Source organism: Virgibacillus sp. JSM 102003 (genome assembly GCF_041949995.1).
Taxonomy (GTDB): domain Bacteria; phylum Bacillota; class Bacilli; order Bacillales; family Amphibacillaceae; genus Lentibacillus.
The window spans coordinates 1-57,671 of record NZ_JBHFQH010000003.1 but is presented as its reverse complement, the minus strand read 5'-3'; the positions used below and the strand labels follow the sequence as shown (position 1 = coordinate 57,671).

52 protein-coding genes (1 of these 52 running past the window's edge) are annotated in these 57,671 nt (G+C 36.3%); 10 read left to right on the top strand and 42 right to left on the bottom strand.

What is annotated here, in order from left to right; translation table 11 throughout:
- The 4 genes from ACE1TG_RS04375 to ACE1TG_RS04360 form a co-directional block, all read right to left on the bottom strand.
- Positions 1 to 1,286 carry the 5' end (the start) of an SH3 domain-containing protein gene (locus ACE1TG_RS04375; protein WP_375051144.1) on the bottom strand. It extends 1,933 nt beyond the left edge of the window, so only the first 1,286 of its 3,219 coding nucleotides appear in the window; it begins with the start codon at positions 1,284 to 1,286; its stop codon lies beyond the left edge, outside the window.
- Between the two features lie 386 nt (positions 1,287 to 1,672).
- A complete protein-coding gene (locus ACE1TG_RS04370; RefSeq protein WP_375051143.1) occupies positions 1,673 to 2,044 on the bottom strand; it encodes an EamA family transporter in 372 nt (123 codons plus the stop codon).
- A gap of 4 nt (positions 2,045 to 2,048) precedes the next feature.
- Entirely contained in the window at positions 2,049 to 2,396 is a 348-nt protein-coding gene (locus ACE1TG_RS04365) for a DUF2304 domain-containing protein (protein WP_375051142.1), read from the bottom strand.
- Between the two features lie 14 nt (positions 2,397 to 2,410).
- Positions 2,411 to 3,097 carry a glycosyltransferase family 2 protein gene (locus ACE1TG_RS04360; RefSeq protein ID WP_375051141.1) on the bottom strand — a complete coding sequence of 229 codons (687 nt, stop codon included), beginning with the start codon at positions 3,095 to 3,097 and terminating at the stop codon, positions 2,411 to 2,413.
- 390 nt (positions 3,098 to 3,487) lie between these two features.
- Between ACE1TG_RS04360 and ACE1TG_RS04355 the strand changes: the two genes are divergently transcribed.
- Positions 3,488 to 4,735 (top strand): glycosyltransferase family 39 protein, encoded by a 1,248-nt coding sequence (locus ACE1TG_RS04355; protein ID WP_375051140.1) that lies wholly within the window; start codon positions 3,488 to 3,490, stop codon positions 4,733 to 4,735.
- A 666-nt stretch (positions 4,736 to 5,401) separates the two neighbouring features.
- Here the strand turns inward: ACE1TG_RS04355 and ACE1TG_RS04350 are convergent.
- Entirely contained in the window at positions 5,402 to 6,292 is an 891-nt protein-coding gene (locus tag ACE1TG_RS04350) for a PIG-L deacetylase family protein (RefSeq protein WP_375051139.1), read from the bottom strand.
- A 1,001-nt stretch (positions 6,293 to 7,293) separates the two neighbouring features.
- Between ACE1TG_RS04350 and ACE1TG_RS04345 the strand changes: the two genes are divergently transcribed.
- The gene (locus ACE1TG_RS04345) at positions 7,294 to 8,712 is read left to right on the top strand and encodes an O-antigen ligase family protein (RefSeq protein WP_375051138.1); all 1,419 of its coding nucleotides are present in this window, start codon (positions 7,294 to 7,296) and stop codon (positions 8,710 to 8,712) included.
- 250 nt (positions 8,713 to 8,962) lie between these two features.
- Complete coding sequence (locus ACE1TG_RS04340) at positions 8,963 to 9,787, top strand: sulfotransferase domain-containing protein (protein WP_375051137.1); 825 nt, start codon at positions 8,963 to 8,965, stop codon at positions 9,785 to 9,787.
- Positions 9,788 to 10,137: 350 nt separating this feature from the next.
- Here the strand turns inward: ACE1TG_RS04340 and ACE1TG_RS04335 are convergent, their stop codons facing one another.
- Positions 10,138 to 10,266, bottom strand: coding sequence for a helix-turn-helix domain-containing protein (locus ACE1TG_RS04335; RefSeq protein ID WP_375051136.1), 129 nt, complete (start codon positions 10,264 to 10,266; stop codon positions 10,138 to 10,140).
- Positions 10,267 to 11,032: 766 nt separating this feature from the next.
- Between ACE1TG_RS04335 and ACE1TG_RS04330 the strand changes: the two genes are divergently transcribed.
- Positions 11,033 to 11,158, top strand: coding sequence for a transposase (locus tag ACE1TG_RS04330; RefSeq protein WP_375051343.1), 126 nt, complete (start codon positions 11,033 to 11,035; stop codon positions 11,156 to 11,158).
- Between the two features lie 117 nt (positions 11,159 to 11,275).
- Here ACE1TG_RS04330 and ACE1TG_RS04325 read toward each other — a convergent pair whose 3' ends face one another.
- The 18 genes from ACE1TG_RS04325 to ccmA all read right to left on the bottom strand — a co-directional run bounded on the left by ACE1TG_RS04325 (position 11,276) and on the right by ccmA (position 35,537).
- Entirely contained in the window at positions 11,276 to 11,668 is a 393-nt protein-coding gene (locus ACE1TG_RS04325; RefSeq protein ID WP_375051135.1) for a GtrA family protein, read from the bottom strand.
- Between the two features lie 10 nt (positions 11,669 to 11,678).
- Positions 11,679 to 12,635 carry a glycosyltransferase family 2 protein gene (locus ACE1TG_RS04320; RefSeq protein WP_375051134.1) on the bottom strand — a complete coding sequence of 319 codons (957 nt, stop codon included), beginning with the start codon at positions 12,633 to 12,635 and terminating at the stop codon, positions 11,679 to 11,681.
- Between the two features lie 11 nt (positions 12,636 to 12,646).
- Positions 12,647 to 14,146 (bottom strand): DUF6056 family protein, encoded by a 1,500-nt coding sequence (locus ACE1TG_RS04315; protein WP_375051133.1) that lies wholly within the window; start codon positions 14,144 to 14,146, stop codon positions 12,647 to 12,649.
- 1,280 nt (positions 14,147 to 15,426) lie between these two features.
- Positions 15,427 to 16,971 carry a murein biosynthesis integral membrane protein MurJ gene (gene murJ / locus ACE1TG_RS04310; RefSeq protein ID WP_375051132.1) on the bottom strand — a complete coding sequence of 515 codons (1,545 nt, stop codon included), beginning with the start codon at positions 16,969 to 16,971 and terminating at the stop codon, positions 15,427 to 15,429.
- Positions 16,972 to 17,717: 746 nt separating this feature from the next.
- The gene (locus ACE1TG_RS04305; RefSeq protein WP_375051131.1) at positions 17,718 to 18,767 is read right to left on the bottom strand and encodes a glycosyltransferase family 4 protein; all 1,050 of its coding nucleotides are present in this window, start codon (positions 18,765 to 18,767) and stop codon (positions 17,718 to 17,720) included.
- A gap of 240 nt (positions 18,768 to 19,007) precedes the next feature.
- Positions 19,008 to 20,138, bottom strand: coding sequence for a glycosyltransferase (locus tag ACE1TG_RS04300; RefSeq protein ID WP_375051130.1), 1,131 nt, complete (start codon positions 20,136 to 20,138; stop codon positions 19,008 to 19,010).
- A 30-nt stretch (positions 20,139 to 20,168) separates the two neighbouring features.
- Complete coding sequence (locus ACE1TG_RS04295) at positions 20,169 to 20,882, bottom strand: WecB/TagA/CpsF family glycosyltransferase (RefSeq protein ID WP_375051129.1); 714 nt, start codon at positions 20,880 to 20,882, stop codon at positions 20,169 to 20,171.
- Between the two features lie 155 nt (positions 20,883 to 21,037).
- Positions 21,038 to 22,312 (bottom strand): nucleotide sugar dehydrogenase, encoded by a 1,275-nt coding sequence (locus tag ACE1TG_RS04290; RefSeq protein WP_375051128.1) that lies wholly within the window; start codon positions 22,310 to 22,312, stop codon positions 21,038 to 21,040.
- A gap of 99 nt (positions 22,313 to 22,411) precedes the next feature.
- Complete coding sequence (locus tag ACE1TG_RS04285) at positions 22,412 to 23,476, bottom strand: MraY family glycosyltransferase (RefSeq protein WP_375051342.1); 1,065 nt, start codon at positions 23,474 to 23,476, stop codon at positions 22,412 to 22,414.
- Positions 23,477 to 23,888: 412 nt separating this feature from the next.
- A complete protein-coding gene (locus ACE1TG_RS04280) occupies positions 23,889 to 27,089 on the bottom strand; it encodes a M14 family zinc carboxypeptidase (RefSeq protein WP_375051127.1) in 3,201 nt (1,066 codons plus the stop codon).
- Positions 27,090 to 27,523: 434 nt separating this feature from the next.
- A complete protein-coding gene (locus ACE1TG_RS04275) occupies positions 27,524 to 28,984 on the bottom strand; it encodes an APC family permease (RefSeq protein ID WP_375051126.1) in 1,461 nt (486 codons plus the stop codon).
- Positions 28,985 to 29,364: 380 nt separating this feature from the next.
- A complete protein-coding gene (gene galU / locus ACE1TG_RS04270; protein WP_375051125.1) occupies positions 29,365 to 30,270 on the bottom strand; it encodes a UTP--glucose-1-phosphate uridylyltransferase GalU in 906 nt (301 codons plus the stop codon).
- Between the two features lie 134 nt (positions 30,271 to 30,404).
- Complete coding sequence (locus tag ACE1TG_RS04265) at positions 30,405 to 31,481, bottom strand: glycosyltransferase family 4 protein (RefSeq protein ID WP_375051124.1); 1,077 nt, start codon at positions 31,479 to 31,481, stop codon at positions 30,405 to 30,407.
- Positions 31,482 to 31,771: 290 nt separating this feature from the next.
- A complete protein-coding gene (locus ACE1TG_RS04260; protein WP_375051123.1) occupies positions 31,772 to 32,632 on the bottom strand; it encodes a permease in 861 nt (286 codons plus the stop codon).
- Between the two features lie 69 nt (positions 32,633 to 32,701).
- On the bottom strand, positions 32,702 to 33,028 hold the full coding sequence (locus ACE1TG_RS04255; RefSeq protein ID WP_375051122.1) for an ArsR/SmtB family transcription factor: 327 nt from the start codon (positions 33,026 to 33,028) through the stop codon (positions 32,702 to 32,704).
- A gap of 125 nt (positions 33,029 to 33,153) precedes the next feature.
- Positions 33,154 to 33,789, bottom strand: coding sequence for a TetR/AcrR family transcriptional regulator (locus ACE1TG_RS04250; protein ID WP_375051121.1), 636 nt, complete (start codon positions 33,787 to 33,789; stop codon positions 33,154 to 33,156).
- A gap of 13 nt (positions 33,790 to 33,802) precedes the next feature.
- The gene (locus ACE1TG_RS04245; protein ID WP_375051120.1) at positions 33,803 to 34,819 is read right to left on the bottom strand and encodes an ABC transporter permease; all 1,017 of its coding nucleotides are present in this window, start codon (positions 34,817 to 34,819) and stop codon (positions 33,803 to 33,805) included.
- On the bottom strand, positions 34,797 to 35,537 hold the full coding sequence (gene ccmA / locus ACE1TG_RS04240; protein WP_375051119.1) for a heme ABC exporter ATP-binding protein CcmA: 741 nt from the start codon (positions 35,535 to 35,537) through the stop codon (positions 34,797 to 34,799). Before ccmA ends, ACE1TG_RS04245 begins: the two co-directional genes overlap by 23 nt.
- Positions 35,538 to 35,775: 238 nt before the next feature.
- Between ccmA and ACE1TG_RS04235 the strand changes: the two genes are divergently transcribed.
- The 3 genes from ACE1TG_RS04235 (at position 35,776) to ACE1TG_RS04225 (ending at position 37,819) form a co-directional block, all read left to right on the top strand.
- The gene (locus tag ACE1TG_RS04235) at positions 35,776 to 36,207 is read left to right on the top strand and encodes a DUF2935 domain-containing protein (RefSeq protein ID WP_375051118.1); all 432 of its coding nucleotides are present in this window, start codon (positions 35,776 to 35,778) and stop codon (positions 36,205 to 36,207) included.
- A 391-nt stretch (positions 36,208 to 36,598) separates the two neighbouring features.
- A complete protein-coding gene (locus ACE1TG_RS04230) occupies positions 36,599 to 37,336 on the top strand; it encodes a threonine/serine exporter family protein (RefSeq protein WP_375051341.1) in 738 nt (245 codons plus the stop codon).
- 45 nt (positions 37,337 to 37,381) lie between these two features.
- A complete protein-coding gene (locus ACE1TG_RS04225; RefSeq protein ID WP_375051117.1) occupies positions 37,382 to 37,819 on the top strand; it encodes a threonine/serine exporter family protein in 438 nt (145 codons plus the stop codon).
- A 12-nt stretch (positions 37,820 to 37,831) separates the two neighbouring features.
- On the opposite strand, the gene ACE1TG_RS04220 is transcribed toward ACE1TG_RS04225, so the two are convergent.
- The 5 genes from ACE1TG_RS04220 to ACE1TG_RS04200 all read right to left on the bottom strand — a co-directional run bounded on the left by ACE1TG_RS04220 (position 37,832) and on the right by ACE1TG_RS04200 (position 44,050).
- On the bottom strand, positions 37,832 to 38,122 hold the full coding sequence (locus tag ACE1TG_RS04220; protein ID WP_375051116.1) for a hypothetical protein: 291 nt from the start codon (positions 38,120 to 38,122) through the stop codon (positions 37,832 to 37,834).
- A gap of 479 nt (positions 38,123 to 38,601) precedes the next feature.
- Positions 38,602 to 41,667: an efflux RND transporter permease subunit gene (locus ACE1TG_RS04215; RefSeq protein ID WP_375051115.1), complete on the bottom strand. Its 3,066-nt coding sequence runs from the start codon at positions 41,665 to 41,667 to the stop codon at positions 38,602 to 38,604.
- 3 nt (positions 41,668 to 41,670) lie between these two features.
- The gene (locus tag ACE1TG_RS04210; RefSeq protein WP_375051114.1) at positions 41,671 to 42,531 is read right to left on the bottom strand and encodes an efflux RND transporter periplasmic adaptor subunit; all 861 of its coding nucleotides are present in this window, start codon (positions 42,529 to 42,531) and stop codon (positions 41,671 to 41,673) included.
- 24 nt (positions 42,532 to 42,555) lie between these two features.
- Entirely contained in the window at positions 42,556 to 43,410 is an 855-nt protein-coding gene (locus ACE1TG_RS04205; RefSeq protein WP_375051113.1) for a TetR/AcrR family transcriptional regulator, read from the bottom strand.
- A gap of 139 nt (positions 43,411 to 43,549) precedes the next feature.
- The gene (locus tag ACE1TG_RS04200; protein WP_375051112.1) at positions 43,550 to 44,050 is read right to left on the bottom strand and encodes a competence protein ComK; all 501 of its coding nucleotides are present in this window, start codon (positions 44,048 to 44,050) and stop codon (positions 43,550 to 43,552) included.
- Between the two features lie 118 nt (positions 44,051 to 44,168).
- Here ACE1TG_RS04200 and ACE1TG_RS04195 point away from each other — a divergent pair, with 118 nt between their 5' ends.
- Positions 44,169 to 44,357 (top strand): YjfB family protein, encoded by a 189-nt coding sequence (locus ACE1TG_RS04195; protein ID WP_375051111.1) that lies wholly within the window; start codon positions 44,169 to 44,171, stop codon positions 44,355 to 44,357.
- A 96-nt stretch (positions 44,358 to 44,453) separates the two neighbouring features.
- On the opposite strand, the gene ACE1TG_RS04190 is transcribed toward ACE1TG_RS04195, so the two are convergent.
- From ACE1TG_RS04190 to ACE1TG_RS04150, 9 genes are all read right to left on the bottom strand, one after another.
- Positions 44,454 to 44,759 (bottom strand): hypothetical protein, encoded by a 306-nt coding sequence (locus tag ACE1TG_RS04190; RefSeq protein ID WP_375051110.1) that lies wholly within the window; start codon positions 44,757 to 44,759, stop codon positions 44,454 to 44,456.
- A 304-nt stretch (positions 44,760 to 45,063) separates the two neighbouring features.
- Positions 45,064 to 45,483 (bottom strand): 3-hydroxyacyl-ACP dehydratase FabZ, encoded by a 420-nt coding sequence (gene fabZ / locus ACE1TG_RS04185; protein WP_375051109.1) that lies wholly within the window; start codon positions 45,481 to 45,483, stop codon positions 45,064 to 45,066.
- 349 nt (positions 45,484 to 45,832) lie between these two features.
- The gene (locus tag ACE1TG_RS04180) at positions 45,833 to 46,186 is read right to left on the bottom strand and encodes a DNA-directed RNA polymerase subunit beta (protein ID WP_375051108.1); all 354 of its coding nucleotides are present in this window, start codon (positions 46,184 to 46,186) and stop codon (positions 45,833 to 45,835) included.
- A gap of 30 nt (positions 46,187 to 46,216) precedes the next feature.
- Entirely contained in the window at positions 46,217 to 47,047 is an 831-nt protein-coding gene (locus ACE1TG_RS04175; protein ID WP_375051107.1) for a flagellar hook-basal body protein, read from the bottom strand.
- Between the two features lie 10 nt (positions 47,048 to 47,057).
- On the bottom strand, positions 47,058 to 47,861 hold the full coding sequence (locus ACE1TG_RS04170; RefSeq protein ID WP_375051106.1) for a flagellar hook-basal body protein: 804 nt from the start codon (positions 47,859 to 47,861) through the stop codon (positions 47,058 to 47,060).
- Positions 47,862 to 47,918: 57 nt separating this feature from the next.
- On the bottom strand, positions 47,919 to 48,920 hold the full coding sequence (gene mreB / locus ACE1TG_RS04165) for a rod shape-determining protein (protein ID WP_375051105.1): 1,002 nt from the start codon (positions 48,918 to 48,920) through the stop codon (positions 47,919 to 47,921).
- 465 nt (positions 48,921 to 49,385) lie between these two features.
- Complete coding sequence (locus tag ACE1TG_RS04160; protein ID WP_375051104.1) at positions 49,386 to 50,405, bottom strand: ABC transporter permease; 1,020 nt, start codon at positions 50,403 to 50,405, stop codon at positions 49,386 to 49,388.
- A 4-nt stretch (positions 50,406 to 50,409) separates the two neighbouring features.
- On the bottom strand, positions 50,410 to 51,363 hold the full coding sequence (locus ACE1TG_RS04155; protein WP_375051103.1) for an ABC transporter ATP-binding protein: 954 nt from the start codon (positions 51,361 to 51,363) through the stop codon (positions 50,410 to 50,412).
- 2 nt (positions 51,364 to 51,365) lie between these two features.
- Positions 51,366 to 52,511 (bottom strand): NEW3 domain-containing protein, encoded by a 1,146-nt coding sequence (locus ACE1TG_RS04150; RefSeq protein WP_375051102.1) that lies wholly within the window; start codon positions 52,509 to 52,511, stop codon positions 51,366 to 51,368.
- Between the two features lie 120 nt (positions 52,512 to 52,631).
- Here ACE1TG_RS04150 and ACE1TG_RS04145 point away from each other — a divergent pair, with 120 nt between their 5' ends.
- Both ACE1TG_RS04145 and ACE1TG_RS04140 read left to right on the top strand, forming a co-directional pair.
- On the top strand, positions 52,632 to 53,192 hold the full coding sequence (locus ACE1TG_RS04145) for an RNA polymerase sigma factor (protein ID WP_375051101.1): 561 nt from the start codon (positions 52,632 to 52,634) through the stop codon (positions 53,190 to 53,192).
- Positions 53,179 to 53,898 (top strand): hypothetical protein, encoded by a 720-nt coding sequence (locus tag ACE1TG_RS04140; protein ID WP_375051100.1) that lies wholly within the window; start codon positions 53,179 to 53,181, stop codon positions 53,896 to 53,898. The genes ACE1TG_RS04145 and ACE1TG_RS04140 overlap by 14 nt, the downstream gene beginning before the upstream one ends.
- 206 nt (positions 53,899 to 54,104) lie before the next feature.
- Here ACE1TG_RS04140 and spoIIID read toward each other — a convergent pair whose 3' ends face one another.
- The 4 genes from spoIIID to spoIIQ form a co-directional block, all read right to left on the bottom strand.
- Complete coding sequence (spoIIID, locus tag ACE1TG_RS04135; RefSeq protein WP_375051099.1) at positions 54,105 to 54,389, bottom strand: sporulation transcriptional regulator SpoIIID; 285 nt, start codon at positions 54,387 to 54,389, stop codon at positions 54,105 to 54,107.
- Positions 54,390 to 54,803: 414 nt separating this feature from the next.
- Complete coding sequence (locus ACE1TG_RS04130; RefSeq protein ID WP_375051098.1) at positions 54,804 to 54,932, bottom strand: hypothetical protein; 129 nt, start codon at positions 54,930 to 54,932, stop codon at positions 54,804 to 54,806.
- Between the two features lie 72 nt (positions 54,933 to 55,004).
- Positions 55,005 to 56,018 carry an AimR family lysis-lysogeny pheromone receptor gene (locus tag ACE1TG_RS04125; protein ID WP_375051097.1) on the bottom strand — a complete coding sequence of 338 codons (1,014 nt, stop codon included), beginning with the start codon at positions 56,016 to 56,018 and terminating at the stop codon, positions 55,005 to 55,007.
- Positions 56,019 to 56,308: 290 nt separating this feature from the next.
- Positions 56,309 to 57,223, bottom strand: a complete 915-nt coding sequence (spoIIQ, locus tag ACE1TG_RS04120) for a stage II sporulation protein SpoIIQ (protein WP_375051096.1) — start codon at positions 57,221 to 57,223, stop codon at positions 56,309 to 56,311.
- Positions 57,224 to 57,671: the final 448 nt, after the last annotated feature.

Below are 57,671 nucleotides of genomic sequence, written 5' to 3'. Positions count from 1 at the left end.
TGTATTACCTCAAAATACTGATCGCTTGTATTAAATGTTCTCTTTACTGCTGGGGCATAAACATATCCTTCTCTTCCACCTATCTCAACTATCATCCAATTTCCTGCTTGCCTTACATATTTAAATGTTTGCCCTTCATCAATCATCGCAAAAGAATCTAATGAACCATTGCTGTTGTCATATACTGGAAGATCAGTAAGTGCTTCGGCATCCATTGTATGATTTGAACCGTTCGTCCAGTTAGTTTCTTCACCACGGCTTGCTGGTTTGGTTGCGTCTTTCCAGATGTAAACGTATTTATCAGCATATTTTATTACATGCCAATTTCCCGTACTTCCTACGCGTTTAAAGACCTCACCTTTTTGTAGTTTTCCTACATTTACTTTACTTCCTGAACTACTATCAACAATTGCTACGTTGTCTTGGGTCACTTTAAAGTATTCATCATTCGAAGAAAAGTTTAAGTTCGCCTCTAAAGTATTTAACGTTTTTGTTGTTAAGTCTTTATTTTGTTGATTTCTTTGCTTATCATTTAACTGTGAATCTTTATCAGTGGTGAATTTTTCCTCTTCTTTTTGTTTTATGCTCTCGTCTGTATCTGTATTAGTTGAGGAAGATTCCTTTTTAGCTGTATCTTGTTGTTCTTCTTCTGTAGTATCCTGTTCTTGAGTTTTGTCTTGTGGCTTTAATAGATTGTCAGATTCATTATCTTTAACCTGTTCGAAAGATTCAGCATTATCAACCTTAACATAAAAACTATTAAGGCCAATTCGCAATTCTATACGTTGCTCATCAGAGGAAATTATCGAAACCTTTTGATTTGCTTTTATCTCACCAATAAAATTATTTAACTCTGGATCTAGAAATATCTTAATATCTTTTTTGGTAGTATAGTATTTAAAATTCTCTAAATCTTGCACACTAAAAGATTTAGTATTTGTATTATCTACCTCTATAACTTCCTTGGTGTTGTCCTGAGGAAGTGTGAAATAGGCATACCCCAGACCCCATTGCAAAATCATTGTATTTTCATTTTTCTTTGATGTATAGATAACCGTGTCAGGATTAAGCGTTCCTACTTTACCAAATTCTTCTTTAAAAACAGCTATTTGTTCTTTGACTAATGTTTTTTTGAAAACTACCTCTTCTTTTTCATTAAAAATATTTTCTGTCGCGCCAACTACATTGGGAGAAAATAAAATTAAAGCTAACAGAAGTAAAAAAAGACCACTAATCAAAGACCCTTGCTTTTTCCTATTTTGCAAACCTAGCAATTTATAAATCACTCCTATGATGTATTTTTATTCTGCAATTACTCTATCAATGAAAAGAAATTGCTATTACCATTCTATAGGATTAATGAAAAATAATCCATATCTTAATCGTAAAAAATATATTAAATAAATTTACTTGTACAGTAAGTAGTTGTTTTTACATTGTAGTCTTTAGTATAAATATTCAATGAGATGTTATGATTAAAATAAACTCCTATGAGTCTATCCTAAACTGGATATGCCCTTTTCATGTCCAGGTACACTGTGGTGAATAGAACTTGTTCGCCATCTTTGTACTTGTATACCAAATTAACGCGGTAAATCGATAGAAAACTCAGATAAAAACAGGCCGCCGAGACATTTTCGACAGCCTGTTTATAATAGATTATTTTGAGTTTCTATATTTGATTTCCTGCAACACCTATTAACGAAACACCTGCAACAATAAGTAAAACACCTATTATTTTGAATGTGGTTAAAGGCTCATCAAATACAAAAAAGGCACCAAAAACAGCCAGAACATATGCTATGCTCTGTAGAGGATAAGCAATACTCAATGGTACTCTTGTAAGAATATACAGCCACAAAATAGTTGCCAACCCATACATCACTAGCCCACTAAAGATGAAGGGGTTAAAAAACATTTTAATGATACTTCCAACACTAGCGAAACTAGGTGGTGTGTGCTGCAATCCAAACTTCCACAAAAATTGACCTGAAACAAGAATAATTGTGTTGGTAAGTATTAATGCAGCATTTAAAAAGCTCATAAGATTATTCCTCTCTGCTATTTTTTTTGTTTAATTCATGGTTAATATAAGCTATTTCTTGTGCAAGTGTTTTAATTTTTTCTTGATGACTAGATAATAACCTTGTTTGATAAATTAAAATATTTACTACTATTAAAAAGGCAAACATAAAGACAAGCGTTGGCATATACGAAATTCCCACAAGTGATGCAAAATTATTCAATAGAGGAAGAAATGCCGCAATTAAGATTCCACCGCCTGCAATCATAATCCAGAAAAAAGCCTGTTGATCTTGTAATTTTTTCTTACTTGTATAAAAGACAACCTGTAAGAAAAAGATAATGGCTGCCGTCAAACTAATAATTTGAACCATATTATAACTGCCTCCTAAAGGACTCTACGAATTAGTGAGAAAAAGGATACCTTTATCATGTAGTAAATGGATTTAACAGGAGTGATTGAAGATGTCCCCCCCTGACGATTGTTCATTTCTACTTTAATTTCTTTAACACTAAACTTTTTCTTTGCTAAATCAACCAATACCTCAACCTCGGGGTAGTCTACTGGATAATAGTTTGCAAATTCTTTTATAATTTCTTTATTAATTATACGATATCCAGAAGTTGGGTCTGTAATTTTATTACCTGTTAGAAAAAGTATTAAATAGTAAAAATAATAGATACCAACTCGTCGTACACTACTTCCTTTATATTGACTTTTTTCAACAAACCTTGAACCTATGATCATGTCTTGATTGCCCAATTGTATTGCATCCACCAACATTTGCAAATCATTCGGATCATGTTGACCATCCGCATCTAATTGTATAGCGTACTTGTACCCCTTTTTTCTAGCATAGCGAAAACCTGTCTGCATCGCTCCACCTATACCAAGGTTAACTGGTAAATTTATATAAGGAAGTTCATTATGATGTAAAATTGCCTCTGTCGAATCTTTTGAACCATCATTTATTACAATATAATCATAATCATTATAGTTCCTTAATTTTGTAACGGTTTGAAAAATAGATTTTTCCTCATTATAGGCAGGAATTATAACTAATACATCACTCATACTATTCTTTCCTTTCGGTGACTACTATGATATACGGCTGAGTTTATAACAAAAAAAATTATACTAGTAATTTTAGCGAAAATCAATACAGGGTCATCATTTGTATAGAGACTATTCGGAAGTTGTTTATACAATTCCCTATTTTTTACGCTATTACAGTTTCTCTATATTATAACTTTCGCCCGTTATTTTACTGTACTGTTGCAGATTTCAAACTATCTGGCTAAAGTATCATGATCCTAAGAAACCACTTTTACCTGCCATAATCAGCTTACCTTGGATCTCCTTCTTTCTTACATCTAATCATACGGACTAATTCACACTTTGCTATCATTTATTACAAAAAGATGGTAAAATTGTCTTTGATTTAATTGACGGAAGGAGATTCACATGAATTTACAGCATATCTTACCTACTTTTAATAAGAAGCATATCCCAATTATTCTAATTATAATTTTTTCTTTATGTCTGCATTTATTATTCTTAATCGTTAACCCTGCAGACCCAACCCCTAGGGATGCTGGAAAATATGAAAAAATGGCTTTTCAAATCATAAATGAAAGTATTTATGGTTATAATTCAGAAAAACCAAATGCTTATGTAACACCTTCACATCCTTTTTATTTGGTAGTGGTATTTAAAATATCGGAGTGGGTTAACCTTAATCACGAAACTCTAACTCAGATTGTTAATATGGTGTTAAGCATCGGAACTATACTTCTTGCATATTTAATTCCGAAAAGGCTTTTTAAAAAAGAGTTGATAGCACTGCTTTCTGCCCTTTTATTAGCAACTTATATTAGTCCACTCCATTATTTCAGGACTTTTTTAACCGAAACTCCAGCGACTTTTATGTTTTACCTTTCTATTTTTATCTTTATAATAGCACTAGAGAAAAAAAAATATCGCTGGCACATTTTATTTGGAATTCTGGCTTCTCTGATGATTATGTGGCGTTCATCCCCCGCCCCTTTGTTGTTATTTGCAGCCATAATTGTTTTTATTAAAGTTGGATTTAAGCAGGCAATTCAAATTGGTCTTCTCTGGTGTATAGGGCCACTATTGATTATTCTGCCATGGGTTATTCGGAACTTTGGTATATATGGAAAAGCACATGTTTTTTCAAACCATGCTGGTAATCCGATGTTAGCTGGGACAAACCCTTATTACCTTGAGGATTTCCAAAAAGACATTATGTCGGTTGTAAGAGAACGAGATATCCCGCAAAAAGAATATGCCATAATGAGAATTAAAGAGGGCTTCAAGACTCAATTTGAACTTTACTTTTCTTGGTTCACTCTCGGTAAAACAATGTGGTTATTCAATAGTCCTGCAAATATTTCTACTTATAATAGTGTTATTGACCCTGCTATTCGTAAGCTGATGTATATTCATCACTTCTTTATAGTGTTGGGTGGTTTTTTAACTGGCTTCTTAGCATTGAAACACAAGCGGGCGCTATGTATCTTTCTAGTTCTACTTGGCTATATTGCGATATCAAATATGTTCCTACCAACAACAAGATATGGCTTTGTAGCAATTCCATTACTTTGCATCTTAGTTAGTTACGGCGTTGTAACCTTTATTGAATTCTTGTTGGGATTAATTAAAAGAAAAAAGGTTACCCCAACCTCCTAAGTATGATGATATTAGAAAGCTGAGTTAGTACTTAATTAAAACTAATACGGGACTTCTTAGGTAGATCAATAAAGAGTTTATGTATTTATTATATAATTCAAATCGGATTTACTAGTTTGTACCGTTTTTTAATGTAATCAAGATTGAATATTCTTCTGTAATCAGTAGTTTAGTTTTTAATTACTCTTTCTCCATAACTAATAAAGCATCATGTTTCAACATACTTCTTTTAAATATTATTGTGTATAGAAAAGGCCAGACTTCACTGAAAAGAATAATTATTTAAGAACTAAAAAATTTAGCAAAAAAAGTAGCTGGGACAAAACCCCCAGCTGTAAATAAAAAAAAGTGTGGTACCCACCATTATAAAATGGTGAAGATACCACGCTTTTTTTATTTTAATATTGTTACTTTTAGTAAACAATAAGGATACCTTCTGAAAATTAAAGTAACAACACAATAACTATCGAAGGTATCCTTATGTTTTAAAATTATAAATGAATCAAGTCGCTTTGCTGCTAGATTGGAAATAAAAAAAGCGAAGGAAGTAACGAATCAGAAAAATTTATTATAACGAAAAATGGGAACACCAAGGAATATCAGCCTCTTTTTATGATTTATATATTTATAGGATTTCTAATCTATTTTCTTCTTTTACCTTAATCATTACTCAAACATTCTCATGTATATATCTTTTTTTCTACGGTAATTTTTAAATAAAGCCCATAGCAGTGTTTCTTCCCGATTAATTTGCTTAAACAAATATTGATAGCGATTCGTTTGATTTGATAGTAATTGCCTATGTTTTACTACTTCACTTCCACTTAACTCCAGGAACACTTCTACAGCTGTTGGATTAGCACTAGATACTAAATTCGACTTATATTTATTTAGGATTAAAAAACCATCAAATGCAATTGTTTGTGAAATAAACTCATCTATTGCTTCTCGTTTATATTTTATAGTACTGCTAACATCAACTACACAATTAATATAATTCGGTGGAATTGCACAATTAATTTCATACATACGTACGAGATAGTCGTTGTAGTTATTTTTTTTTAATACATCCGCTAAAATATTCGCCGTTGCAGTATGATCCGGATGTGCATCAACAAAAAGTGGAGAATAAATAAGATCAGGTTTTACTTCATTGATAATTCCCAACATTATATCCTGTGATTCATGATTACTTATTACATGACCATCTGATAATCCCATGTAATGAACTTGTTTAACTCCTAATATTTCCTTAACATTTTCAATCTCTTGCTTCCGTGCCTTTATTAACTCATCCTTACTAAGATCACTAACACTACTAGAACCGTCTGTTATAAATACGCAATGAACTTCTGAACCTTCGTTTGCATGACTACGAATTGTCCCACCAGGACCAATGGTTTCATCATCCATATGTGGTGCTAGCACCAGTACCTTTTTTACATCACCAGTGTTAGATAGACGTTTCCTCCCTTTGTAATGCCACTTTAAAACAAGTGATGTTAAAGGTACACTCAAAGGTCTAATGATTTTTAACATTAAATCTTTCAATTTCATGAATATTGCTCCTTTATAACTGAGTTTTTTCTATTTAGTTTCATGTTAAAAAATGGGTATGATCTTTTGGGATGCCCTAATTCAGTCTATTCCAGAATTCGTATAGTAAACAAAACATTTGGTAATACAGCTTTTCCCTTTAGCCTTTCCAAACAATCCCTTCATCACACACATTACCTAAAATACTATACCTTTTTGAATAGAAGCTATTGCCATTAATAGAGTCAAATTCTTACCATTATTATTGATGCTTCTCTAACTATAATTTTCATATCTTAAAACACTTATTTACATCTTTAATTATACTATTTACAAAAAGGTCAAAAGTCAAGATGAGTTTAGATTGAGCTTTTATTAGATCTAATTTTATCATCAAGTACACTCTAACTTGTAAAGACTCTAATCCGTGTTCTATAGAACTTTCCAATTAATGTTTTGGGATTAATTTATTTTATTTTTCCTGGAAGGTGATTATCATTATGATAAGGATTGACACGTTATAAATTCCAGTGAAATAGTTTTCCTATAAATCCTTTGATAAGGTGATAAGTCCATTATGTATCAAATCAATAATTATAATTGTATAATAGAAAACAATATAGATGTAAACATTAGAGAGTATACTTTTAAATAATACGAATTTATAATACCGATAGTACAGGCGAGGCTAATCCCTATCTCTTCCGTATTGACCAAAAATGAAATGAAAAAAATGACCAATGTGGTTGATAAAGTCTGTCTATCAAAAGTGATAGACAGACTTGGCCACATAATGCTCGATTCTATTCGAATAAAGGCTATAGATTTCGAAGTTCCCTAACGAAGTAAATTTTATTAAATGGATAGTTGTGGCCATATAATAACTTAAGCCTTTTTTAATTTAAGCGTCACAAAAACATTATCTATACGATAATAAAATATTTATTCATTTATAGACAATAAAATATAAATAGATTACACTTACAAATGTCATTTATAAAATTAACCACGAGGTGCAGCAAATGTTATTAAAGTTTAATCATAATCACTTTTTTAAATTACTATCAATATTTATTGTCATACAGCCTATCTTAGACATACTTACTTTTTTATCACTCAGGCATACTAATTTTAGTATTACAATCGGAATTGTAATTAGAGTTCTATTTTTATCGATTTCTATTGGATTTATTATTTTTGGACATAAAACACAACTTAAAAAATATATTATAATATATCTAACAGTTCTTTTTAGTGTAATGGGAATTAGCAACGGTTTAAATTATTTTTTTAAACCAAATTTCCTTATCTTTGAAGAACTTCAGTTTACGACAAAAGCACTTTACTACTCAGTTATGTTTTGTTCAATTTTACTGGCCATTCAATCTAAATCAAACTCAGAGTATATAATGAAACATATGATAAAATTAATTACTATATCAATGAGTATATTCGCAACCACCTTTTTAATTTCAATATTAACAAACACTTCCACCCCAACCTATAAGTTTGGAAAAGAAGGATTTTCTGGTTGGTTTTTTGCAGGAAACGAAATAAGTGCCATTGTTGCTATATGTTTTCCACTAGTATTCATTTATTTTCTAAAAAATACACTTTCCTTAAAAAATATAAAGCATTGGTTACCTGCACTATTATTAGCGATTACGGGAATATTCATTGGGACAAAAGTAAGCTTTCTAGCAATTATAGTAACAATAACTTTAATTACAAGCTTCAATCTGTGTTTATGGGCTCTTAAAATAAGTAAGACTGGTATTAAAAACGTGTACTCCAAGCATCTTCGTTTAAGTGGCATATTTGTTATCATTTTAATATTTTTAATACCATTTTCACCTGGATTTAATAATATTCAAGGGGATTATACTAATATTAGTGAGACAATAGATGAAAATGACAATGATTCTAAAAAAGAAGATGGCAAAAAACAAACACCTAGGCAAGATGAATCAAACACAAAAAAAGGTTCAACAAGTATTATCTCGGAATCAGGCCTAGTAAGAACGTTACTTAGCTCAAGAAACGTTTACTTTGAGAGCATTCTTTTGGATTACTCAGCATCAAACACACTACAAAAGTTTTTTGGAATAGGTTATGCAGGTTATTATGAAGATGAAGAAGATTCAAAGATGATTGAAATGGATTTTTTTGATTTGTTTTTTTCATTTGGAATAATTGGTAGTGTATTAATACTATTACCGTTATTCATCACATTCTATAACGTCTTTAAAGAAATATTTTATAACACAAAAACTTTTCTCACTATAGAAAACTTGCTACTTTTATTATCCACTGGATTAGGAATGGGGATTTCCTTTGTTGCTGGACATGTATTATTTGCACCTGCAGTGAGCATCTACTTAACGATCTCATTAGTATTATTATTGAATAATACATCTTTTTCAATTAAAAATAAGAATTAAATACACAGCAGTCCATTAATTACCTGACGTTCTACAATGTTAATTTTATTTAAAGCTTTGTATTATAACACAATTGATTTACTAATATTCGTTAATAAGCTAAATTTATACTGCACATCTATATCATATTGAAAAACACTTTATGTTATATAGATTGCCCTACTATAAATATAGGGTTATAATATTTATCGGAAGAAGTTAAAATTATCAGTAAATGTATTTTTATGATCTTATACTGGAGGAACTTAATATGATAAACATTTTAAGAAAGATATACCACACACCTAGGATAATTAAAAATTATAGACTAAATAAAATATCAAATATAAATTATTCGCCAATATTCGTGTTAGGAAACCAAAAAAGTGGAACCTCAGCGATAGGAGCATTATTGGGAGAGCTCACAAATAAACCAACCACAATTGATCTTGAAGGGTTATATGAACCAGTACAAAGCAAACTACACCGTAACGAAGTCTCTTTTGAAACCTTTTTGGAAAAAAATAAATATGATTTTTCAAATGAAATAATAAAAGAACCTTCATTGACTTTTTTATATGATGATATCAAACGAATTTTCAATACCAATAAAAATGTGTTTATTGTTAGGGACCCAAGAGATAACATTAGAAGCATTTTAAACAGAGTCGATTTACCTGGTGATGAAGAAAATATAAAGGAATCCCACCCACAAAAATGGAAAAATGCGCCTATAAATTGGAAAAGAGTTATTGACAGTAGGTGGTTAGGTACTTCAGGTGAAAACTATATCGAATGGATGTCTTATAGATGGTTAAAGTGTTTAGATATTTATGAACAAAATTCTGATGATTTTATTTTAATAAGATATGAAGATTTTATAAAAAATAAAAAAGAAGCTATAGAAAATCTTGCTGAAGAACTTTCTTTGAATATTGTCAATGATATTTCAGATAAAGTCAATATACAGTTCCAACCACCTGGTAATAGAAAAACAAATCAAAAGGAATTTTTTGGTAAAAGGAACTTACTGCGAGTAGAGACTATATGTAATACTAAAATGCAAAAATATGGATATGATAATTTATGGTACTAAAATATGGAGTAAGTTGGTACATAAACCACCTCTTACTCCAATCTATATAATTCCTAGATGCTTAAAAACCTTTTTTGTCTTATGAAATATGAAATGTCCCGAGAGATACGCTGTATCGATTGGAATTATACCAAATGACATTGTCCTTACGAACATTTCTTATCATATTCCCTGCGTAGTTCCCCTATATAGAGTCGTACCGTACTTTCAGCTACTCGCAGCTTCTAATACTTCTCCATAAGCCAATCAAATACTTGGGTAGCTGTCAGGTCAGGGTGTTCACGTAACCAGGAGAGAATCAGTTCTTGATAGTCATCCAACTTCTTCTTTCTAGTCTTTGCTTGTGTGACTCATTCCACCATATCCTGGGAATTACGTTTTAAGTAACGGTATACAGTTACCCTGGATATACCAAGTTTTTCAGCCACCTTTACCTTACTTAATCTTTTAATATCCATATACATTTCCCACTTATCCACCTTTTTGCCTCCATCACTGTTGTAGTCTATCAAACTACCTTTAAGCAGTGATGGTTCTTTTAATTTTATGACTATTTTCGCGCCGGAAAGCTTTTATATGGCTGCCCTCGGGCATCCATATAAAAGCTGCACTAACATCTGGCAATGTGTTAACTTTTATTTGGCGGAAACTGTATACTTTAGTTTATCAGTCACATTGACTCTCGTAACCTATAATAGTAAGCGTCAAATAATCCCGATCTGTTTTCAGATGGGAATTATTTGACGCTTACTAAGAGAATGAGGAATTAAATATTGATGAACTTGTTCGGTGGGGTATAGAGATAATTAATACGGAATTAGTAAATAAAAAATCGGTATGAAATATAACCAGGTATTGGAATCTAATATTCCAATACCTGGTTATATTTGAAGGGTAAAAAAACTACAGCTCTCAAAAATAATACCTGTAGGACTTCTATCTATTTGCGGTAAATATATTGGCAATGGATGGTAATTTCCGTTTGCAATTGGTGGTAAATAACATGTCAAGGGTGGTAAATTCTTATGGCAGTATTCATACTTAAACAACAGCTTATCAATTAAAAGAAGAGTATCGTTTATGGTTTGAACCGGAGAAACACTTGGCTCCCAACAGTTTACAGGAAATTAAGGAACTGTTTATATCAGTATTATGATCTTATTAGGTCTTCAGGTACGGCGGGATTTGAAAAGACAATAGAAACCTTTCAAAATTGGCAGAAAAAGATTATGAAATAGTTTTGGAATTTGCCTACATAATGGGTATGTAGAGGGCATTAATAACCAAACGAAAGTAACTAAGTGGAACGCATTTAGTTTAAATCAATTTGATCGGTTTCCGGTTAAAGGTCTTATTACATCATCAATATAAAGGTATAAATGTTCGAATCGCATAAATTAGGAGTGAGCCAAGTGCTCACCCCAACATTAGAATCAAATATTAATACATATCTCTTTATAATTTTGTATGGCAAAAATCCATTTTTATTTATTTTGATAAAATCCACCTAGAAACAACATAAGTAAATGGTATTGGTAATAGAAGTGAAATAATTGGAGCTATAAATTTATTCATAGAAAGAATGTCAACGATCACAAATATAGATATAGATGATACCAGATAATTTATTACATACGTCATAGGAAATTGAAAGAATTTTTTCCAAGTTGGTTTAACTTTATAGGTATAATAACAATTTAAATAAAAAGAACCAATTAAACTAATTGAAAATCCAGCGGTATGACTAATTAAGTATCCTATATCGAGGGACATTAACAATAAATAAATTAGATAATAGTTAAATGTATTTATGCAGCCTACTATCCCAAATCTAATAAACGAATGATATTTATAAAATAATTTAATTATTTGTTTCCTCATTTTTCTTCTCTTACTCCCGCAATTCTTGTTTTGATTCTATATTTGTTTCTTCAGTAATGTACTTTGGTCTTCTTTTTACCTCATAGTAAATTCGACCAACATATTCACCTATTATTCCTATTGAAATTAATTGGACTCCTCCCAACATTAAGATTGCTGAAATTAAAGTGAAATAGCCAGGCTCATCTATACCAAACATCGTAATTTTGATAAATGAATAACCAGTATAACAAACACTAAGTATGGTAACTAACACTCCTAGATATATAAGCATTCGTAACGGGGAACTGTTAAAAGATATAACTCCTTCCACTGCATAGCTTAATAAATCCCTAAAATTCCATTTACTTTCTCCAGATAACCTTTCTTTGTTTTCATATTCAATAACCTTTTTCTTAAAACCTATCCAAGAAAAAATCCCTTTTGAAAAACGATTATACTCAGGCATCTGTAAGATTGACTGTACTGCTTTACGACTCAGTAATCTAAAATCCCCTACACCATCAGTTAGTTCTACATCAATTACATTATTTACTACTTTATAGTATAATTTCGTTATCCATTTTCTTGAAAAATTTTCTTTCGTTCTATTTCTTCTTGCAATAATTTGATCGTAATCAAGTTCATATTGTCGAATCATTTCCTTAATTAACGAGGGTGGATGTTGTAGATCTGCATCCATAATAACAACCAAATCCCCCTTTGATTTTTCAAGACCAGCCAAAATACCAGATTCTTTTCCAAAGTTTCTAGAAAAAGATAAATATTTAACATTAGTGTCTTGTTGAGATAAAGATTTAATGACACTTATAGTATCATCCTGACTTCCGTCATCAATAAAAATAATTTCAAAACAATATCGCTTTGTTACGTAAATTTCTTCCAACACTTTATTAACTTCATTATAGGTACCCTTTAGATGGGATCCTTCATTATAGCATGGAATAACTACTGACAACAATTTCATAAAAACACCTACTATTTCATTCTATTATTCTTGTACTCAGAATATGGAATTGCTTTTATTTCTATTTCATTAGTATTATCAAACATTTTCAGCATTTTTCTTCTTGGTGAAGACAGCCAATGAAATTGAGGATAGGGTAGCTCAGTTAATCGTACAGTTTCCATATTGTTGTTTAAAGCCCTTTCTAACTTCTCCATTCTTTCTCTGTCTGCCTCTCCATTTAGAAACAGGATCAGACCGAAAGCTATCATTATAACAGTATTAACTATAAATAATCCCTTTTTTATCGAACATTTCAAAGACCATTTATACTGATTTATATAAACCAATAACTCTAATGAAAATAACACCATGAATGTATAAGCACCAAAAGCAGTTCTCGGACCATATGGAGTAATAAATACAAACGGTATAGTTAATAGTACTATTCCAGACAAATAGTAAAATAATCGTATTTTAGTTTTATTCTCTTTTACAAAAACTAATACAGTTGAAATTATTGTTAAAAAGAATAATAAAGTAAATATAACCTCAAAATCAACTGTATATGAACCTAAATATTGGTTTCCTAATATATCTTTTAAAACCAGTAAGAATAAATTAAAACTTACAAAAATAAATAGACTTAATGTCTTCAGGATATTATTAACCCATTTAGTTGTTTTTGTTCTTAACAAGAAAATTATAAGTAGAACTGAAATGAAGGAGATTATTAAATTATTTTCAATGAATAATATTTGATACATTCCTTCTTTATATGATGTGTAGAATCTCTCAAAAAGTCCAATATTTTCTTTGATTGACCTATATTTATCACCACCCTGCAATACATTTAAATAAGCACTGTTTGTAAACATGATCACACTTCCTAAAATAGAAGATATGAAGTAAGCCCAATGTACACTATATTGTCTTTTGTGCTTGTAATATGTATATATTATAACTAAGCCACCGGTAAAAACAGAAAACAAAGTTACATGTTCAACAAATAACTGAGATACTATTCCTAGTGGTATAAATAAGTAAGTTAAATGTTTTTTGTATATTGGTACTTCGTCATCTAGTATATTTTTAACTATTGATAAGTATATTAAAAGAAAAACGATAGGTGGAATATAGTTTACGTACCCTGCAACCCACCCAAACGTTTGTGCATAGATTTTAATTGGGACTAACATGAACAAAGGGAAGGCTACTAAAGATATAATCGTTTTATTATCGGAATCTATTAGTTTTCCTGTATAAACCACTAGTAATGTTGAAAATGACGCCAAAACTAATATTCGAACCCATTCAAGTCTTGTAACAATAATTTCTAAAGTATTACTAACATATCTTCCATTATAATCTTTATAAAAGTTCATGAGTAATTCGGTACCTGCATTTGAACCCCACATCCAATCATCGTGAGTGAGAGGTGTGTTATAGCTAATAAAACAAAAAAAGAAAAATAACAACCCAAAGTAACTCATTGACATACTATCGCGAAATTTGTACCATCTTTTCTCCATCATATATCCTCACTTCAATATTTATCCAAAATATATTTTACTTACCTTTTACAATTTATCATAAACAGAGAGACATTGAAATATAAATCTTTTAGTAATATATTTAAGTATAATTACAGACAAAATTTGTTTTATAATTAACTACTGATTGAAAGTTATTAAGTTCTAAAAAGCAAGTAGTATTAACTTAACTTTACAGGAACAGCCTTACTTTTTAAAAATATACTCTTATAGGAAAATAGTCCATTCCACTTCAGGATTTTTTATTATAGGTAAATGATAAGCACACCACCCTTTTAAACATGGCTTTATATATCAAAGAATCTGTATAACGTTGAGTTAATCCTGTGAAGCTGAAGTATCAAATGAAGTTGAAATGATGATCCATTTAACAAAATAATGCTCAAGATTCGATAGAATTGTACAAATTATTCAAGATCGATATCATGAATTGACAATACAAGGGAACTCACAGATCTATAAGCGAAGAGATAATATTAGAATTATTTTAAAACAGAGTCTATTTACCTGGTGATGAAAAACATATAAAGGAAGCTCAGCCACAGGGATAGAACTATATGAATGGTGTCTTATAGATAGTAAAAATGTATAAATATTTATGAACAATTTTTGGTAAAAAGATTTACAACAAATAGAGAGACTATATGCTATACCAAAGTGCTAAAATATGGCTTTTGATAATTTATAGCTTTAAATCAATAACATTGGGGTTATGGCTATACATGACTCTTCCCCTCGTTCCTTACTCCTAACATGAAAACCCTAGTTGAATTAATTACCCTGTTTTGTTGTAGACATTTCTCGTCTAGTACAAGCTATATATAGGGTGTTGACTAGGATTGCTTGCCAATAAACAGATAGACAATATTCAACCGGTTCTATAGGCAGGTTTTAAAGCTTTTGATCGGCGTTGACCACGCTGTTTTCTACGTTTAATGTAATTGCCTTAACAATAGGTTTTTCGGCAGTCGGAACAGATGTAACCTCGGCTTCAACTAGAATGGAGAGCAAGCCATAGTCGGTCTTTCCTCTGTGAAGCCCAAATGTGCAATGTTGACTTAGATGAAATTCTTCCTCGTTCCATGTTCATTTTTACTTCCAACACCACTTTTTCCATCTCAAGCTTTTCATTACAAGCTCTATTATTTCATGCTGCAATAAATACTGTACTAGGTCTAATTTTATCAATAGTAAGCTGTGTAAATCTATATTAAGAATAGCTTGCTATTTCTATTTTTCAAAATTTTTTCTTAAAAGATTCAGTGAGAATTCTTTTTAAATTTCTTGGGTGAAAATCTATTAAGCAAAACTGTTAATGCTTTTATTCTTAACAATACGGCTATTACAAAGTATGTAACACAACCAATAACAACAATTATAATTATTAGTACGGTATTCCCCATCACACCAAACAACTGCTTGCTCCACAGAACTACGGCAGACATTAACAAGGTAGCAATTGTAACCTTTAGGAATTCAGTTCCAACAAATTTTAAATTTATTCCACCTACTAACTTAATAAAAATGAGAAAACACGTTCCTACATAAAATAGAGCCATAACAGATGAAGCTAAGGGGATTCCTTTATATCCAATCCATAGCGTAAATACATAATTTAGTATGATATTCAAAATAATGGCAAAAATACCTGTTAGCATTATTAAGTGACCTTTTTTTAAAGTATAAAATCCTTTATTAACTATGTTGTGAAGACTAAAGAATAAGACTGACCCAAAGTAAAAATAGGCAACCTCACTTGTAGACATAGTAGCAGCTGATCCAAAGGCTCCTCGTTGATAAAGCATTTCAACAATATTCGGCATTAATAGCATCAACCCCATTATAGAAGGCAAGACAATTAAAAACATCATGACTAATCCTTTTTCGACTCCCTTTTTAAATAAGTCATTGTCATTCTTAGCATGAGCCTTTGATATTATAGGGAATATAATTGTCCCAATTGTAACTCCAAATATAGCCTGAGGGAAATGGACAAGATTTTTAGCATAGTTTATATACGTAACTACACCTTCCTCAAAATAACTAGCAAAGATGTTGTCAACAGTTAAATTGATCTGTCCAACTGCCACAGTTAAACCTACTGGAACAAATATTATGGAAAACTTTTTTATTTCAAGCCAGTCAAAGTTCTTCCTAACTTTCATCACTTTCTTAGGTATTACTAAAACCAGTTTAAAAAATAACGAAATAACCGTTCCAATTAGATATCCGCCTGCCAAGGAATAGGCGCCAAACTCATCTGCAAAAAGAACAGCTCCAAGAATGGTAGACACTACAACAATTATTTGGGAAACCATTGATAGTGAAAATTTATTTACTGAATCGAAGAAAGCTTCAAGTACAGCATTCATTCCCACAAAAATAATGGAGGAGAATAGAATAACTGATACCCAGATAGCAATTTCTTTTGCATGAGGATTAAATTCAGGATACAAAATTGGTATATAAAACCTTGCTAATAAAGTCCCCGCGATGGAAAGAATTATACTTATAAGCACAGTCCCATTAAATACTTGCCCTAAATGTTCACTCCCTCTGTTCTCCTCTAAATTTTGGATATAACTTGGTACTAATGCATTTTTCATACCTGTTGTTAAAAATAGGATAATCATATTAGGGATAATAAATGCAGCTAAATAAGCATCAGCTATATAGCTATCTCCAAAATAGTAAGCGATAACCATATCACGTACTAATCCGGACATTTTTAAAATTATAGTTGCAAACAAAAACAGTATACTAGCTAACCCCAGTTTAGATTTCAAATTAAATACCTCTTTCAAACTTTGTTAATATGTGTTAAACATAATGATAGCATACCCTAATCTGCACTTGACGGCATATTACCTTATATCTAGCAGATTCAAGCCAAACTAACGATAACATGTATCTTTATAACGAATCATATATAAATACTATTACTGTTAATCACACCGTCAACATAAAATTAATTAAAAACTAAAGGATGTTGTTATTTAATCTTTGAAAATTCATTGTAACATTATTATGGCCTACCTTTAAGATATTACCAAGATAGTTATTGGAAGATTACATTCAAAAAGTTTGAACGAAAATTATATTGGTAGCTATTAGAAAAAGCTCAAACAGTTTCTTAAAGACAAGTCACTTCTTTTAATTAATTAAACTTTGGGAGGACTTTTATAAACTTTTACAATTTTAATAGGTTTATACATCACTTTGTTTAGCTGTGAGAATGAAAAAGCTTATTGTAAATATTCATATAAAGAGAAAAATCGAATTAAACATAATTAGAGTTCTATTTTATCGATAATAACTATATAAAACTTGGAATAAGTAAAAGAGAGTTTTCCTTCATTAAATAAGACTTCCAGAATGATATAAATAAGATTTTCTACAAAAAGTATTCAAGTCCTATAGTTTCCAATTCTTCTCAACATTCTTCTCTCACTTTAATTTTTCTAACGTTATATCATTATATTTCTTCTAACGAAGTTACAATCAAACACAAAAGAAAGACCTTAGTCTTCAATCAAAAGACTAAGGAACATTATAATTCGTCTTTCACGTTATCGGGGATGAAAAAACTAAGAATCGGACGATATTTCCTGCCTATTAAACCAGTAATCTCAACCATTAATTCTATTACTAAGGTTAAGACAACTAAAACTGTAATTGAAACCCAAAGTGTGGATTTCGTAAATATAATTGCCGCTATCCCAAACAAAGCACTCATGGCATATATAATCAGGACAGAGGTTCGATGACTATACCCCAATTTTAATAAACAATGATGCAAGTGAAATTTATCTGGTGCAGTTATAGGTTTGTTTTGAATAATTCTTCTTATCATCGCAAAAAATGTATCTGAAATCGGTACACCCAAGATAATAATTGGAATAATGATAGAGAATACAGTTACGTTCTTAAAACCCAGTATTGCCAGCACACTAATCATAAATCCTAAAAATAATGACCCGGTATCTCCAAGAAATATTTTTGCAGGATAGAAATTATACAGAAGAAATCCTACTGTACTTCCCAATAATATTAAACCGGCAAAAATTGAAAAAGTGTTCCCCATCGAAATTGCCAATCCTGATATAGTCAGCAATGCTATTGCTGAAACACCTGATGCCAACCCATCAAGACCATCAATAAGGTTAATTGCATTCGATACACCAACAATCCACAAGATTGTAAGTGGTATACTCCACATACCGAATTCTAATGTTGCATCAAATGGTAGATTGATAAATTCAATTTGTACTCCAGTACTAATTACTACTGCTGCAAGAATCTGTCCTGCAAATTTGACCTTTGCAGATAATTCGATTATATCATCAAGTAATCCTACTATCACGATAATTGTTCCGCCTATTACCAGATACCACACGTATTCACTATTTGACTGAAAGAAAATCAGCCAACCCATAAAAGTGATATAAATAGATAATCCGCCAAGTCGGGGCATAACCTTACTGTGAACTTTGCGCTGATTCGGTTTATCAATTGCACCAATTTTAATTGCTAGCTTCTTAACTACAGGTGTTAAAATAACAGTAGTAACAAAGCTTACTATTAAGGCGATGTACTCCATTTACGCCCCTCCTTATCAATGATCCTTTGTTTACAAGTTTTATTGTACACCAAAATATTAGACGAAGGAAAACACTAAAAAGTTTCTATATTTATATATAAAATTATTTTCCCATTCAGAATTTATAGTACATAGATAATTTTATATTTATTATTAAATAAGTCAAGAACAAATTAATTAGAATTAATTTCTGCTATATTAATTTCTCGTGACATGAATGTAATAAATTATAGATCAGCTTTAGCTGTTTTGTACAGCTTGTTTATTAGGATATAAGTCATCATAAGTTTTTAATAATTGAATAAGAATCTGTTTTTGGTCATTCTCCTGAGCCTTGATTTCGCCTTGTTGTACTAGACGCTGTCGGATATGCTTATTATTTATAACTTCTTCGATTCCTTTGCCTAGAGAAGTGACATCCTTGGCATTTATTAAGATGCCTGCATCGTTATCAAGCAAATAAGATAGACCACCAACATCACTCCCCACAACTGGTGTATGTGTAGACATAGCCTCTAATGCCACTAAACCAAAACCTTCGATGTGCGAAGGTAAGACAAAAACATCTGAAGCAGCCATCCATTTTGCTACTTCATTTTGACTTTTTGAAGCATGTATCGTGATACCCTCAATTTCATCGATATTGATTTTATCCATAACTTTCCTTCTGAAAGATTCTTGTTTAAACGAACCTATTAAATTTAGTTCCAAAAAGGGATAGGTGACTTTTAAATTTTTATATGCTTCAATAAGTTCCAGTAACCCTTTAGCCTCAATATAATTCCCAACGTATAAAAGATTGAACTTTTCCCGGTCAATACCTAAGTGTTCTTTAGCTTCATCTTTATCTACAGGTAAAAATATATCACGGTTGACTCCCATATTCATTACCTTAATTTTATCTTGTTCAATACCGAATTTTTCTATTATTTCTTCTTTTAGTTCTTCACCCACGGCAATGATTGAATCCGTATTTTTTAGAATAGTTTTTGTTTGATTAAAAATAAATGGTCCCTTTTTTGACATCTTGTCAATGTCTCCACCATGCGAGGTAACTACCAACTTTGTTCCGAAGATCTTCTTAAATACTAGCCCAAACAATCCACTGGGAAATGCATAATGAGCATGAACGATATCGTATTTTCTACCTTTAAGAAGTAAAATTAGCATTATTTGTACTAACCAAAATAAATATTTCTTAATAACAAAAAATCTCCCTACGCGCGGATCTTTAACAGCCACGACATCTACATCGTTCAGGTTTTCTTTAATTGCATCTACTTGATTCTTAACAAAAATCCCGTATGTATTACTTTGTTTCCCCGGATACATGTTACTTATTACCAAGATTCTATTTTTGCTTTTTTCCATATTGTATTCCTCCCCAAACCAACCCCGATATTACTTCTTAGAAAATATAACCTTTAATAAAAACAATGGTAACTTTAATTGCCTTTTGATTCTAAATGGCTCCTTAATCAATCGATAAAACCACTCTAAACCAAATTTACGAAAAAATGCAGGGGCTCTTTTAATATTACCTGATAGGACATCAAATGAACCGCCAACACCTTGGAATATATTCACATTTAGTTGTTCCATGTTATTTAATATCCAATATTCCTGGGCAGGACTTCCTAAAGCCACAAATATAATGTCTGGGTTTGCATCATTAATCTGCCTTTTTATAGATTCCTGATCCTTTTCATACCCATCTATTACACCCACAATACTCAGGTTAGGAAGTTTTGCTTCTAAATTTTGTTTTGCTTGTTCTGCTACACCTGGTTTGGCACCATATAAAAATACATTTTTTCCATTTTCCGAAGCAGTTTTACATAATGTCATCAACATATCTATACCGGTGATCCGCTCGTTTATATTTCCATTTCTAAATTTTGAAGCAATAAGTATACCTACACCATCTGGAATCTGATATGTAGCCTTGTTTAACAGTTGTAATAAATCTTTGTCTTTTTCAGCTTTTAAGACCTTTTCAGGGTTAATTGCTACTATAAAAGATTTTCTATCTTTATTTATATCTTCAATTATTTGATCAGTAAGTTGACTATAGGAATAACTGCTAACCTCAACACCTAAATAATTCTCTTTCATTTTATCACCTTGTTTTCAATTAAAAATTTATTATTATCTTAGATAAACTGGGTTTATCGTTAAAGGATTTTTATTGAAGCAAATCTTGCTTTCTTAACGGCTAAAAATAAAGGTGATGACACATATTATCATCACCTTCTTGTTCTTTAAAGTTATTAACCTTCTATTGATTTCAATCCAGATAGGTTTCCTATTTGATACAGTGTTAGCTCTTCGCTTTCAGGAATGCAATTCTTCGTATCTAATACCACAGGTGTCTTCATATTCGAAACAAAAATACTTGAACTTAATTCTTTAAAAACATTATGATCTGATAGTACTAATGCAATATCCGAATCAGCGAGTGCATGTTCTAAATTAAATAAAGACAGTTCAGTAGCGTCATTTTTTACATGAGGATCATGGCATTTTACATTATACCCGTTACTTATTAATTGATTTACAATCGTAACCGCTGGGCTTTCTCTCATGTCATCAACGTTGCCTTTATAAGTTAATCCTAATACCGCTATCGTTGGATTTTGGATATTATGAGTTAGCTTATCCACTTGATCTATTACGAATTGTGGCATTGACTTATTTATTTTTCTTGATGTTTGGATTAACGGGGATAATCCCTTAGCTTTTTCAACAATAAAATAAGGGTCAACTGCAATACAATGTCCACCTACGCCAGGTCCAGGCTGATGAATATTAACTCTTGGATGCATATTAGCTAATTTAATAACTTCATGTGCATTCACGCCTAATTTTTCACTAATTTTAGCAAGCTCATTTGCTAATGCAATATTGACGTCACGGAATGTATTTTCCATTAACTTAGACATTTCAGCCGTAATGGCAGTTGTTTCAAAAACTTCCCCATCAACTACTTGTCTATATACTTCAGCAGCTTTTACTGCAGCTTCATTCGTATATCCTCCGACCATGCGATTGTTCTCTACTAATTCTATCATAATCCGACCAGGTATTACCCTTTCAGGACAATGAGCAACATAAACCTCGTTATCTTCAGGTTTGAAACCACCTTCCTGGATAATTGGCACTACTACATCATCGATGGTTCTAGGTGGTATAGTTGATTCAACAATAACAACATTCCCTTTATTAAGATACGGAATAATATTTTCTGTCGCTTTTCTCACATAATCTAAATTCGCATTTTCGTTTTCAAAAATTGGAGTTGGAACAGCAATAATAAAGACATCTGCCTCAACCGGAGAAGTAGAAACAGTCAATTGTTTAGTCTCTACTGCACTTTTTATCACATCGACCAACCCAGGCTCTTCTATATGAATGTCACCTCTAGAAAGAGTATTAATTACACTTTCATTTACATCTGTACCATGGACATGAAATCCTTTACTAGCAAAAAAGCCTGATGTCGGCAGACCTATATAACCTAAACCAATAACACATATTTTTTCCATTATAATCTCTACTTTCCTTATTAATTATAGTACTTAGTATATCAAAATAATATAAAAGAAAATACATTTAACTTATCTTAAAACTTAATGAATAAGTAGTTAAGTCTTCTTAAAAATCTTCTTCAGCGTTTTTAAAACTGGCCTTTGACCAGAACCCACTACTCCAACAACTTCCGCAAAAAGATGTAGCATAAGCAACAAAATAAAAGAAATAAATAACAACATATTCAACGGTGCGTTAGAAAACACAATGGCTAAAACTCCAAACATTGCACTAAACCCGTATATTATTAATACTGTTGTTCGATGACTGAAACCGGCAGATAACAACTGATGATGTATGTGTTTCTTATCCGGTGCCATTACCCTCTCGCCGTTAAGCTTTCTTCTTACCATTGCAAACAGTGTGTCAAATATTGGTACAGCTAAAACTATAATTGGGATAATGAAACTAAATAGAGTTACATTCTTAAATAGCCCAAGTATTGAAATGACTGCTATTGAGTACCCCAGGAACATTGACCCGGTATCACCCATATAAATTTTTGCAGGATAAAAGTTATGAAATAAAAATCCTAAATTACTTCCAATTAAAATTACACATAGAAATATAACCAGTGTCCTCTCATCTAATACAGCCATTACAAAAATACTAGTTAATGCAATTGTAGAAACACCTGATGCTAAGCCATCAAGTCCATCTATTAAGTTTATTGCATTTGTAACACCTACAATCCACAACAGAGTTATAGCACTACTAAAAAAACCAAGCTCAACTACACCAATGAATGGGATGGTTATTTTTTCTATTATAAGTCCAGAGTATATTAAAATTCCTGCTGCAAGAATTTGACCTGTTAATTTTAGTATTGGCCTTATAGTGTATTTGTCATCCAAGACCCCAGTAATTATGATAACTAAAGCACCTATACAAATTTGCATAAAGTATTCATGGCTAGGCGTTAGAAATAACAAACCCATCATTACTCCGAGAAAAATAGCAAATCCCCCCATGCTAGGAGTGGGGTCTTTGTGGACTTTTCTGTAGCTAGGTAAATCAATAACACCAATTCTTTTAGCAAAGTATTTTGTAGGATACACAAGTATCAGAGTTGATATGAAGGATATTATAAATCCAATTATAAGTTCTGTCGTTTCATACATAATTTCCCCTACTTTATAAATAATTCTCTTTATTAATTGAATAACTCTATTCATTTCATATATACAAACATTACTATATAGAATAATTCATTTTACAAAATACATCAATATTTTTATTGGAATTTAAATGAGTTGTTATTCATAAAGTTATAAATTCTGTTCACCTCTTTCATATTATTCGATTAATTGTTTTATTTTTTGGGAAGACAAAGGGTATTAAGTTAAATATTTATTATGTACTTTAAAAACCTTCATTCATTGAATGAAGGTTTTTTGTATCTTATAGTTTATTTACCATAAACGGAGTCAGTTCACTTGATCAATAATTCAGTTTTACCTTTAAACCAACGTTATTCCAGTTCATAAGACCCATAAGTATTTTTCAACTGATCATCTCTTCCCCCATACTTTATTACCTTGTATATGCTTCCTTAGCTAAATCTAAGCCCACGGACCGATTTTCTCTCCAAATAAAATCCCAATTATATAACGGCACTGGGTTTTGATAAGTGTATGGAGAAATTTCGATGGTTATCCCCGGTAAACCCTTGTCCTGTACGAACCAATCTGTATATCCTCCACCACTAGGATTTGGCTGTGGCGTTACCAGATTATAACCTGTTATATTTTTGATGCGAGAAGCAATTGCTCTATCTCTATCATATGCGCTTCCAACCTGGTTAAAATACCAATATAAGATTTCACCAGATGAATGATATGCCACAGTTGTTTTAAAGTCGTGATCATTTGTAAAGTCATATATCGCTTTTACTTCAGGTTCTGTAAGTGGAGCTTCGCCTTTGTAGTTTTTATATCCAGGATACCCTGCACTCCATTTAATATTCGGCCAATCAGCCGGATATTGCCTATTTAGATCAACCCCCCTTGCATTCGCCTTCCAAGATGAAAAGTCATCGCTGTAACCGTTTAGTCTATATACAAGATTTGCATAATAATCATTGTTCAAACCAGAAATACCCTCTTGATTCAGCGTAACTCCATCAGGATTCACCATAGGTACAAACCAAATTGAAGTATTATTTAATATATTTCTTACATTATAGCCACTATAATAATCGCCTTTTGTATAACTATAAGCGTATTCATCAATCATTTCCATTAATACATTAGTAGTCATATGCTCTCTTGCATGGTGAGAACCGTTATAGAACACCTCATTATTACCATTCCCTAGTTTCAGTGCATAAATATTTCTTCCATCAAGTGATTTCCCAATTGATTTAAGTTGGGTTAAGTCAGGATACATATTTGCTAATACTCGCAAATCATCTTGCATTTGACTATAGGAATAAATTGTCTTCGGATCAACAATACTTTGCAAATGAATATTAACTGATGGTTTATAAATATACCCAATTCGTCCATTGAAGTCTATTTCAATCCAATTACTAGTTGCCCTTATTAATGAAAATTTCGACCCTTTATATAAATTCCCCATTGAAATTAGGGAACCAGTTGAGTTATCGTAAACAGTTACATTTTCATTAGTAGTAAAATCTATATCAATAGACTTTTTATTTTGCAGGTTTTTAATACTCCTACCAGTTGAAGGAGAAGTTGCATCTTTCCAAACAAAACCGTTGCCATCACCAATCTTCACCTCATGCCAATTACCCAAACCTCTAACACGTTCAAAAACTTCGCCCTTCTTTAATTTACCTACCGCTTTAAGCGTTCCATTAATCCTTTTATATAAACTTACATCCACGGTGTTAACCTTAAAGTAATCAACTGTTTCAGAAAAGAGGGGATTAACAGAATTGTAGTAAATATACCCTGTTCGCCCACCAAAGTTAATTTTATACCAGTTTCCAGTACGGTTTATATAAGTTATTTTAGACCCTTCTTTAATACTTCCTATATGTCTAAGACCTTTCCCAGAATTGTCATATACTGAGACGTCTCCTATCACTTTTGCTTTCATTTCGCCCATTACTTTTAAAGATTTACTAGGAGCGGATGGACTCGGCTCAGTAGCTTCTTTCCATACATAGCCCATTGATTTTCCATACTGAATTTGCAGCCAATTTTCATAAATAGACGTGATTTGATAATTTTGATTTTTTTTCAGCTTCCCTACTGCTGTTAATCCCGTACTCGACTTTAGATATACTGTTGTATTAATTTCGTTAACCCTAAAGTACTTTGTAGCAGCTGTAAACTCTGCTTCTATGGCACTTTCATATATGTAACCCACTCTGCCCCCAAAGTTTACTTTATACCAATCTCCAACCCTACTTATATAAGTAATGTTTGTTCCTTCTTTAACGTATCCTATTTGCCTCAGGCCTTCTCCTGAATTATCATATACCGAGGCGTCACCTATCACTTTTGCTTTCATTCCACCTTTTATTTTTGTAGATTTACTAGGAGAGAATGGACTCGGCTCTGTAGCTCCTTTCCATACATAGGCCATTGATCCTCCATACTGAATTTGCAGCCAATTTCCATAAACAGACGTGATTTGGTAATTTTGATTTTTTTTCAGCTTCCCTACTGCTGTTAATCCCGTACTCGACTTTAGATATACTGTTGTATTAATTTCGTTAACCCTAAAGTACTTTGTAGCAGGTGTAAACTCTGCTTCTATGGCACTTTCATATATGTAACCCACTCTGCCTCCAAAGTTTACTTTATACCAATCTCCAACCCTACTTATATAAGTAATGTTTGTTCCTTCTTTAACGTATCCTATTTGCCTCAGGCCTTCTCCAGAATTATCATATACTGAGGCGTCACCTATCACTTTTGCTTTCATTCCACCTTCTACTTTTGTAGATTTACTAGGGGGAGATGAGCTAGGCTTTGTAGCGGCCTTCCAGATAAACGCATTGGTGTTCCCATATTGAATCTTAAGCCAGTTGCCATAAACTGCTACAGTATGATATACCTCACCTTTATCTAAATTACCCACTGACTTTAAATCCCCATTGGACTTTTTAATATAAACAGCAGTGTTTGATTGAGTTACCTGAAAGAAATCTGTCTTCGTAAAATCAGTTATTCGATATGAAGTGCTTGAAACAATTTCATCATCATAGCTTTGCTTACCTTCTTCGACTATTTTATTCTCATCCACACTTTTATCTTCTTTTTCGAGTTTCTCTTTTTCTTTCTCATCCACGTCCCTTTCTAAGAAGTAGAACGCTTTATTACCTATTAATATATAATTTCGATTATTTTCTTGATAAACATCTAGTGTGTTAGCTGAATTAACGAAGCCTACTTCTTTATTGTCAGTATTATACAAAATTATATCATTTACGATATTTTTTGAAATTGTAGTTTTAAATGAGTCAGACTCTCTATATTCGGATTCTTCGCTTTCTTTAATAATAGTGAATTTCTCTTGAGAAACAGTGAATGATTTTTGGAATAGTTGTACCTCTACATCACCACTATTAAGCCTTGTTCCATATAATACTGTATCTTTCTCCAGTGTGAGTATCTCCTCATTTTCAATGGTAATCTTATAAGACTTATCCAATGAGAGCGTCACTAAACCATTTTCCGCAGCAGCATTTACTAACGTTGAAATACTTAATGAAAGAATGAAAACAAAAGAAACTACAAGCAATTGTCTAAACTTCAATATGTCCCCTCCAATAGCACTTTTTTTGAAAATATATTTATAGTTTACTAGATATAATGCATTCCCACAATCTTCAACTAGTAATTCAGAATTAATTCTAGTCAGAAAATAGCACTTTTTCGACTAAAAGTAGCTTTTTTATCAAATCCCTTTACTTCAGAGTGTTCTATGATAATAAATGAGATTTCTTCAATTAATCTATTAGTTTGACAATTAAGAGGATCAAAAAAAGAGCGTGAATATTTTGTCTACTTTTGAAATAAAAATTACTTAAGACCTTTTAATTTAGTATATAAATTGTCAATTTGTGGTTAGTTTGTTTCTAAGATTCTAGTTAAGTTAATAATATCTTTTTCAGATTTTTTTACCTAAAGTTGACCATTAGATTTAAGAAACTCCGAAACAGATAACTAAATCCGCTCCGGAGTTCTCATCTACTCTCTATTCTTAGCTTCTATCTTCTTACTTCCCAATATTAAATAGTTCAGTTCTTCTTTTGGAATTTTATAGAATTCAGTACGCTTTGCAAGATAGAATACTGCTCCTAACACAATCCATGCGATAAGTGCAATTCTGGATTCAATTCCTAAGAAAGCTGGTGAAGCCGGTATAATCAGTAGGCTTAAAAAGGTCAGACTGGCCAGCATCCCCACGCCTGCAATTGTCTTTTTCATTGGTGCTACAACATGTTTCTTATGATTAAAGTCCTTGTTTTTTGACCATTTGAACAGTGAAAATGCTGTGAAACATGTGTAGAAGTAGGCGATTGTTACACCAATTGATGACATATCAACCACCCAAAGCAGTGCTTGACGTCCGAACCATGGTGCAAACATCGATAAAACTACTGTAAAAATAATACCGACATATGGTGTTTTATATTTAGGATGAAGTCTTGAGAATGCCTCTGGTAAAATTTTTGCGCGTGACATTGCAAAAAGTAATCGGCTAGATGAGATAATAAATCCATTTAGGCCTGTGAAAACACCCATTGTCAGCGCAACAACCAGGATTACGAGTCCCATCGTGCCTATTGTGTCTTGAATTGCTGCTCCTGTTCCCCATTGCTGTCCTTCAGCAACTAGTCCTTGCCATGGCGCTGTCATTGCGGTAGCAACGATCATTAAGCTATATAAGACAGCTGCAAAGAATATCGCCAGAATAATTAATGTGAATGCTTTTTTCGATGAAAAGTGAAATTCTTCTGCTGCTTGCGGTACGTTATCAAAGCCAACGTAAGCCCACGGTGCAATTGCTACAATAGAAATGATTGCTGCAAATGCTGTTGTTCCTGTTGGAAATGCTGGTGTTATATTCGATAAACCTGCACCAGGCTGTCCGCCAACTAAAAATGTAATGGCGAGGACACCTAATATCATAATAGAACAAAAGATAAATTGCATGCGACCTGTCAAGCCGGTTCCTCGTACGTTTAAGAATCCAAATAATCCTAATGCTGCGGATGCAATAATGATTTCCATTCCATAAACATCCCACCCAGCAATTTGGTAAAGATGCATATTTTCAATTAATGCAGGAAAAACATATTTAAACATTAATGCAAAAGCTGATGCGTTCAATGCAACGATACATATATACCCAAGCGTTAAAAACCACCCGCTGATAAATGCGTGTGTACGACCTAAACTTATAAATGCATAGGCAAATTCCCCGCCTGAAACCGGGAAACTTTTTATTAAAAATCCATAGCTCACGGCGATCAACATCATCAGTAATGCACCAATACCGAAACCTGCGATTACTCCTAATGGTCCTGCCTGAGACATCCAGTTCGTTGGCTGTACGAAAGCACCCCAACCAATTGATGAGCCTAGGGCAATCGCCCATACCCAGTGTGGCTTTAGTGATTTTTTCAGCGTCTGTCGTTCTTCCATGCTTCGTCTCCTTTATTTAACCTCATTTTTTGTACCCCCCTTTTATACCAAAGTTCGATCTTTTTCGCAAAATTCATAGTACTAGCATATGCGAGTTATGGGATATTATTTCGGCGTTATTTACCCCTTATTTTTTGTGGTGAGGAATTTCGCGATTAAATGGGGGAATTTGGAATGAGGTTCTTGTCACTTCCCAGTTTTTATCAAAATACCTGAATTTACTCTGGGTTATACTAGTCTTACTTTTTCCCGTTTACATGTGAATAATTCCGAAATTTACTAATCACTCTTTAAAGGATTTTAAATCAACTGACTTAAAAAAATAGATATAAATAAAAATTGACAAGTGTCACCTTCCATTTATATCTGGAATCATTTTTTCATTTTACTTTTTGACCATAAACCGTTCCATTATTTATCTTCGTATTTAATTGATTTAAGTAGTTTGTTAATGATTCACGGAGGTCATCACGTTCCAAAGCCATTTCTATGGTAGTTTGGATAAATCCTAATTGTTCGCCAACGTCATAACGATCTCCTTCAATCTCTAACGCAAAAACACGTTGCGTTTTATTCAATTCCTGTATAGCATCTGTTAATTGAATTTCTCCACCAGCTCCAATATTTTGCTCCCCTAGATAATTAAATATCTCTGTAGTTAATATATACCTTCCAATTATCGCCATGTTAGATGGAGCGGTACCTTGTTTCGGTTTCTCAACAAAACTTTTCACCTGGTGAGATTGACCTACCTTTTTCAATGGATCAATTATTCCGTATCGATGTGTATCCTCTACTGGTACGTTTTTTACTCCAATTACAGAGGATTTCTTCAGCTCATATTCCCTTATCAATTGGTTTAATCCTGGCTTTTGGATGTTATTAATTATGTCGTCTCCAAGTAGAACAGCAAAAGGATCGTCGCCAATAAACTTTCTGGCACACCAAATTGCATGTCCTAATCCTTTTGGTTCTTTTTGTCTTATGTAATGGATATCAACATTCGCTGATTTTCTGATTTTCTCCAGCAACTCAAATTTTTCCTTTTTCATTAGGTTCTCTTCTAATTCGAAGGCACTATCAAAGTGATCCTCGATCGCTCGCTTTCCTTTTCCTGTGACAATGATAATGTCTTCAATTCCCGATTCTATTGCTTCTTCAACAATATATTCTATTGTAGGTTTATCAACTATTGGAAGCATTTCTTTGGGCATTGCTTTTGTAGCTGGCAGGAACCTGGTCCCTAATCCGGCTGCTGGTATTATTGCTTTCTTAATACTTTTCATATAGATACCCCTTAAAAAAATAATAAATTAAGATTTTTACTCATTATGGATTGTTGTTATCCCTTTTTCAGCAATACTGAATTAATTATTATTTAAATTAGTAAAACATTGAAAATTGGTTATCTTTCTCCGTGTTAAAAATCACTTTTTTTTATCTTAAATACTTTTTTCATTATATATATAATTGGTTTTCTTCCACCCATAACCAGACCGCCAAGCTCAGCAAAAATTTGTAATAGTAGGATGACCAAAAATGTAATAAACAGTGCCATAGTTAGGCTGGCATTGGAAAAAAGAATCGCCATCACCCCAAAAAGGGCACTGAATGCGTAGATAATCAGAACTGTTTTACGGTGGCTGAACCCCTTTGCAATCAGCTGATAATGAATATGCTTATTATCCGGCATCATAATATTTTCTTTATTATAGGCACGGCGTAGAATTGCGAATAGAGTATCAAAAATCGGTACAGCTAAGATGATGATTGGAATAATGAAGCTGAACAGCGCAATATTCTTAAATAAACTAAGCATCGACACGACAGCAATAGCATAACCAAGGAAATTTGAACCGGTATCCCCCATATAAATTTTAGCAGGGTAAAAGTTATGATATAAGAATCCCAGGTTGGCACCTATCAGGACGATACAGAGGTAAGCAGCCATGATTTGCACGTCAATTAGCGCCATGATAAACATGCTTGTTAATGCAATCGTAGAGACCCCTGTCGCAAGCCCATCCAAGCCATCAATAAGATTGATAGCATTCGTTATTCCCACAACCCAAATCACAGTAACAAGAACGCTTACAAATTCGAGTTCGACTACACCGAAAATTGGGAGAGTAATTCTATCGATAATTAATCCAGATGAAATAAGGAATGATGCAGCAATAAGTTGCCCTGTGAGTTTAATGATTGGTCTTAGACTGTAACGATCATCAAATGTGCCGGTTATTAAAATCACAACAGCCCCCAAGATGATTTCAGGAAGATGCTCATGTTGCGGCTGCAAATAAAGCCCACCCAAAAAAACCCCAAGAAATATGGCTAGACCACCTAACCGTGGTGTTACTTTTGTATGTATTTTGCGATGATTTGGCAGATCAACTACACCTATTTTTATTGCAAGTTTTTTTACAGGATAGGTTAATAGGAATGTTGCGATGAGCGCAATAAAAAAGGCAATTGCCAAGTCGGTATAATTTATCATATAATTTCTCCTATGTTTACTTGATGTTGAACCTTGATGCGTAATTGATTTAAATTATACCGAACTGGAGTAGTGTTAAGCAAATTATAGTTGGATTGGGAGTCGTTGTTCACCATTTGACATAAGCTAAGAGGACTTTCTGCTTTGATGAAAGTCCTCCTCCCATCTACTTCGAACAACAAGACTCCTCTTTAACCTCGCTGATTTTCACGTCACAGCAATCGTTGTCCTCGTTATTCTTTGAAAAGATTTTCTCGATAAGCTTCTTCACTTGGGCTCACCTCCCTTCATTAAACCAAGTAGAAGATAAATCCTGATATGGTAGCCATTGAAATTACTGAGGTGACAAATGCGATCACAAGCTGTTTTTTGAAAATAGATTTCAGTAATATTAGTTCCGGCAAACTTGCACCAGCTGAACTGATCATCATTGCCAATACTGGGCCAAGTGCCATTCCTTTCATGATGAATACATGGGAAATAGGTATCATACTTGATAATCGGATGTACAAAGGTATTCCGATCACAGCTGCAATTGGCACGATCCACCATGTTTCTTTTCCAAGCCATTGAGTTATCCATTCAGTTGGGACTAATCCGTGAATGACTGCACCGATTGCTGCCCCAATGATTAAATATGGGTAAACGCTTTTCATGAGCGCTATTGTTTCGTCCCATGCCCCTTTCCAGTTAAATTGTTTTGTTTTTTCCTCATAGCCTGTCATCATTACATTTTTTACATAACGCTCGAATTTCAGTTTGTTTAACGTAATGCCGATAATTACGGAGGCGATGGCAGTCACGACAGTGTAAATCAAGGCGACTTTCCATCCGAGAATGACACCCATTAATGTAAGAATGGTTGGGTCGAGTACCGGTGATGCAAAAAGAAAAATCACAACAATCTTGAATGGCATATTTTTTCGCAGCATGTTTACGACAACCGGAATGGTTGAGCATGAACAAAATGGTGTAATAAAAGCGAACAATAGTGCCGCCAAGATACCAATTAGCTGATTGCTTTTGGATAGATAACGCTCGATTTTTTTATAAGGAATGTAGGACTGCAGTGCGCTTAGGATAAATGAGATGACAAAGAAAAGTACGGTTAATTCAAGCGCAATCATGAGAAAGCTTTTTAATGTTTCCATATTGGTGCCCCCCTTAATCAATAAATTTTGATTAATTAAATCAAAAAAAATTGATGTATAGTTTAAAAATTAACTGCTGCAGGACGGAACAAATACACAGCAAAGTTCATCTGACAGCAAGCTTTTTACTTCGGTATTATTCAGTTCATAGTATCCCCATGTACCTTTTGTTTCTTTTTTAATCAGGTCTGCATCCAGGAGGATCTTGAGATGGTATGACAGTTTTGATTGTGGCATTCCGATCATGTCCACAAGGTCACAAACGCACGTTGAGCCATTGTGGCATAGGAGATTGATAATCTGGAGCCGCTTTGTATCTGAAAGTGCTTTAAATTTTGATGCATAAGTTGTGAATGCTTCCTCGCTTGGATTATTAATTACATCTAACTCTTTCATTAGGAATCCCCTCTCTTTATATCAAATATTTTTGATTTAATGTTATTATATACCAATACATCGCAAATGCAAGTGATTAGATCAAAAAAAGTTGATTTATCGTTCGATAAAATTCGGGAAGGCACCTAGCTGCCCACCCCTCCCATAATATATGCGATCGTCTGATTTATTTCTGCTTCGTCGTCCCAATCTTTGTCTGGCTGGACGATGAATCTGGTTATCATGAATCCCAGGATTGTTGTGACCATCATGCGAATCATTGTCTCATTTGGCAGGTCCTGCAGTTCTCCTTTTTCTTTATAGAAGTCGAGTGCTTGATTAAACGCTGGGATGACTTTGTCGCCAAATTCTTTTTTATAGACGGTTTGGATTTCCGGATGGAATGCCAGCTCCTGCAATAGAATTTTTATCAATGGTAAATTGGACTGGGCGAACTCAAAGCGATTTTTGATAAAGGCATAGAGCAGGTCCTCGAAGTGTTCATAATCATTTTGGAAGACCTGACTGACGAATTTTTTTGCAAAAACGGGTGCTGAGAAGTTCGTGATAACAGGTGTGACAATCGTAACGAGCAGGTCTTTTTTTGTGCGGTAGTGGCGGAAGATTGTTCCTTCAGCCACTCCTGCTAGTTTGGCGATTTCACTTGTTGATGTGTTGTAGTAGCCTTTTTCAGAAATTAAGTCGATGGCAGCTTTGACGATTTCGACCTGTTTTGGTGTCATCTTTTCTTCATTACGTAATGTTTCCATCATATCTGACATGCGTCGTTTCCTCCTATAATGTTCGATGGCGTTTGAGTGCAATTATATTCAGGATAATAAACGCTATCGAAAAGCCGATTAATACGCTTATATCACTGAATACAGCTGATAAGTTCTCACCTTGCAGCATGATAACCTTTAAGGCATCTGCTCCATACGTTAATGGCATTACTTTTCCAATGGCATTAATCCATTCAACTGACTCCGTCGGGAAAACACCGGAAAAGAACACCTGCGGGATGATGATGATCGGGATAAACTGCATCATTTGAAATTCATTTTTGGCATAAGCTGACAACAAGGTGCCGAGGCTTAGCGCTGTGATTGCAAGCAGAAATGCGATAAAAAGCACTGCTATAAATGAGCCGGCCATAAAAATATCAAGTACATAGATCGAATAGGCTGTAACGATAATCGATTGAATGATAATAAAGATACCGAATCCGAGCAGGTAACCAAAGACAATTTCCCAGCGTTTTAATGGGGTTGCCAGTAATCGTTCGAGTGTGCCCTGCGTCCGTTCGCGCAAGAATGAGACGCCGCCAATAATAAATACGAAAAAGAAAACGAAGAATCCGATTAAGACGGAGCCTGTTTGGTCAAATAAATTCAGTTCAGATGATCCATGAAGAAAGTCAATTTCCAGTTCGGGCGCGTTTGGATTTATTTCTTTCACCGCATTACTGATGACACGCTGGACGGCAGATGTTGCGGATGGATTACTGCCTTCCATTGTCAGTTGCGCTTGATTTTTTTCAAAAGATAGATGGGCATCAGCATGTTGATTTTGGAGTGCGGTTTCTCCGTGACTCTCGTCTGTCTCCAGAATTGTTGCATCCTGCTGTTCGAGTGCATTCTGCATTTGTGCCGGGACATCTGTAATCGCGATGGTCGGTTCATATTGCTCCATATCAAGCACAAGCCACAACAATGTCATGACCAATAGTGGTGCGACCATCATCATGGCGATGCTGCGTTTATCGCGAAGAAACTGATGTATGATCCGTTTAACGATTGCTTGAATGCGCATGTGTGGCACCCCCAAACTGTAAGAATGCCTCTTCCAAGGTTTCGGTATTGCTCTTTGATTTTAATTGTTGTGGGCTTCCTTGGGCGATGACATAGCCATCCCGTAAAAGTGCGAGATTATCACATTTCTCCGCTTCGTCCATTACGTGGGTAGTGATGATGATTGTCGTTCCCTGTTTTTGCATGTTTCGCAGTTCTTCCCATATAGACGCGCGAAGAACCGGATCAATGCCGACAGTTGGCTCATCCAGAATCAGCAGGTTTGGCTTGTGCAAGAGTGATACCGCCAATGACATGCGACGCTTCATGCCGCCTGAATATTTTTCCAGTGTCTTATCAAGATGATCCTGGAGGTCAACAATTTTTGCAGCTTCTGCGATTCGTTCTTTCTGCTGCTTTTTAGGGATTTTGTAGATACTCGCAAAAAAATGCAGGTTTTCTCGGGCTGTCAGCTCACTATATAAAGCGTCTGACTGGGCCATGTAGCCGATTTTCTGCATTTGCTTGAAGGATGGCATTTGTTGATTCTCTATGTGGATTGTTCCGTTCGTAGGGGTCAGCAGACCGATCATGATTTTGACGAGCGTTGTTTTGCCTGAACCTGATGGGCCAAGCAGTCCAAAAAGCTGCCCTTCTGGAATGGATAGGTCGATTTCTTTTAGAACGGTTTCCTTATTGTAACTGTGAGCGATGTTGTTCATTTCAATAAAGGCGGACATAGTAGAGCCTCCTTTTTGCGCTTTTTTGTGTCGTGACGTGAACATGAGTGATTACTCACTTTTATACTAAGCTAATTATGTTTAATTGTAAAGGATATACTTTTCGACATAAAACGGGAAGTGACAGGCACCCCACCCAACCGGGAACTGCACCAACCGGATTTTTACAAGCATGAACTGGCTCTTAATAGCATAAATATTATTGGACATATTTTATTTTCATCAGGGAGGCTGGGAGATGCAGTTTTATTATGGGAGTCAAATGCCGCTCCGGATATTGGATGAGGCGGAGTTTTGGAAGGAACAGGAGTCAGAACATACTGTTGTAATGCGGGAACTCGTCACGAATTTGGAGAGTGAATACGTTGATGCGCTGAAGCGTTGGGAAGAGGTATTGAATACGACACACCAGCATGTTAAGCGATTCATCGAGTCAGTAGTGCGGAGTAATTATAATATCTCGCCTGCGTTGTATAATCAGGTAATGGAACTGGTCACATTTTGTTTGCAAGAAAGTGTGGCGTTTATTCAGTTTTGCAGGCAGGTGAAGAATGATAGTGCTGCTGTAAAGGGCAATCCAACAGCTAAAGTAGTTATTGATCACATTATCGACGAATCGGAATATTTTATTGGGATTGCGCAGACGATTTTATACGAACAGCAGAATTAATACTATTGGATGGGCGCCCTTCTCGGGTGTCCATTTTTGTTGGTTGGCGGGTGAAAACTGATATAACTGTGGCGGAGACTGAATTACATGCGATGAAAACTGATATAACTGTGACGAAGACTGAATAAACCATCAAAAACCGGTAAACAGACTGAATAACTGGAACGAAGACTGAATTATTTCTGTAGTTAAAATAAGAGGAAGATTTCTGCTCCATTTGTGAACATCGGCGATTGGATTGTGAACTTCGAGCAAACTTATTGTGAACTACGGTAAATTTCATGTGAACTACGGCGTTTACGTTGTGAACTTCGGCATTTCAGCCAAATTTGCTTTTAAAAACGCTCTACACACCTTATAATGAAAAAAGATAAAGGTGGTGTTGACTGTGATGGATCGGGTGGTAATTGCGAAAGTATGTATGCTTGCGGGAAAAATTATGCTGGAGAGTGGTGCGGAGACGTATCGGGTTGAGGATACCATGAGTCGGATTGCGTCTGCATATGGATTGGAGAATGTGCAGAGTTATGCGACGCCAACGGGTATTAATTTTTCTGCTGACTTTGCTGATGTTACGAACTTTATCCGGATTTCGAATCGGTCAACTGACTTACATAAAATTGCCGAAGTTAATAGTATATCCCGTAATATTGCAGCAGGTTCGGTCACCATTAATGAAGCGTTAGAATCGCTGAATAATGTCAATGAAGCAAGCTATGCATTCCCCTATTGGATTCAAATTGTCGCTGCTGCTTTTGTTAGTGGGAGCTTTGCGATCATGTTTGGGGGAGTCTGGCCTGATTTCATTCCTTCCTTTATTGCGGGTGGGGTTGGCTATGCAGTAATGGTGTGGTTTAAACGACTGGTCGAAACAGGATTTGTTGCCGATTTCATTGCTTCATTTGTGATTGGGATTTTTGCGATGCTATTTATAGCAAACGGGCTCGGTGTGAATTTGGATAGAGTGATTGTCGGGGCGGTAATGCCGCTTGTGCCTGGGCTGCTAATCACAAATGCTGTCCGTGATTTAGTTGCAGGACACTTGGTTGCCGGTTTATCTAAAGGCGTCGAGGCAATGTTAACAGCATTTGCAATCGGTGCCGGTGTAGCTGTTGTGTTTGCTTTTTAAGTGGTGCCATTACCCAGTTTAGTGAAAGGTGGTTTTTTTGCCGTGATGATCGTTACTCAACTTATAACAAGTTTCATAGCTGCAGCTGGGTTTGGCGTGTTGTTTAACGCACCGAGGAGGGCGCTTATTCAATGTGGTCTCATCGGTATGCTCGGCTGGATTTTATATTACGTTCTTGTCCTGGGTGAGATGGATGTTGTGCCAGCAACTGTTTTTGGCGCGATGCTTGTCGCTGTTTTGAGTCAAATTAGTTCAAAAGTATTCAAAAAGCCGGTGATTGTTTTCAATGTATCCGGAATCATCCCACTCGTTCCAGGCGGCGTTGCTTATGATGCGATGCGCCATTTTGTGGAGAATGACTATTTTACCGCAGTACAGCTATCGGCAAAAGTCATGCTGCTGGCAGGTGCAATTGCAATCGGATTGATGTTTTCAGAAGTAGCGAATCAGTTGATTAAAAAAATAAATTCGGCAGGTGCGTAACACCTGTCGAATTTATTTTTTGTTAAATCCTGCATCAATTAATAGAACGATTGCGGTTATAATGTGCATGATCATTCCAATTACTGGAATAACACCAACAGCCGATGTGACCATTCCAATAATGCTTCCAGCCTTGCTTCCTTTTTCATTGTGTGCGATGAGTAGCGTTACCAAGTGCAGGATGAACATGACGAACAAGGCACCCCAACCTGAGCTAAGTACAAATGCGCCGCCAATGATTGGAATTCCAAGGAAAGCTTCACAGCCTCCAGTTACCCATTTCATAATACGCGATAACGACATAATGTTGCCTCCTAAATAAATATCTCATTTAATAGTAGCATATTGCGTGGGACAAACACACTTATTTTGTATATTGCTATCTGTTTTTAATTACAATTTAGCTGAGGCTTTCTGGGAATCAAGAATAGCTTTCCTTATTTGTGATGAGGATTGCGGGTGATTCAGCCTTCGTGCGGATTATTCAGTCTGTTTTAGGCCATTAGGTTGTTTATTCAGTTTTCGTGGCTGCAGATTCAGTATTCATTAAGTGTTATTCAGTATTCACACGCGATTATTCAGTTTCGAGCAAAATATGAGTCTGGGAGAGGGTTGATTTTCTGCCGCCGCAGAAAAATCTTCTTATTTTGGGTAGTGCTATTGTGCGAGTTCCCCCTGTTGCAAGAGTTGACCTCTCTGTCGCGCGAGTTTGGCTCCTCGTAGCGCGCGACCTCAATACCTCCACATCAAAAAAACTCCCCGCCGCAGCAGGGAGCTCGTAATTAAACATTTTTCTTTTTCCGCCGTACTATTTTCGCTGTTAAGTCATCGAACAATGTATATACGACTGGGATTAGCAGCAGTGTGAAGATGCTGGAGATTCCGAGTCCGAATATGATTGTGACCGCGAGTGGCTGCTGCATTTCTGCGCCTTCGCCTAATGCGAGTGCTAATGGCACCATTGCCAGTACGGTTGTTAAGGTTGTCATCAGGATTGGACGTAGTCTGCTTGGTCCTGCTTGCAGGATTGCTTCGTACCGATCTGTCCCTTTTCGCCGCAGTATATTGATGTAGTCAACGAGCACAATTGAGTTGTTGACTACGATACCGGCGAGCATGATTATACCAATAAACGCTGGAATGCTTAATGGCAAGCCGGTCAAAAATAATCCTACCATAACGCCGACAACGGTTGCTGGCATGGAGAACATGATAATCAATGGGAATAGGAAGTTTTCAAATTGCACTGCCATGACTGCGTACACTAAAAATATCGAGAAAATCAGTGCGATTGACAGGTCTTTAAATGAATTTGCCATATCCTGTGCCTGGCCGCCGATCTCATAACTGTAGCCTTCAGGCAGATTGATTGCTTCTAATTCAGCTTTGACATCTGTTGTAATGCTGCCAAGATCACGATCAACAATTTCGCTTGTTACATTCATTTGCGGTTGTTGATTTTCCCGCAGTAATGTTACAGGGCCTTGCACTTGTTTGAATGTCGCGACAGAATCCAATGGAATAGAGGTGTCTGATTGTGATTGTATTTTCATATCCTGCAAATCATTTATCGTACTGCGTTCATCCTCTGGGAACATTAGCTTGACATTCATTTCATTGCCATCTTCACGATATTTTGATGCGACTTGACCAGTAAATTGCAGCTGAATTTGGCTTATAATTTGCTGCTGATTCAGGCCATATGCTGCAGCTTTTTCCTCGTCAACTTCAATGGTCATTTGTGGTACGCCATCATCGGCTGCTGATGTCGGATTGTATATGCCATCGACGGTTGAAATTTGATCTACTATACGACTGGATAATTCGCGCAACACTTCATGCTCAGGTCCGTTAAGCTGAATTTGTATCGGGTCTCCCGTACTCATTCCGCTGCCAGTAGAACTAACGGTAATCTCGGCACCTGGAATTGATTGAACGTCCTCATCAATTTCCTGCACAATATCAGTTGTCGATCTTGTTCGATCTGTTGAAGGTACCAGCTGCATCGTATATGTTGCCTGGTTTCCACCTGCACCCATCATGCCGAATCCGCCGCCTCCAACACTGACATAGTTCGTTTCAATAACATCATTATATTCAGTTAGTTGTTCATTGATTTGATCGACGATTCCTTGTGTATGCTCCAATGAACTTCCTGGTGCTGCCTCAACGCGGATTTCCATTTGCCCCTGATCAGATGATGGAATGAATTCTGCTCCGATTAATGGTGTCAGCGCCAAGCTGCCTGCAATCGCGATGATGGTGCCGAACACGGTTGTTTTACGGTGTTTCAGTACCCATCTAAGTACGCTGCGGTAGCCATTGTTGACACGATCCAGGAAGCGGTCAAACCAGTAGCGGCGTCCATTGTCTTCCATCGCTTTTGATAGTAACTTTGATGAGAGCATTGGCACTAATGTTACTGCCACAACGAGTGATGCGATTAGCGAGAATGATACTGCTAGTGCCAGTGGCGTGAACATGTCGGATGCGATACCTTCAACATAAATAATCGGTAAAAATACGACTAATGTTGTTGTCGTTGAAGCAATAACGGCTGGCGCAAGCTCTGATGCACCTTTTGTTGCTGACTCAAATAAGGAATATCCTCGTTTCCGGTACGAATAGATATTTTCCAAAATAACGATCGAGCTATCGACCATCATACCGAGCCCGAGTGCCAAACCACCAAGCGTTAATACGTTCAGCGTTTCGCCGGTAAAATACATTAGAGTAAATGTTGAGATAATCGCAATTGGTATCGACAGCCCGATAACAATTGTTGCTCGAACACTTTTTAAGAATAATAACAGGATAAAGATTGATATAGCTCCACCAATCAGGATGTTCTTGACAACGGAACTGATCGACATTTCGATGAACTCGGATGTGTCAATGATTACACCCAGGTTGGCGTCGGCAGGCAGATCGCCTTTAATTTCTTCCATGCTTTCTTTAATGTTCGTTGCGACTTCTACCGTGTTGCCATCTGTTTTTTTCATAACAGAAAGCACGACAGACGGTTCACCGTTTACAAGTGTTTCTGTCGATGATTTTTTAAATGTATCCTTCACTTTGGCGACATCATCGATATAGACTTTCGCTCCAGATTGCGTTTGAACAAACGTTTGTTTAATTTCTTCAACTGATTCAAATTCCCCTGTCACACGGAGCTGCAGGTCCTTATTTCCTTTTTCAACCGTGCCGACTGATGCCGACTGATTCGAACTGTTCAGCGACTGCGTGATCATTTGTACGGATACCCCGTACTGCTGTAATTTTGCCTGGTCTAGTACGAGCTGTATTTCCCGTTCTTTTGCCCCTTCGACGGTAACGGATGCAACACCGCCTTGACGTTCAAAGAATGGAACAACTTCATCCTTGGCAATTTGTGTTAGGGTTGCAGGATCATCGCCAGTCAGACCGACCCACATAACAGGTAGCTGGTCCGGGCTGAATCGCATGATGCTTGGATCACCCGCTCCATCTGGCAGCATTCCTTTGACCTGATCTACTTTTTCTCGTACGTCGAGCAAAGCCTGATCGAGATCAACACCATTATTGAACATCATTATCACTAAAGAAGAGCCTGATTGGGACTGTGATTGGACCGTTTGAATTCCTTCCACTGAACTTACGGATGATTCGATCGGCCGGCTAATTAAATTTTCTACTTCCTGCGGTGCTGCATCACCATAACTTGTTGCCACAACAGCGACTGGCAGATCGATTTTCGGAAAAAGGTCAACCGTCAAGCTGCGGACTGAAACAACGCCTAGCGCGATAATCGCCAGGACAATCATAATGACACCAACAGGACGTTTTACGGATGTATTTACTAGTTTCAAGATTTATTCCCCTTCTTTCACGACGTTGACTTTGCTTTCGTCCGTAAGTGTCAGCTGTCCATTTGTGACAACCTGAGCACCGTCGTTGACCTCACCCTCAATCGCTGTTTCATTGGATTGGGATTCTTTGATAGTCACTGCTTTTTTAATTGCTTTTTCATCTTCTATTACGTAAACGAACGTTTCGCCACTTTCATCGACGATCGCTGAAGTTGGTACGATAACGGTATCTTTCACCCTTTTTTCCGGAACCTTCATAATCGCGATCATTCCAGCTAATACAGCGTCATCTTTATTATCAATCGTTGCCTCAACTGGATATAGACCAGTATCATCAGGCATCGAGGCAATCGACGTGATTTCTGCCTCGTATTCGGTCTCGTCAATTGCTGCCGTGAACGTGTCTTCTTTTTCAAAAAGATCCAATGTTTCGGCAGTTACAGTAAAGTTCAATTTCATGGAGTTAAAGTCGGCAATTACCGCGAGTGGATCTGAATTCGATGCCATCGATCCTTCCTCAACGTTTAAATTGGCAATTTCACCATCTTTGGAAGCGTAGATGTTCTGGTTCCCTCTTGCTGTTTGAATAGTTGCAATCAGGTCATCTTCTTTAACCTTTTCACCGTTTTCGACTTCCAGTTCGGTGACTTCTCCTGGATTTTGCAGCATAACTGGTGTTGTACTTGCCGGTGCTGTACGTCCGTAAAGTGATTTTTCGATAACCATGTCACCAGTTGTCACGTTAACTGTTTCGACTGGAGTAACTGTTTCTTTTTTATCTTCGGCTGATTCTTCATTTTGATTACATGCAGCAAGAACGCCAATTAAGGCAATTGCTATCATACTAACAAGCATTTTACGCATTGATGTAACTCCTCTTCAATTAATTTAATCAAGCAAATCGATATCTAAAACACGAGCGATTGATTCACATTCTTTCTTCAATTCCGGTATTCGCTGAAAATGGACCAGCAATCCCTGGATCATCATGTATTGCGGTTCATCTTTACGTATTTCTATTAAAATAATGTCAATTACATCAATCAGCTGCTTCACTTTTTCCTGAGATATCTGCAGCTTGTGAACTTTTTCTTTGAGGTCAGCTAATTGCTGTTCGCCATCCTGGTATAAATCGGCAATATTTTTTTCCGTAATTATCACTATCTCATCTCGGTCAAGCAGCCCCTTCACTATATCGTCGATACGCCTTACGAGATACGCACCTATTATCGTCCGGTCAATAGAGATATCGTCGATAACAATCCATTTAAAGTAGCCATTCATCAGCCCATCCAGCTGAATACTAATATCCACTAGATAGGGTGCGATTTTTTCACCGTAAATCGCAGTTATATTTTGCCGCAGCCAGTGAAAATTTTGCATTTTCATTTGTCTGATAAACGTATCCGTATCTTCGCCAATCGAAATATTTTCACGAAGCTGCATTGTGAGAAAATCCTTGTACTCGTATATGTACGCGATAATGACTTCGATTTGTTTTGCTAGGCTTTCGCGGGGCTCGAGATTTTGTTCACTCACCTGTTTAATTTGCTCGGTAATCTCATCATGGTAAAAATGAAAAGCTGTTGTGATAAAATCCTCTTTTGACTGAAAATATAAGTAAAAGGCACCTTTGGAGACGCCAGCTTCTGAAGCAATTTCCTGAATTGATGTGTTATGGTAGCCCTTCTCAGCAAATAACCTCATACCTGCTTCAATGAGCTTCATTTTTTTCTCATTCATTTGAACACCTGTTTCGTTATACGATTTAGTTGCTGTTTGGTTCCACTTTTTTAGACTATACTAACCGGTCAGTCACTTTTCTTATATTACATGATGCTGGGGTTTTTTTGCAAGAAAAAAACTCCCTGATTGCGGAAGTTTAATAAAGATCCCATGGTAATGAGCGTTTGCCAAAAAAGATTGAACGATTCAAGTGGGCAATTACCTGACTTGTTCGTTTAAATTGGAGGTCAAATGATTTTTCTGACGTGTTAACATATAGGCCTGTACCGTCATTAAATACAATATATGTTTGACCATTGCGCTGTTCATAACCCTTAATTTGATAAAATGAGAGCCACGCACAATCTTTATTTTTCGTTGACGATGTGGGCAGCATGAACACACCTTTGCCCGGAATGACTGGAATAGGAACCTTGCAGTTAATCTTAAGAATATCTTTCACTGCAGCTCTCCGTCCTTCAAGTGTTGATCCGTACAATAAACATGTATGGTCAATGATTTGTTCCGGCCTATGGATAGAGTGCGTTTCGCGTTGTGTCTCCATAATTTTTGACCGATAATACGAAGAATCATTCTTTAAAATTGCCTTCGTTTTCTGCGTGATTATGTATACTGATGATGAAATACCATCCCCCATTAACTTCTCCCCCTGGTAAGTTATAAGCATATTGTACTATGTTTTATCAACATAATCTATTTGATGTTCACAATTGTGCTATTATTGTCGATAAAAGAAGTGTAAGGAGGCTTGTGTAATGGATATAGCAGCAATGTCTGTCGTTTCGGCAAACAAGCAGGTACGAGCTGATGTGAGCTTGGCCGTCATGAAAAATGCAAAAGGGCTTATGGAGCAACAGGGCCAGCAACTAATTAAAATGATGCAAACGCCTCAAGCTTCAGCGCCCCATCCATCGCTTGGAAGCTCGATTGATGTAAAAGCATAGCCTTTTGAAAAATCCTCTGCAGAAGCGGGGGATTTTTCAATAAACGAAAAATCCCCTTATTCATTTAACAAGGGGATTATACGGTGTAATGAACAATTAGTTATTTTCTTCTTCATCGTTATTCATTGTATCTTCGTTGCCATCTGTTCCATTATTGTTATCTGTGTCCGTTTCATCACCAGTAGCATCATCGCCACCGCCATTAGTTCCACCGTTCTGGTCTTCATTCATGCCACCATCCTGGTTATTTTCGTCCTGATTCATGTCACCATTATCTTCCTCTTGGTTTAATGGAGCCTCTTCTTCCTCAACTGGATCCTGCTGCTCATCCGTTCCACAAGCAGCAACTAGAGATAATGCCAACACGGGTGCACCGAATTTAATTAGTAATTTCCTTTTCATGTTGTTTCCCTCCTTAAATTGTTCATATCGCTTATAGTTTAACCACTTACTAAAAAGTGATACTTGACTTTTATGAAAATGTTGTGCGTGGGAGTGGGAATATCAACCTAAGTTTTGGATTAACACCCTTACATGTGGGATATCAACTTGAATTGCCGGTTATCAACCTCAAATTCAAAATATCAACCTGATCTTCCTCCAAAGCGCATTAATTTTCAAAATGCGGATTTTCTGTTTTCAAGAAAATAGTCTATTCATAAAAACTAAAAAATTCCCCACATACGTAGTGTGGAGAATTCTTGGATTATTGTATAGCAAAGGTGATTTCTGCTTCACAGGCAACTTCATCGTCAACTATTGCGACAGCTTTCCCTTTTCCAATCGGGCCTTTTATTCGAATGATCTCAACGTCCAATTTCAACTGATCTCCCGGTTTGACCTGACGTTTAAAACGGCATTTATCCAGTCCTGCCAGAAAGCCGATTTTTCCTTTATTTTCTTCAATCCCAAGTACAGCAATTGCTCCAGCTTGCGCAAGTGCTTCGACAATTAATACACCAGGCATAACAGGATAATTGGGAAAATGCCCTTGGAAGAATGGTTCGTTAGCCGTTACATTTTTTAGTGCAGTAACACGCTTTCCTTCTTCCATTTCAATCACTTTATCGACTAATAAAAACGGGTACCGGTGCGGAATTGTTTCTTTAATTTGTTCGATGTCCATTTTGGTATCGCTCCTTCATTCTTTTGTCTTCATTATAGCAAAAATCAAGAACAAAAGCGCAAGCGCCTGTTCAGCGCCGTATGGACTAGACTGACCCGTGTGAGATAAAGGATACACGAAGAGCGTAAGCGATTCGATGTTGACTTATCGTAGACACGGGGAGGGAAGTCCACTAGGCGCTAGGCGCTGGCCGGTGAGAACGCCACGTCCTGTGGCGTCACCGGCACTAGTACGTCCTGTACGTCGGAGCTGGACGTCGCTGATTCGGATGTCCAATTATCCACAGCACTCAAATTTTTAATTTCCTATACAAAAATAAAATAAGCATATCCAGTACGAGTGGATATGCTTACTCTTTTTTCGTTACAATATCGATAATGTGCTGCCACGTCTCCATTTCCAATGCATCGCTAGGGTTTCCCTCTCCGATAATCCCATAACCAACCATCAAACCGGCCGCTAATGCCACTGCCCCTATGACGAGCACAACAATAATCCGCGCCCATATTGGGAAAACACGGCGACGTGGCTTCTTGTTTTGTCGTTTTTCTATCTTTTGTTTCTTCTTTTGCTCTTTACGTGTGGATTTATCTGTTGATTTCTCATTTTCACGCTGCTGGGTCAGTTCTTTCTCCTGATCAGCAGACTGTTTCTTGCTTCTGGATTTTTTTTCAACAGGTTTCTCCGTTAGTTTTGTTGGCATGGTTTCTTACCCCTTATATCCTTTTGTTACTTATCGAAGCTGGTTGACAAGTCCCATCATCTGATCACTCATTGAAATTGTTCTGGAATTAAACTGATACGAACGTTGCGTTGAAATCATGTCCGTCATTTGTTTGGAAATATCTACATTCGAATGTTCTAATGCTCCACTTTTCAATACATCCGTATTCGGTGCAGCAGCTTGAATGATTTCATTAAAATTGAATCCTAATTCATCCAGATTTGGCAGTCGAAATGCGTTATCCCCTGCAGCTTCCAACAATCTAGGTCTAACCGCTTCAGCAATTGCTAGATTACCAGAATTTTCCGTTTGGTTCCCTCGTTTGACTGTAATTTGCCCATCAGGCTGAATATTAATCGCTTCAAAGCCTTCTTCAATAACAATTGGTCCATTCTCGCCCATTACCGGGTTGCCATCTTTTGTTGTCAGCATAACGGACTGATTATTATTAACCGGGCTTAAATAAAATGAGCCATCACGTGTATACTGTGTTTCTGTGTTGCCATTTTCGGTAACCTGAATTTGGTATAGATGATTTTTTCCGAGTAACGCAGTGTCCAAAGCTCGGTCCGTCTCGGTGATAGACCCTGGAGCCAAATCAATATTGACCGAACCAAGCTTGGCCCCTGAACCTACTCGCACTCCATCAGGGGTTAAGCGACCCTCGGCGTTGGCAGGGTCTGTCATGTTGTTGATTTGCTGAAATAACAATGAGGAGAAATCTGCCTGGCGTGTTTTATAGCCGGTTGTCTGACTGTTTGCCATGTTATTTCCGATCAAGTCGAGTTTGTTTTGCAACTGGTTCATTGTTACTGCCGCTTGAATCATCGTTCGTGACATAATACCCCTCCTAGCCTAGACGGCCAATTTCGCTAACTGCTTTTCCCATACTTTGATCATAGGCCTTCAATACTTTCTGGTTCATTTCAAACGACCGGTATGTTTCCATCATTCGGGTCATCGATTGCAGTGCATTAACGTTGGAGCGTTCTAAAGCACCTTGCTGAACACTGAATGTTTCACCTGCAGGAACTGCACCCGCTTCACCATTAAAAAGCCCATTTCCTTCTTTTGCAAAATCATTCGCGTTCGGTGTGTACGCAATACCAAGTGGGATGGTTTGACCATTAACCTGAAGTGCTCCATTTTCTGTTACATCAAATTCCATTCCGTTCGTCTGAATCGGATTACCCGCTTGATCTAACACGTAATAACCTTGATTTGTTGTGAGAAAGCCTTCCCCATCAACCGTAAAATTACCATTTCGTGTGAAACGCTCTTCTCCAGCCTCATTTTGAACCGTGAAAAACAGACTCCCTGTTTCATCTGGAAGTTGTCCATTCACAAGTGCTAAGTCAGTTCCAATACCCGTTTTACGAATATCACCTTGTTTAAAATTAGGGACGTTTTCCTGTACGTATACCCCGGTATTTAATGACCCAATTGGATCCTGGACAGGTAAATTCAGTCCACGCGATGTTGGAATATTTTTGCCCCCCATTTGCTGCATCAGCATTTCAGGAAAAGCACGTAATGTCGGCTGATCTGCCTTGTAACCCGGTGTATTAGCGTTAGCGATATTATTTGATAGAGCTTCTTGTGCGCGTTGCTGTGAAAGCATTCCACTGGCTGCCGTATAAAATCCTCTAAGCAAAATTTTCAACCCCCTTAAAAGGTGATTCGTTCAAGAAGTATATAGTGAGGTTACAAATTAACCAATCTTTTTCCGTTCAATTTTGTCGATGTTCTCTAACATAATACCTGTACCTTTTGCGACACAATTCATTGGCTCTTCTGACATAAAAACAGGAACCTTCAGTTCTTCAGCCAACAGCTGGTCGATACCGTGGATTAGCGCTCCACCACCTGTCAGAATCACGCCACGATCAATGATATCCGCCGACAATTCTGGAGGCGTGCGCTCAAGTACCAGTTTAGCACCTTGCGTAATGAGTGAGACTGGCTCACGCAATGCTTCTTCAATTTCATCCGAATAAACTGTTATTGTACGAGGCAAACCAGAAACCATATCACGTCCGCGAATGTCCAGCTGCTCATGGCGTCCGCCTTTGAAAACAGTCGCCACATTGATTTTAATTTCTTCTGCTGTACGTTCACCAATTAGTAGTTTGTATTCTTTTTTTATGTATTGAAGAATTTCCGCATCAAACTTATCACCAGCCATTTTAATAGACTCTGCTGTGACAATATCACCCATTGACAATACCGCTACATCTGTAGTTCCTCCACCAATATCAACGACCATGTTTCCGCTCGGCTGGTATATTTCCATGCCAGCTCCAATCGCTGCTACTTTTGGCTCTTCTTCAAGATAAACACGTTTGCCGCCGGATTTCTCAGCTGCTTCTTTAATCGCTTTTTGCTCTACCTTTGTAATATTTGTCGGGCAGCAAATAAGCATTCTCGGCTTAGAAAGAAAACCTCTTACATTAATTTTATTTATAAAATGCTTTAACATCGCTTCTGTAACATCAAAGTCAGCAATCACGCCATCTTTTAATGGGCGAATGGCCTCAATATTTCCTGGTGTACGCCCAACCATGCGGCGCGCCGCTTCACCTACTTCAAGCACACGGCCTGTATTACGATCCATCGCAACAACAGATGGTTCGTCCAAAACAATTCCTTTTCCTTTTACATGTATCAACACATTGGCTGTTCCAAGGTCGATTCCGATGTCCCTAGAAAACATTAATTTAGATCCTCCCTGCTACAATTACTTTCTCGCATCTGTAAGAGAACACAATGCTACTAATATTATATTTTACCACAAAACTCTACATATAACTGCAAATTTTGAAAAAAAGGTGATGAATTTTTTCTTCATAACTTGACTCCATATTTTGTAACAGGAAATTTTGCAAAGGAGGATTGGCCAAACTACGTAGTGTGATCGATACAAGTTTTGTCTTTCATAGTGACATTGTTCCTATCCTGATTCATAAAGCGAAAACAAACGAACCGAGGCTGGGACATAGCGAAAAATGTATTATAAAAGAAAAACAATGCACGAAACCAGCTTAGGATATATACGTAGAGTGCTGCGGGAAGAAAAGCCAAAGTGAGCTGGTTATATGCACCATTTTTCAGTTAGTCCGGGTTTTCCATTTGGTTAAAAACTTTCATCCCAGCCTCGTTCCGTTTATGTTTTCAGTTTTTAATTGGAACGGATTTCTTGCCGCATAAACAAGATATAGGCAATCGCAAAGCAAATTAATGTAGCTGCAATTAAACCGGTCAACTGCGGCCAGATTAAGAGCAGACTTTGATCAAGCGGCAAAGGACTCGGTATAGCGCCTGCTTTCTGACTTCTTGTCAGCGGTCCAAGACTTCTTACTGCCGGTGATAAAAGTGTTATGGTTGACTCATTAAACAAATAGTTTGGCGAAAGCCTCATCATGTTTAGAACGGTACCCTTTCTCTCAATAATCTGTTCTGGACTTGTTATGCCTCCGCCAGAGAACATAGATTTAGAAATAAGTTGTATAATCATATTGTAAAATATACTAAAAAACAACCATACGCCCAAACTTGAAAGGGCAGATGTTGCTGACTGACGGAATAATACTGAAAACAGGATTCCCAAGTTTAGCCAAAAAGCAATATAGGCGATGCACAGGACCAAAAAGAAGAAGAGCCGTGCAAATTCTTCAAGTGTCGGCGGGATACCCAGTATCAGGATACCAAATGCCATGACCAGAAACCCAAGCGAAAAGAACAGAACAACATTCAATAGTAGTGCGGCGATGAATTTGGCGTTCAGTACATAATCACGTGGAATGGGTTGTGACATCAGCCTGTTCAGTGTACCTTTATTGCGCTCAGCATTAATGGCATCAAATCCTAAAGCGATGCCCAGCAGTGGACCAAGAAATTGGACAAACGTAATAAAGTTCGGCAATGTTCCATCCGATACAGTAAATAGCTTCAGAAAGAGATATGAATCCTGACCAATCTGCTGAGATTCATTCGCTTTACTGATAGCATCCTGAATTGTTGTGACAGCTGTATAAAGTGATCCAACGCATGTTAAGAGGATGATTGCCAGCATGATAATGACACGCCAACTTGTTACGTTATCCGTGAATTCTTTTCGTACAAGGGCAAAGAATGCACTTTTATTTTTGTTGGCTAATGTTTCACCACTGCCGATGCTAAATGGTTTCCATTTTGTCATTTTACTAGACAGATTCATTCAGATCACGTCCTTCAAAATAACGATGATAGATTTCATCAAGTCCTAGGTTCTTTTTGTCGATATGATACAAAGAACTTCCCGATTGAATAATTGCTTGGCTGATTTTAGATGTCACATCTTGAGTGCAATATATTTCGAGGTATGATTGTACATCCTCAGTCTTAATGACACCGCTAATGGATTCTATTTTCTCAATTAGGTCAGTATCCATTGGTTCGGCACGTACGGTAACAACAATTGACTCTTCAGAAAACAATTGTCTGGCAAGGCTCGCAACATTTCCTTCAGCTAGAAGATTACCTTTAACGAAAATTCCGGCCCGGTGACATACTTGCTGTACCTGATGCAAATGGTGAGATGATAGGAGAATGGTTAAATTATCATTTTCATTGAGCTCCTTAATTAATCTCAGTAATTCACGGACACCTTCAGGGTCAATTCCCAATGTTGGTTCATCGAGGATAATGACCTCTGGATTTTTCATTAAAACATCAGCCATCCCCAAGCGCTGCTTCATACCGCGTGAATATTTGCCGGTTTTCTTAGAAGCGGATTCAGTCAGATCAACTGTCTTTAAGAGATCACGTGCCCTTTCTTTTGCGACATCTCTTGGAATATTGTTTAATTCTGCCGTGAACAGAAGATTTTCAAACCCTGTCATATTCTGATAGAAGCCTAAATTATCCGGCAGATACCCAACCCTGCGCTTAACCTCAATGGGTTGACGGGTAGAGTTGATGCCACACACGCTGACACTACCTGACGTTGGTTCACTTAAACCAAGCAGCATCAGGATAGCTGTTGTTTTTCCGGCCCCATTTGGTCCCAGTAGACCATAAATTTCCCCCTTAGGAATTTGCAGAGATAAATGATCAACTGCCAGCTGATCATCGTAACTTTTAGAGGCATTGCTGACTTTAATGATCGGCTGCAACATGTTTATCTCCTCCCGTATCTTCTAAAGATATAATATAGACCGCCAAGAACACCTAATATGATCAGGACACCAATAAATCCCCAAATTGTTGAGGTTTCTACAGATATACGGAAATCGGCTTTTGATGATGCTTGGGCTGTTTCAGCAGTCAATGTCGTCACATAGTCACCTGCTATCGCTTCATCTGGTGCTGTCAATGTTGCTTGAACAGTTTTTTCTTCACCTGCCTTTATTGTTGAAATGGTACTTTCCTTGAATTCGATCTCCCAGTTTGGTGGTGTTGATGCTTTGAGATTAACGCCCGTAAGATCCGCTGTTCCAGTGTTTTTAACAGCTAAGTCAATCACCTTATCCTCACCAGCGGTTACTTCCTTACTTAATTTTCCTGATGGGGTGGTCAGTTTAATACTGTAGGACCCTGTAATAACTGCCTCCAGTTTCATTTTTGCCGAGGTACTGCTTGTTGCTGCCTTTATTGGAATCTGGTAGGTACCTGCCTTTACATTTTTTGGAGGAGTTACTTCGACTGTTACATCCTTTGATCCATTTGGTTTAAGAGATACTGATGTGATCGATTTTCCACCGGATTTGAACGTGACACCCCACCCCTTTGCTGCGCCAGAGCTAAGTGCATAATTCTGCTTTTCCGCTGTGCTGTTGTCGACTGTCACATTATAAGAAAAAGTTGAGTCTGCATGTCCTTCCATATTCGGCTGTTCTGAACTTAATTCCGTTTCAAACGTCCCCTGTTCCGATACGGTAGTTAGAAAAGGAAGTTCTGAATTGGCATTGCCTTCACCATTTGCTACTAATGAATAATTATAGTCAGCTTTTTTAACTTCAAGCGGAACACTAACCTCAAGCGTTATCTGCTGCTCACTATCTGGTCTGACTGACAATTGCTTAATATCCTGTCCACCTGATGTAATTGTATAGCTCCATCCATCAGGTAACCCATCAACTGAAAACTTCATATTCTGGATACTTGATCCGCTGTTAATAACTTTCACCTGGTAATCAATTGTCTCACCCGGTGTTACCGATAAGCCAGTATGCGGGGTGAACAATGTCAGACCTCCCGCTGCATGGACAGAGCTAATCGTACTGATAACTGCAAGAGAAAAAATGAGTAGAAATTTCTTGAACATTTTCATTGACCTCCCGTAAATTTTTTGTCGTATAAGTTACGTAGGAAATGTTATTCTGGATTTACATTAATGAAAAAAATTACTAAATTTTAATAGGGTTATATGATAGGGGGTTGCAGTGTGGATGAAAATAGGGAGGACACACAACTACTTAACAGTATAGCTATGGGATCGCGGCATTCGTTTAACGTTTTTTATGAAAGACATATTGGTTTTGTCCTGCAGATTGCTATGTACATGACAAAAAATAAAGCCGAGGCAGAGGATATCTGCCACGACGTTTTCATTGAAGTCTTTAAGAAGGCAGATCAATATCAGGCAGCAAAAGGATCAGTTAAGGCGTGGCTGGCAATCAAAACCAAATCAAGAGCAATTGACCAATTAAGAAAGAAGAAGCCTGTACTGCGTGATAAATTGGCAGAACATGAATATGGGGCAGACGTGCAATTTCTAATAGCTTCTGAAAGAAAACTGGTAAGGGATGCAATGAACCATATACCCCGTGAACAAAGTGAGGCTATTTACAGATCGTATTTTCATAATGAGACACATAAAGAAATTGCCAATGCAATGAACAAGCCACTAGGATCTGTGAAATCATTGATACGATATGGGCTTAACAATCTCCGAAAAAAGATTCGTATTTTTTCGAGTGGTGGTGAAAAAAATGACATTCAATAAACATATTTCTGAGTCGGCAATTATTGACTACCTAATCGGAAATTTAAAGCAAGAAGAAAACAGTGAGGTTATCCGGCATGTCAACCAATGTCAGGCATGTCAAGAAACCATGAAAAGTTGGGATGGACTTTTAGGCGATCAAGAGCAGAATAAGGCTGTGCCGTCCGAAGCATTAAAAGCAAAACTGGACAATAGTATTGACAAAGAAGAGACAAAACAATTGAAAAAAGGACGTATAAAACCTCTGTATCTGTTCAGCAGCATAGCCACTGCGTTATTCTTGTTTGTTGGACTTCTATCCAGCACGAGCAGCCAGCCTCCCATGATGGAAGAAGAAGTCGTCTATAACGACAATATACAGGTGGAACAAATTCAATCCAATCCGGGTACGATACAGCACGAAATTAGACCTGAATCCAGGTTTGATTATGTATCTGGCAATGTATGGATCAATAATCGAACAAGGGAGCTACTGATTGAAATTGATGGGCTGATGAATTTGAATGGCCACAACTACCAGTTATGGATGATTGATAAAAACAATCGGATGGAAGGAAAGCTTTTACCGCTTGAAGACGGATCGGTCAAAGTATTATACCGAGGGAAGGATGTAAATGAGATTAAATTTATTAAATCGAGCATTGAGCCTGCTGGCGGTAGTTCGGAGCCAACTGGACCAGAAACTTTTACTGTTCATTTAGACTGACTCAGTATGATACACACTTATCTCAGACACGTGGAAATCTTCACTATAATTACACACACCAAAAACCCAGCCTATTATCCAAAACTAGGCTGGGTTTCTGATCTGTCCTTTTGTGAAGTGGAAAACTTGTTGCTGTGTATTCTTGCTGCTGTTGCTCCACCACCTCCTTTAGGATAGGGATGTCGTTCGTCAGTGCTAGGTAAGTATCACCCGACTGGTTTAACCGTGGAGTCTTCCGTTTTTTCATCTAGTCTGTACTTATTGCGTGTTGCTTCACCCCCGCGGAGATGGCGGATTGATTTGTGGTAATCGAGTATATTTTTTACTTCGTTGTATAGCGCTGGATTTATCTCCGGTAATCGCTCTGTCAGATCTTTATGGACTGTGCTTTTGGAAACACCAAATTCTTTTGCTATCACTCGGACGGTTTTCCTCGTCTCCACGACATATTTCCCTATCCTGATAGTCCTCTCTTTGATGTAATCGTGCACACCGTTCGCCTCCCTAAGTTGGATATTTCCGAGGTGTGGAATCGAGACAAGGTGATACAATTTTCATGCTGCTCACTTATCTACTGACAACTACTCATGTGCAGCTGCTTCTGCAGTTTTGTTAGGAACGTGGGCAAATAAAGCCCATAGAATATGATGTTTTGGCTATGTAGTGGATTTTTATTATGGTGGGTAGATGGAAAGCTACACAAGCTCTCACCTCAGACTTTTCTGATTGCTTGGTTTGTAATATTTTATTAATGTACAAAGAGGATTATGATTAAATTTACATCTTTTGGAGATTAGGACAAGAAGTATTTTTTTCTGGGCTTATAAAAAAAGAAAATAGGGTGTGCGTTATAAACGAAAATCGCCTTACAACCGTGCTCTCTCTATAAATTCAAACTGGACAAATTAATCAAGGTCGCCTAAGTCCGGATCGTTATAAAATGGCTGTGGTTCGGCTGCGAGTTCAACAAAATGAAATGTGCTGCTTAAAATTATAATTAAAGAAAAACCTGTAATAGCTACTAGCTTTTTCATTTTTTCTCTCCCTTCACCTCTAACATGACGCTACACCCTATTTTCGAATAAACGTAGATAATTTGTTCCCTGTTACGCACCCATTTTACGGATTTCTTGAAGTGGCATTCTGCTGAAGAAATAATCGCTTCGGTTTTCGATAAAGCTGTTATATGATTTTAGAAGAATGTATTTATCCTGTTTTGCCATTCCCAAATAGTACATTTTAAATGGGCTGTCTATCGGTATTTCATTCAGAATGGATTCCGCTTTTGCATTGTTACCCTTTGCGATTTCAATGTGGGCTTGTTCACTTTTATCAGTGGAAGTCACTCCTTCTGTCTTCTTGAAATGCGCTGATAAAAAAGGTATATTTTTTTGTTCGGTTACTGTAATACTCTTCTGCAAATCATGTTTTTTGGCTATTTTCAGTGCTTCTGACATATGATACATACCTTGGAAATACGTGTCGTAAAGGTATGAAAAACCAAGATTGGTATGTATATTTATTTTTGTATTTGGACTTGTAGTGTCATTTAATACACGAAATGCATATTTCCGTGCCATGATCACTTCATTCCGAATTAAATAATAGATAAATAAACTTTGATTTAATCGTATTTGAAAGAATGACAGCAGAAATCTATCCTCTATTTTTTCAAATAAATATTGCTGTTTTTCCAGGGAGTTACCAAACTGACTGAAATCATTCATACTGTGATATATGTTAATTTTGATGAACTCCATTAAGCTTTGCAGTTCAGGCTCGTCCGTCCGTATGTCTCTTAATTGTCTGATTATTTCACTAGGTAGATACATCCTAAATTTACGGTCAATTGTCACCTGGTATACTGCTGCCCAATTTCGATTGGACTTACAGCTAGATTTTTTGTTTTTATTAATTAATTTCTGTAAATCATCATAATGACCATTCATATATAAAAATTCCATGCCTTTTTTGCTAATTTCATTGGATGTTGTTTGCAGGCAGAAATTACGTGCAAGCCGATCTGCAGTATGCTCGTCATGCTCTTGTCTTAATACTTGTAAAACTTGTTCCAATGCATATTGATCATCACTTGCCATTGTTATAATAGAATTAGGCATTAAACTCTCTTTGGAAAAGTGCATCCTTAGAGCTCCTTTCTATATTCTGAATGACAGAAAATACCTTTTTTTACCAAAAATTCTGTCAATTGTCTGCAAAATTATTTACTACCGAATATATTACCACACATTCACTCAATAAAAACCTTAATCGTTCGACATTTTTTGCGACTTGTCACGGGAGCGCTCTGATTTGTCAGGAAACCTGGGTTATCTCAATGATTAATGACCAAATCCTTAAACTGCAAAAAAATAACCCTAGTATTTAAACTAGGGTTTGCGCTAATAGATTACGCGTCATCCTCTGAAGAAGATGAATCGGATGTATCACCCGCTGAATTTCCACCTTCAACATTTGCATCTTGACTGTTTTGGTTTGATGCATCTTCTGCACCTGTACCTGAATCGTCTGTGTTTTCTTCCGTACCTTCAGATTCAACATTTCCTTCTTCCGTTGATTCTGGTTCGGTTCCTGCATCCTCGGTTCCTTCAGATTCAGTATCTTTGTCTTCTGTTGAAACTTCATCCAGTGCAGTTACTGGCTGATTGAAGAATGATTCAGGATTAACTTCTTTTCCATCTTTTCTGATTTCAAAATGGACGTGTGTACCACTTTCCTGACCAAACATGTTCTCTCCAGCTTTACCAAGAACATCGCCTTGCTGAACCTTGTCTCCAGATTTAACGTTGACTCCCTGCAGACTCGCATAATAGGTTACAACATCATTTTCATGCGATAATGCAACAACATTTCCTAGCAGCGGATCCTCTCTAACTTCTGTAACTGTACCGCTTAACGATGCTAACACATCAAATGTTTCACCGTCTGCGGATGCAATGTCAATGCCTGTGCTTTGGTAAAAACGATTGTTAAACATGACCAATGCATTTTCTTTTTCCTCTTGATCTGCGTTGTAATCATAGAAATTAGTTACGATTTCTGCTTGATCTTGGTTTACAACAGGCATCTTAATAACTTCCTGTTGATCCATAACGGATTGAGCTTCTTCATCATGTTCTGCTGGTGTATATGTCTCGGAACTTTGATCATCCTCCGTTTCCTGAATCTGATTGTCCAGGTTCTGATACCAGACCACCAACGACAGAAGAAGCGCAGCAATCGTTAAGTACACTGCTGGAAAAAACCACTTCTTGCGAAAAATTCGACTCCACTTGTTTTTTGGAGTATTGTTCTCTTCTTTCATATTGTCATCACCTCAACAACCATTCTGAGCAGAAAAAGGAATTTATATACATTAAATTAGAAAAATTTATTGTTTTTATGTATTTTTTAAGTTATTCAGGGTAAATTAAGCATTTATTGCCTGCGCTGTGGCTACTGGTAGACTGATTTTAGTATATTGATTGATTTAGTATTGCGCGGTAATTTTGAGACGTTTTTTATTTCTGGGATGTTCAACCCTATATGACGAACTTCAACCTCGTTAGAAAACTAGGCTCTTCGCCAAGCCTTACTTGCACTTATGCATTAAGAAAGTAGTTATACTTTCTTATCTGCAAAAAAAGGTTCTAAGTCAAATGTTGGGGTGAGCGACTGCTCACTCCTTATTTATGCCACCCTTAGATTCACATTTTTATATTGATGATGTAATAACACCTTTAAACGAAAGCGATCAAATCGCCTAAATCCAA

What these genes read in the sequence shown, in the direction of transcription:
- ACE1TG_RS04370 (WP_375051143.1), bottom strand. Translation starts at nt 2,044, where the DNA reads ATGAGCTTTTTAAATGCTGCATTAATACTTACCAACACAATTATTCTT.
- ACE1TG_RS04365 (WP_375051142.1), bottom strand. Translation starts at nt 2,396, where the DNA reads ATGGTTCAAATTATTAGTTTGACGGCAGCCATTATCTTTTTCTTACAG.
- ACE1TG_RS04360 (WP_375051141.1), bottom strand. Translation starts at nt 3,097, where the DNA reads ATGAGTGATGTATTAGTTATAATTCCTGCCTATAATGAGGAAAAATCT.
- ACE1TG_RS04355 (WP_375051140.1), top strand. Translation starts at nt 3,488, where the DNA reads ATGAATTTACAGCATATCTTACCTACTTTTAATAAGAAGCATATCCCA.
- ACE1TG_RS04350 (WP_375051139.1), bottom strand. Translation starts at nt 6,292, where the DNA reads ATGAAATTGAAAGATTTAATGTTAAAAATCATTAGACCTTTGAGTGTA.
- ACE1TG_RS04345 (WP_375051138.1), top strand. Translation starts at nt 7,294, where the DNA reads ATGTTATTAAAGTTTAATCATAATCACTTTTTTAAATTACTATCAATA.
- ACE1TG_RS04340 (WP_375051137.1), top strand. Translation starts at nt 8,963, where the DNA reads ATGATAAACATTTTAAGAAAGATATACCACACACCTAGGATAATTAAA.
- ACE1TG_RS04325 (WP_375051135.1), bottom strand. Translation starts at nt 11,668, where the DNA reads ATGAGGAAACAAATAATTAAATTATTTTATAAATATCATTCGTTTATT.
- ACE1TG_RS04320 (WP_375051134.1), bottom strand. Translation starts at nt 12,635, where the DNA reads ATGAAATTGTTGTCAGTAGTTATTCCATGCTATAATGAAGGATCCCAT.
- ACE1TG_RS04315 (WP_375051133.1), bottom strand. Translation starts at nt 14,146, where the DNA reads ATGGAGAAAAGATGGTACAAATTTCGCGATAGTATGTCAATGAGTTAC.
- ACE1TG_RS04305 (WP_375051131.1), bottom strand. Translation starts at nt 18,767, where the DNA reads ATGGAGTACATCGCCTTAATAGTAAGCTTTGTTACTACTGTTATTTTA.
- ACE1TG_RS04300 (WP_375051130.1), bottom strand. Translation starts at nt 20,138, where the DNA reads ATGGAAAAAAGCAAAAATAGAATCTTGGTAATAAGTAACATGTATCCG.
- ACE1TG_RS04295 (WP_375051129.1), bottom strand. Translation starts at nt 20,882, where the DNA reads ATGAAAGAGAATTATTTAGGTGTTGAGGTTAGCAGTTATTCCTATAGT.
- ACE1TG_RS04290 (WP_375051128.1), bottom strand. Translation starts at nt 22,312, where the DNA reads ATGGAAAAAATATGTGTTATTGGTTTAGGTTATATAGGTCTGCCGACA.
- ACE1TG_RS04285 (WP_375051342.1), bottom strand. Translation starts at nt 23,476, where the DNA reads ATGTATGAAACGACAGAACTTATAATTGGATTTATAATATCCTTCATA.
- ACE1TG_RS04275 (WP_375051126.1), bottom strand. Translation starts at nt 28,984, where the DNA reads ATGGAAGAACGACAGACGCTGAAAAAATCACTAAAGCCACACTGGGTA.
- galU (WP_375051125.1), bottom strand. Translation starts at nt 30,270, where the DNA reads ATGAAAAGTATTAAGAAAGCAATAATACCAGCAGCCGGATTAGGGACC.
- ACE1TG_RS04265 (WP_375051124.1), bottom strand. Translation starts at nt 31,481, where the DNA reads ATGATAAATTATACCGACTTGGCAATTGCCTTTTTTATTGCGCTCATC.
- ACE1TG_RS04260 (WP_375051123.1), bottom strand. Translation starts at nt 32,632, where the DNA reads ATGGAAACATTAAAAAGCTTTCTCATGATTGCGCTTGAATTAACCGTA.
- ACE1TG_RS04255 (WP_375051122.1), bottom strand. Translation starts at nt 33,028, where the DNA reads ATGAAAGAGTTAGATGTAATTAATAATCCAAGCGAGGAAGCATTCACA.
- ACE1TG_RS04250 (WP_375051121.1), bottom strand. Translation starts at nt 33,789, where the DNA reads ATGTCAGATATGATGGAAACATTACGTAATGAAGAAAAGATGACACCA.
- ACE1TG_RS04245 (WP_375051120.1), bottom strand. Translation starts at nt 34,819, where the DNA reads ATGCGCATTCAAGCAATCGTTAAACGGATCATACATCAGTTTCTTCGC.
- ccmA (WP_375051119.1), bottom strand. Translation starts at nt 35,537, where the DNA reads ATGTCCGCCTTTATTGAAATGAACAACATCGCTCACAGTTACAATAAG.
- ACE1TG_RS04235 (WP_375051118.1), top strand. Translation starts at nt 35,776, where the DNA reads ATGCAGTTTTATTATGGGAGTCAAATGCCGCTCCGGATATTGGATGAG.
- ACE1TG_RS04230 (WP_375051341.1), top strand. Translation starts at nt 36,599, where the DNA reads ATGGATCGGGTGGTAATTGCGAAAGTATGTATGCTTGCGGGAAAAATT.
- ACE1TG_RS04225 (WP_375051117.1), top strand. Translation starts at nt 37,382, where the DNA reads ATGATCGTTACTCAACTTATAACAAGTTTCATAGCTGCAGCTGGGTTT.
- ACE1TG_RS04220 (WP_375051116.1), bottom strand. Translation starts at nt 38,122, where the DNA reads ATGTCGTTATCGCGTATTATGAAATGGGTAACTGGAGGCTGTGAAGCT.
- ACE1TG_RS04210 (WP_375051114.1), bottom strand. Translation starts at nt 42,531, where the DNA reads ATGCGTAAAATGCTTGTTAGTATGATAGCAATTGCCTTAATTGGCGTT.
- ACE1TG_RS04205 (WP_375051113.1), bottom strand. Translation starts at nt 43,410, where the DNA reads ATGAATGAGAAAAAAATGAAGCTCATTGAAGCAGGTATGAGGTTATTT.
- ACE1TG_RS04200 (WP_375051112.1), bottom strand. Translation starts at nt 44,050, where the DNA reads ATGGGGGATGGTATTTCATCATCAGTATACATAATCACGCAGAAAACG.
- ACE1TG_RS04195 (WP_375051111.1), top strand. Translation starts at nt 44,169, where the DNA reads ATGGATATAGCAGCAATGTCTGTCGTTTCGGCAAACAAGCAGGTACGA.
- ACE1TG_RS04190 (WP_375051110.1), bottom strand. Translation starts at nt 44,759, where the DNA reads ATGAAAAGGAAATTACTAATTAAATTCGGTGCACCCGTGTTGGCATTA.
- fabZ (WP_375051109.1), bottom strand. Translation starts at nt 45,483, where the DNA reads ATGGACATCGAACAAATTAAAGAAACAATTCCGCACCGGTACCCGTTT.
- ACE1TG_RS04180 (WP_375051108.1), bottom strand. Translation starts at nt 46,186, where the DNA reads ATGCCAACAAAACTAACGGAGAAACCTGTTGAAAAAAAATCCAGAAGC.
- ACE1TG_RS04175 (WP_375051107.1), bottom strand. Translation starts at nt 47,047, where the DNA reads ATGTCACGAACGATGATTCAAGCGGCAGTAACAATGAACCAGTTGCAA.
- mreB (WP_375051105.1), bottom strand. Translation starts at nt 48,920, where the DNA reads ATGTTTTCTAGGGACATCGGAATCGACCTTGGAACAGCCAATGTGTTG.
- ACE1TG_RS04160 (WP_375051104.1), bottom strand. Translation starts at nt 50,405, where the DNA reads ATGACAAAATGGAAACCATTTAGCATCGGCAGTGGTGAAACATTAGCC.
- ACE1TG_RS04155 (WP_375051103.1), bottom strand. Translation starts at nt 51,363, where the DNA reads ATGTTGCAGCCGATCATTAAAGTCAGCAATGCCTCTAAAAGTTACGAT.
- ACE1TG_RS04150 (WP_375051102.1), bottom strand. Translation starts at nt 52,511, where the DNA reads ATGTTCAAGAAATTTCTACTCATTTTTTCTCTTGCAGTTATCAGTACG.
- ACE1TG_RS04140 (WP_375051100.1), top strand. Translation starts at nt 53,179, where the DNA reads ATGACATTCAATAAACATATTTCTGAGTCGGCAATTATTGACTACCTA.
- ACE1TG_RS04130 (WP_375051098.1), bottom strand. Translation starts at nt 54,932, where the DNA reads ATGAAAAAGCTAGTAGCTATTACAGGTTTTTCTTTAATTATAATTTTA.
- ACE1TG_RS04125 (WP_375051097.1), bottom strand. Translation starts at nt 56,018, where the DNA reads ATGCCTAATTCTATTATAACAATGGCAAGTGATGATCAATATGCATTG.
- spoIIQ (WP_375051096.1), bottom strand. Translation starts at nt 57,223, where the DNA reads ATGAAAGAAGAGAACAATACTCCAAAAAACAAGTGGAGTCGAATTTTT.